A 54,751-nucleotide genomic window follows, 5' to 3' on the forward strand; every position below is an offset into this window, starting at 1 on the left:
GGTGCTCCAGGCCGAGACCGAGACGATCACCCGCTACGTCGCGCGGCGGCGGCAGGCCGAGGCGTTCGGGGACTACGGGCTCGCGGCCGAGCTCGACACGATCCTCAGCGACGAGACGCGGCACAAGGAGGAGACCGACAAGCTCCTCCGCGACCTTGGGGCCTGAGCTTCCGGTCGGCATCACTCCGCGCCGGGTGGGCCAGCAGCCCCGCCCGGCCTCTTCGCCGCCATTCGCCTCTCTCTATCATGAACGGCAAAAGAAACATCGCGGCGGGCTTCCTTTTCCTGGCGGCCTTCATGGTCTACGGCTTCGTGCTCATCTACCTGCGGGACTTCGCGCCGGGTAAGGCAGAGTGGATCGCGAGCTACGCCGTCGGGGCGCACTTCGAGTCGCGCCTGGCCCACGTACACGGCAACCTCTTCGCCCTCCTCAACGTCGTGATCGGGTACCTGCTCTACCGTCTCCCTTACGATCCGCGCGCCGCGCGTGGGGTGTCGTGGCTGGCGCTCGTCGGGATGCTGATGCCGCTTGGGATCCTGGCGGAGGTACTTGTCGGCGCACCGCCTGCGTTCGTGCTCCTCGGCGGGGTTTCAATGGTGGCGGCTGTGGCCTGGCTGGGCGCCGCTTCGTTCTCGCTCCCGGCGGCATCGCCGGGCCGCGCGGCCTAGAAGAGCCGAGTCCGTATTGTGAGGTCAAACCACGCACGCGATGCACCGTATTCTCCTCATCGAAGACGAGCGACAGGTGGCCTCCTTTGTCCGGCAAGGGCTGGAGGAGGAGGGTTACGCCGTCGAGTGGGCTGCTACGGGGCGTGAGGGCGAGCGCCGTGCCCTCGCCGAACCGTTCGACCTCGTCCTCCTCGACCTCCGCCTCCCGGATGTGCATGGGATCGAGGTGTGCGAGGCCGTCCGCCGGCACGATCCCACGCTCCCCATCCTCATGCTCACGGCGCTCGACGCCATCGAGGACCGCGTGGCCGGCCTCCGCGCCGGCGCCGACGACTACCTCCCCAAGCCGTTCGCCTTCGACGAACTCGTCGCCCGCGTCGAGGCGCTCCTGCGCCGGGCTGCGCTCGAACCCGCCGACCGCGCCCACACCGACGGCCCGCTCGCCGTCGATCCTGCCACGCGGCAGTGTACCTGCTTCGGCGAGCCGCTCGACCTCTCGGCGACGGAGTTCGACCTGCTGGCCTACTTCGTCGCGCGCAAAGGCCAGGTGCTGACCCGCGACGAGCTCCACCGCGACGTGTGGGGCCACCGCTTCGACCGCGGCACCAACCTCGTGGACGTGTACGTCGGCTACGTGCGGCGGAAGCTGACGGCGGCGGGGTGTGCCGCACGGATCGAGACGATGCGGGGGGTCGGGTACCGGTACGTCCCGGCCGAGGACGTGGAGGTGTCGCGAGATGGTTGACGATGCCTCCCACGCGCAAGACGCGCACCCGATGGCGCTCTCGCGTTTGGCTAAGAAATCCCCGTCATTCCGGGTTCGGCTGACCCGCACGCTCGGCATGGCGCTGGGCTCAGCGCTGCTCGTCCTCGGCTTCCTCGTGGTGCTCGGAGCGTGGGCGTTCATGAACTACAGCTCCCGTGCTTACCTCGCCTCCGAGGTCAACAACTTCACCGCCCACGTCGTTCGGGGAGACCGGCTCGACCTTGATGCGTATCCCTGGTCCGAGCCGCACCACCGCTTCACCGAGCGCCACATCGACCCCCACTTCATCCAGGTGTTCGACGCGGAGGGTCGGCCCCTTCGCTCGTCGGCGAACGTCGCCCGGCTCGGCGAGAGCTTCCCCGCCCGCCGCCTGCCCGTCACCGGAGCCGACCCCGGCGTCGGGCGGCTGCGGACGTTCGAAGCCGAAGGTACGTCCTTCTATTACCTCGCGACGCCGCTCGCGACCCAGCAGGGAACCCCGCTCGGCTACCTCCAGATCGCGCGGTACGAGCCGGGCATCGGGGCGATGATCGGTCGGATTGGCTTCGGGCTCGCCGTGGGATACGTCGTCGCGCTCGCCGGACTCCTCGCCCTGCTGTGGGCCGTCGGTGGGCGCGTCGTCCGGCCGCTGGAGGCGATGACGACGGCTGCGCGGAACCTCTCGCCTGACCGGCTGGACCAGCGCGTGCCCGTCCCCCCCGACGCCGACCGGGAGACGGCTGAGCTTGGCCGCGCGCTCAACGACGCCCTGACGCGCCTCGAAGGGGCGTTCGACGAGGTCCACCGCTTCACCGCCGACGCCGCGCACGAGCTCCAGACCCCGCTGACGGTCCTGCTCGGCCACGTCGAGGTGGCGCTCCGGCGCGAGCGCTCAACGGAGGCCTACCGCGAGACGCTCCGCGTGCTCCAGGCGGAGGCCGAGGGGCTGGTCCGCACGGTGCGCGGGCTCCTCGCCCTCGCGCGCAGCGAGGGGCCGTCAGCGCCCCATGAGTTCGTGGACCTCGGCCTCCTCGCACACGAGGAAGCCGACGCTGTCCGCCCCCAGGCCGAAGCGAAGGGGCTGGCGCTGACGGTCAGCGCCGAGGCCGGGGTCCGAGTGATGGGGCACCCGACCCTCCTCCGCGAGGCCGCGCAGAACCTCCTCGACAACGCTGTGAAGTACACTAATGCGGGCGAAGTACGTGTGGGTGTGCAGCGCCGCGATGGGCACGTCGCGTTCGCCGTGGAGGACACGGGCGTCGGTATCGCGCCCGAGCTCCTCCCCCACGTCACCGCCCGGTTCTGGCGGGCCGATGGCGTGCAGCACCTGCCGGGGAGCGGTCTGGGGCTCCCGCTCGTCGAGCAGGTCGCCACGTATCACGGCGGCCGGTTCAGGATCGACTCGGAGCCCGGCGTCGGGACGCGCGCCGAGATGCTGCTGCCGGTGGGGTAGTCGCCTTTTGTACTTGAAGCTTACCAGGCGTAATTAGGCAAAACGAACGCTCTTCCATCGAGGTAGCCTGGCAATGCTTGAGGACATTACGCTTTTTAAAGCGCTTGGCGAAGCGCTCGCCATCGGCCTCCTCATCGGGGTCGAGCGCTACAAGAGCCGTAGCGCCAATCAGAAGGCGTCGGCCGGTCTGCGAACCTTCCCCGCGATCGCACTCCTGGGCGCGGTCTGCGCCCTGATGGAGGTCCCCAGCTTCACGGTGGTGACCTTCGGCGCGCTCCTGGTGCTGATCGGCGTGGGCTACTGGCGCGAGTCGGCGAAGAGCCTCGGGCTGACGACCGAGATCGCCGCGCTGCTGACGTTCTGGTTGGGCTATCTGGTCGGGACCTACGAGGCCTTGATAATCAGCGCGGCCATCGTGCTCACGATCCTGCTGGCCTCCAAGGACGTGCTGCACGGGTTCGTCAAAGGGAAGGTGAGCGAGATCGAGTTCTACGACACGCTGAAGTTCCTCGCCGTGGTCTTCGTCATCTTCCCCCTGTTGCCGAATCGCGACATCGGTCCGTACGAGTTCTTCAACCCTACCGAGATCTGGCTATTGGTCATTCTGGTCTCGACGATCAGCTATTCGGGGTACGTGCTCATTCGAATCCTGGGTAGCAAACGCGGCCTCCAGGTCAACGCGCTGGTGGGTGGGCTCGTCTCGACGATGGCCGTGACCATGTCGCTGGCCGAGCGGGCGCGTAAGGCTCCCGAGGCCTCTCGGCTCTTCGGTATAACGGGGGTGATGGCGAATGCCGTGCAGTTCCCGCGCCTGCTGGTGCTCGTCTGGGTCGTCGACCGGGATCTGGCCCTGTTCCTGGCGATCCCGCTGATGGGCGCGTTCGTCGTGGGCCTAGTCGGGGCCTGGGCGCTGGGGCACGTCCGGAAGGTCTGGGAGGAGGCCCCTCCGGCGGAGATGCTTCTTGAGAATCCCTATTCGTTCTGGCCGGCCCTCAAGTTCGCCCTCTTGTTCGTGGTCGTGTTCCTATTTACGAAGCTCACGACCATCTGGTTGGGCGAGCAAGGCGTCTATCTCGTTAGTGCGGTCGCCGGTCTGGCCGACGTAAGCGCCATCTCGCTGTCGGTAGCAGACATGTCCCACAGCGGGTCGGTGTCGTTGCTGGCAGCGTCGGTCGCGATCTTGATCGCCGTGTCGGTGAACGCCTTGATGAAGTGGGGCGTAGCCCTGGTCAACGGCAACCGTGAACTGGCTTTCTGGCTAGGCGGCGGGTTTTTGACGATGCTGACGACGGGGGTATTGCTGGCCTTTGCGGTCTCAGGCTTTTGAGTAGCCCCAGAGAGATCAAGCGTCCCAGCACGTCGAGGCGATCATCCGTCGTGATTGCACTCGGTCATGCCAGGAGCAGGTAGAGCAGGCCGCCCGTGGCGAGGAGGGTGAGCGCGAGGATCGCCATTCCTTTCCAGTAGGGCAACACCGGCGGTTGAGGAGCATCCCACGACATGGCGGCGAGCGGTTGATCGTCAGGTGCTGTGGAGGAGGTGCATGACGTGCTCCATCCAGGGTGTTGCCCGGAGGACCGTCACGGCCCCGGCGAGGACGGCGACAGCACCCGCGACCCAGTTCAGGTGGGCGCGACGGGACGGTCGGAGGAGGGAGCCGAGCGTGGCGACGGCGAACAATGCCGGGACCGTAGCGAGGCCGAAGGCCGTCATGGTGAGCGCGCCACCGAACGCGGAGCCCGAGGCGACGGCGAGGGCGAGCGCGGCGTAGACGAGTCCGCACGGGAGGAACCCGTTGAGGAAGCCGAGGCCGAGCGTCGAAGCGGGGCTCCGGCGGCGGACGAAGAACGCGAGGGCGGCGCGGAAGCCGGGGAGCCGGGCGAGCGCACCCCCGCCCTCCAGCCACCGCGTGTTCCGCATCAGCCCGATCCCCATCCCGATGAGCACGACCCCAAGCGCGATGCTCAGCGCGTCCTGCATTCCGGCGAAGAGGCTGCCGAGTCCGGCCCCGAGCGTGCCTGCAACGGCTCCGAGTAGAGCGTAGGCCCCGGTCTTGCCGAGGTAGTAGAGCCCCTGCCGGAGGTGGAGCTGTGCCGCCGAGGGCTGGTCCTGCGCCAGCAGCAGCACGAGCGGCCCGCACATCCCCACGCAGTGGAGGCTGCCGGCGAGGCCGAACACGAAGGCGGCGGTGAGCGCGGCGAGGTCCATCGCGTCAGGCGGCGCGGGGTCGCAGTTCGACCTGCCCGCCGCGCACCCGCGTCTCGAAGGCGGGCTGGCGGTGGACGCTCGGGCCGTGGACGATGGAGCCGTCTCGGAGGTCGAAGACGGAGTCGTGCCACGGGCAGCGAACCGTGCAGCGACCATCCTCGCAGCCCTCGACCTCACCCTCGTCGAGGGGGCCGCCGGCGTGGGCGCACGTCGCCGCGAGCGCGTAGAGCGCTTCGCCGTCGCGGTAGAGGAGGACCGGCTCGCCGTCGTACTCCGCTCGCGTGGGCTGCCGCTCAAGGAGGTCGGCCTCGGTGAGGACGGCCTGCCAGTCTGCGTCTGCGTCGAACGAGGGCGCGTGGTCGGTGCCGACTTTGTGGGTGTAGACGAGGTGGCCGCCGAGCCAGGCCGAGGCACCGCTGAGGGCGAGGGCACCGAGCGAGAGCGCCACGCCACGCCCGTGGCGGCCGTGCCGCCGCTCACGAATGGAGAGGCCGTAGAGCACGACGTTGAGGTCGTTGAGGGCGGCGTGGAGTGTGGCGGCCCCGGCCGCCGGCTTCGGGATGCCCGAGAAGTCGGCGAGTCCGGCGAGGGCCGTCGGTACGGCGGCCACGGTGCCGAACGTGGCGAGCGCATCGCCGGCCCAGCGCGCCTTCCGGTTCCCGCTCGCGAGGGCGGCTACGTCGAAAGCGGCCCCCGCCGCCCACGCACCGATGACGAAGTCGGTGAGGACGACGTGGAGCGGGTGGCCGAGCCAGGTCCCGTGGAGGAGGTCGGCCAGCGCGCGCGTCGGTGTGCCGCCCTGGAGGATGGCCTCGTGGAGGTCGTGGGCGAGGGCCTCACCGCGCTCCTGCAGACCGGGGATCGCGTCGAGGGCGGTTTCGGCGTACTTCGTGATAGGCATGATAGCGAGGGGCAAATGACGAAGGGGTCTGTCCGAGTGTCGTACTACGACGGGTTGGTGCCGGTCCCCGTCCGAGCGTCTCCTCCCGGAGCAAGGTCGGAGAGGCGCGCACGGAGGCGGAGCGCATTCCACGTCACGAACGCGCTCGAGAGCACCATCACGACGACGGCCACCAGCGGGTGGAGCAGCCCGGCCACGGCGAGCCCCAGCCCGACGGCGTTGTAGGCGAACGTCCACACGAGGTTGTGCCGGATCGTCTGCCGGGTCTGACGCGCGAGGCGGACGAGCCACGGCAGGCCGCGGAGGTCGGGGTCGTAGAGCGCCACGTCGGCGGCTTCGACGGCGAGGGCAGCCCCGCGCGCGAGGGCGATCCCGACATCGGCGGCGGCGAGCGCGGCGGCATCGTTGATCCCATCTCCGACTGCGGCGACGGGGCCGTGCGCGGCGCGGAGCGCTTCGACACGGGTGAGCTTGGCTTCGGGCGAGGCGTCGCCGCGGGAGGGAACGCCGAGCCGGCGTGCGAGAGCACGTGTAGCCGCCCCCCGGTCCCCCGAGAGCATCTCGACGTGCAGCCCCTCGGCGCGCAGGGCACGGACGGCGGCCTCGGCGTGTTCCACGGGGTGCTCGGCTACCGCCAGCACGGCGACCGGGTGTGCGTCTACAGCGAGAAACAGCGCTCGGCTTCCTTCTGCTTCGATGAACTGGGCAGCGTCGAGGAAGAGGTCATCTCCCCGCTCGCCGTTCAGCACACCGACGTTCCCCACGGCCACCTCACGCAGGATGCCCCCACTCCAGACCAGCCCGCGTACGCCGATGCCGGGCAGGACGTGGGCCTCGACGACCTCGGGCAGGACCAACCGACGGACTCGGGCCTCAGCGTAGACGGCCTCGGCGAGTGGGTGCTGTACGCCTCCCTCCACCGCTGCTGCGAGGGCGAGCAGCCGGTCGCCGTCGGCCTCGCTCTCAGGGGAGAGCCACTCAGGGGAGAGCCCGGCGACGACCGGCCATCCTGTCGCTCGACCATCGCCACCGACGAAGGCGGGGGTGGAAGCGACGCTAACCAGCGCACTCGGCGGTGGCACGATCACGCGCACTCGGCCTGACGTCGTACCGGTGAGGGTGCCGGTCTTGTCGAGCACCACGGCGCGGACGTCGCCGAGGTCGAGGAGGGCCTGCCCGGAGCGGACGAGGAGGCCCCGGCGGGCGGCGGCCCCGAGTGCGACGTGGAGTACGAGCGGGATCGCGAGGCCGAGCGCACACGGGCAGGCGATGAGCACGACGGAGAGCGAGGCGTAGAGCGCCCGCTCGAACCCGGCCACCCAGAACCATCCCGCGAACGTGGCGAGGGCGAGCGCGACGACGCCGGGGATGAGCCAGCGGAGGATGCGGTCCGTCGTCTGCACGATCCGGGGCGGACGGGTGAGCGCCTCGCGCATCAGGCGCTCGACGCGGGCCAGCCGCCGCTCCGTGCCGGTCGCGGTGACGCGGACGACGAGCGACCCGTCGAGGCTCGCCGTGCCCGCGTAGACCGATGCTCCCGGTGCTTTCGCAGCGGGCGCGCTCTCGCCCGTCAGCTTCGACTCGTCCACGAACCCCCGTCCGCGTGCGACTGCACCGTCGGCCGGGAGTACGTCCCCGGCGCGGATGCGGACGAGGTCGCCGACGCGGAGCTCGTCGGGGAGGACGGAGCCGGGGTCGGGGCGGAGCCGCTCGTAGGCGACGGTGGGCACGTCGAGGAGGCGGCGGAGCACGCGCGTCGTCTCGCCGCGCGTTCGGGCATCGAGGTAGCGGCCGAGGGTGTAGAGCGCGAGGAGCATGGCGGCGGTCTCGAGGTAGACCGGCCCCGTCCCCCGCACGAACGAGACGGCGCTCGCCGCGACGGCGCTCGTCGTGCCGAGGGCGAAGAGGACTTCGAGGGTGAGCCGGCCGCGCCGGAGGTCCCGGAGCGCGCCGTGCAGCACGGGTGGGCCGAGGAGCACGAGCGCGGGGATGGCCGCGAGCAGCATCGCCCAGTGCGCCGCGTCCCAGTCGCTTTCGAGCGCACGGAGGGTGCCGAACCCGTATCCGGATGAGATGGCGACAGAGAGCACCATCGTGAACCCGGCCAAGAGTGTGCCGACGAAGAGCCGGTAGAGGAGCGCCTGCTCTTCGGGCGAGCGCCCCTCTCCCACCCCGCTGCCCAGCACCTCGGCCACCATCCGGCAGCCATAGCAGCAGTACACGGCCTTTGGCGCGGCGTCGCCGCCGGGCACGCCGCCTCCCGGCACGGGGAGATCGCAGTGGGCGCAGCGGTTCATGACGAGGGACTATTCGGGGAGCACGGTGTCGGCGGGAGGGGCTCCTTCAGTACGGGGAATACCCTGGTTCTCGGGCAGGGCCAGTTCGTCGGCCGTCCACGGCTGCGAGCGCCCCACGAGGGCCTCGCGGATCGCGGCGACCTCCTCGGCCGAGATCGGGCCAGCGTCGTTGCCCCAGCTCGAACGCTCGTGCGTCGTGACGGCGGCGATCTCCTCATCCGAGAGCATCGGCCACGCCGGCATCGCCCCGTCGTACATCGTGCCTTCGACCTCAATGGGGCCGCTCAGCCCGTGCAGAACGACCCGAACGAGAACGCCCTTGTCGCCCTGCACGACTTCGGAGCCGGCGAGGGGCGGGAACGTGCCAAGCACGCCCTCGCCACCTGCTTGGTGGCAGGCAGCGCACCGCGACTGGTAGATCTGCGCCCCGTCTACGGACTCCGCGGCGGCCAAGGTGGGCACCGTCGCACTCGGGTGCTGGAGCCAGGGGTACGGGCTGAAGTCGCCGACGTAGCTGCCGAGGTAGTAAACGCCTATGAGGATCGTGCCGAAGATGGCGACCCACAGCCACATCGGCGGAGCCTCCCCCCCCTCCGGCGCGAGGGCGCTCTCCCGGAAATACGGCGAGAGCTGGTCGAGCGGCTCGTCGTGTTCGGTCTCCTCGGCCACGCCGGCAGGCGCCAGCGCGGGCTGAGGCTTGCTCGTCGGGTCGTGTTTTTCGTCGGGCATGGCGGCTACTCGGTGGCTCTGGCGGCGGCGGGCGTCCCGGCGGCTTCCAGCTTCAGCGTCATGAGGTAGGCGAAGAGCGCCTCGGCCTCGTCGGTCGGGACGACGAACTGACCGTCGGGCGGGGCGTAGGCGGGCGCAATCGTCACCGGCTCCTCCGAGGCGAGCACGGCGGCGGGCGGCTTCACCTCGAAGAGCCACGGGTAGGGCGGCATCACCGAGCCGGGGCTGACCGAGCGCGGCTGGTAGAGGTGGGCGAGGTGCCAGTCGCGCGAGGGCTGGCGCGAGGCGATGTCGTGGAGGTCCGGCCCGGTCCGCATCGTCCCGAGCAGGTGGGGGCGGTCGAAGACGTAGTCGCCGGGGAGCGAGCCGCGCGGCCCCCACCCGCGCGCGATGTCGCTGCCGTAGCCCTCGGCGCGCACCTGCTGCGTGTGGCAGTAGATGCAGCCCTCGCGGATGTAGACGTCGCGCCCCAGCGACTCGACGTTCGTGTAGGCGCGGGTGCCGGGCGTCGGCTCGACGGTGGCGAGCTGGAGCTTCGGCACGAGCGAGAGCGCCGTGTAGCTCATCGCAATTGCGGCGAACGCGCCGAGGAAGAGGAGGACGGGACGGGTCAGCATGGCGGAAGGGCCGAGGAGTCGGTCAGAGCAGGTTTGCGTCGGTGCCGGGAGTGGCCGGGGTCGTGCCGCCGTCGCCGCGCCCAAAGAGGCCCTCGGGCGGCGGGCGGAAGTAAACGGGGCCGGCCGGGGTCGGGCCGCGATGTCGGACGATCTGCCAGACGAGGTACGCGAAGACGAGGTGGCCGACCGTGATGAGAACGCCCGCAATCGAGCGGCTCCACAGCCACGGCTTCGTCGCGCCCACCGTCTCGATGAACGGGATCGAAGCGTCGTTCACCATCAGCCCCTGGATGATGCCGCCAGCGGTGAGCCCCACGACGTACATCCCGATCCCCAGGCCCGTCGTCCAGAAGTGGACGGCAATGAGCTTTCGGCTCCGCCACTCCCACCCCGTCACACGCGGGAGGAGGTAGTAGAGCGACCCGAAGGCGACCATCGTGGCGAAGCCGTAGACGCCGAGGTGAGAGTGCGCGATGGTGTGGTGGGTGAAGTGCGTCACCTCCATCAGCGAGCGGAACGGCATCAGCGCGCCCTGGAGGCTCACCACGGTGTAGCTCATCGCTCCGAAAACGACGAACCGCAGCGTCGGACTGTAAAAGACCCGCTTGATCCGTGCGAAGGCCGTCATGTGGTGGTTGACAGCGACGACGAGGACCGGGATGATCATCATCGCGCTGAACACGATCGACACCGTCACCACCCACTGCGGCGGCGGCCCCCCGACGAGGTGGTGGACGCCGGCCCAGTTGTAGAAGAGGGCTAGGGTCCAGAAGCCGAGGTACGAGAGGTGGTAGGAATACACCGGCCGGCCGACCACCTTCGGGATGAAGTAGTACGCCGCCGCCAGCCCTACGGGCGTCAGCCACAGCCCGAGGATGTTGTGGGCGAACCACCAGTTCACCGTCGCGTGCGGCACGCCCGAGTAGATCGGTAGTAGCACGGCGATGAGGAGGATCGGCGTCCAGAGCATGCACGCGCCGAGGTACCACACCGAGATGTAGAGGTGCTGCACGCGGCGGTGCGGCAGCGACGAGAGCAGCGCGAACGCCACGAGCCCCAGCGCCGGCACGATGAAGAAGAAGGCGATGACGGGCATCTCGATCCACTCGACGCCCGTGGAATACCCCGCCAGCAGCCCGAGCGTCCCGACGAGCACGCCGAGGTTCCACAGCGCGCAGCTCGCGAGCAGCACCCACGGGTGGCGGACCTCGGTCTTGAGCAGCCGCCCCCACAGCCAGATCATGATCCCTACGTCCACCATCGAGAGCCAGCCGTAGATCATCGTGGCGAGGTGGGCCGGGCGCACGCGCCCGAACGTGAGCGCCGCCGTCTGCCCCAGCCAGTCCGCCTCGTGGAGCTTGAACGAGGCGATGAGCGCGAAGACGGTCCCGACGAGGAGCCAGAAGACGCCGCTGAGGACGTAGGCCAGCACGGGCCGCCGCGCCGCCGCATCCACGCTCCTTCGCCACGAGGCGACGGTCTCGGGGACCGCGTCGGTTCGGGCGTCGGCCGTGCGAACGTCGGGCATACCGGGATGGGAGGTGCTCATGAGGTCGGCAGCGTGCGGGTGAGCGGGTGGCGGCCAGCCGAGGCATCGCTCGGCGCGTCGCCCGGCGCGAAGAGCTGGTCCTGCGGGATGCCCAGCGGCTCGGCCTCGTCGAAGAGCACGAAGGCCCCGGCCGAGAGCCGGCGGAAGAGCCCGGCGCGGTCTGCCCGAAACAGTACGGTGAGCGTGACGCCCGCCCCGAGGACGAGCACGCCGAGGACGACGAGGAGCGGCGTGTAGGTCATGCCGGTGGAGAGAGAGAAGAGAGCGGAATCGGCTCGGCGTGGGACGTCGGCTCCGGCGGTGGGGCCGTCCGGGCCTGGGCATCTCGGATCACCCGGAACAGGATGACGGCGAGGAGGAGCGTGGCCGCCAGGAACAGCGCGATCACAAACCCGGCCGCGGCGCGCTCGACGTGGATGCGGGCGTCGCTCATGCGGACACCTCCCCGCGCTCGGGGCGGGCGGGAGCAGAACGTCGGCCGGTCGGGCGGAGCGAAGCCGGCACGTTGCCCAGCACGGTCTGGTAGAGGTTGCGCGCTGTGTACCACCCCGTCTCCACGTCCTCGCGGTCGGCCACGCTCAGGCGGTCGCTCCGACGGATCGACTGCTCGATGGCCGGGGCGCGCTCGGCCAGGAGCAGGGCGCGGTGCGCTGGCGTCTTCAGGATGCTCGCCAGGTGACCGGCGCGGACCGCGAGGGCGTGGAGGTCGGCCTCCCCGTCCACCTCAGACGAGTCGGTCCACGTCAGGAATGCCCGGAGCGACGTGCGGAAGATGGCCAGCATGTCCGCTAGCGCTGCCGCGTAGTCGGGTGGCGTAGCGACGAGGTATCGCTCGGCCTGCCGCAGGTGGGCCGCGGCCTCCTGCAGGAGCGTGCGGGTGCGTTCGGCGCGTGGCTCGCTCACGACGCGCCTCCTCCCGTCTGGAAGACGAACAGCAGCATCACCGTATCGGTCCGGGCGCGGATGCTGTGGGGCAGGCGCGGCGGCAGGTGGATCCACGTCCCGGCGCTGGCGCGGGCGTCGTCGGGGCCGAGCGTCACGTCGGCCTCTCCACTGAGGAAGTGCAGGGCGACGGGATGCGGGGCCGTGTGCTCCGCGAGGGCTTGCCCGGCCTCGAACGGGAACGCCAGCACCTTCACGTGGTCATCGGTGAAGACGGCGCGCCCCTGGACGTGCTCCGTCGGGTGCGGGGCCTGGGCGACCAACTCGTCCACGTGGGCCGCGAGATCGGGGATGAAGGTGTAGTCCATAATCGGAAGTACTGTTCGTTCGGAGTCGTCTCCCCTAAGCAGGAAGGGGCTCCTAAGCAGGAAGGGCTCGCGGAGGCATTGGTTTCATCTTTTGTTTTGATGTATTCATCGACGTAGCCTATCAGGTCACGGTCATCGTCCCTTGCATCATCACGTAGTGGCCGGGGTAGGTGCAGATGTAGCGGTAGGTGCCTGGCTCCGACGGGGCCGTGAACGAGACCCGCACCGTCTCGCCCGGTGCCGACATCGGCGTGTGCGCGAGGATGGCCGGGTCGTTCGGGATGTAGTCGGTGTCGACCGCGGTCATCGCCGCCTGCCCGACCCGGTTCGCGACCTCGTCGTCGTTCGAGGTGAGCACGACGACGTTGTGGTGCATGGCCTCACTCGTGGCCGTGTTCTCGAAGACGATCGTGACCTCCTGCCCGGCCTCGACGGTGAACGAGGTCTGCGCGTACTTCATCTCGTTGTCGACGGGTTGGATGGTGACTTCGGCCGGTCCGCCGCCGCACGCGGCGAGGACGAGAGCGAAGAGCGGGAGGAGAAAGAAGGAGCGGAGTAGGTTCATGATGTTGGTGAAGATGTTTCGTGGTGAGGGGTGATAGGTGAGGTCCGGACTGTTCGGAAAGACCTGGCGATGGAGCGCGGGGCGCGTCGGACCTCGGCCGGCCGAGGTCTTGCTACAGCTCGGGGCGCGAGCCATCCGGCGGCGAGGAGGGCGAGCACCTTCGCCCCTTCGGCCAGGCCGTAGAGCAGGTGCAGGGGCGTGCCTGAGCCTTCGGGTGTTCCTCCAGCGATGATGAGCACGGCCCGTGCGTCGAGGGCGGGTAGCAGCCACACCGTCTGCAGCAGCAGCGCTGCCCACACGATCCCCAGCGCGACCCACGTGCTGCGGCGCGGCCTTGTCGCCCACGCCAGTCCCACGCTCGCCAGCGCCAGGATCAACTCGGCCCGGTTCAAAGCCTGGAACACGTGTCGCCCCACGTCGAGTCCGACCGCAAGGGTCAGGCTGGGCGCGGTGAACTTCACGGGGGCCTCAATGAACGAGATGCCCACGACGAGCCCGGCCCAGGCGAACGCAAGCCCACCGAGGAGGCGGAGGCTCCAGGGTTGGTGCGGGGAGGGGGTGCGCTGCGGAGACATGGGATCCAAGTTCGGACGTGGGAAGTCAGCCTTTGGAGGTGAGAATGACGCTGTCACCGTCCGTATGGTCGAGGAGCGTGCAGGGACAGGATAGGTGAAACAGAATGAAGCAAGAGTTAATAAAGCAAGGAACCTTTATAATTAATTGCAACGCTCCTCCCGCCCTCCGGTACAGAGCTCTGGCTCAGGCGGAGGAGTCGTCGGGCGACTCGGTGCGGACGTGGCGCAGGATCACCGGCTTCTCCACTCGTCCGTGAGGCTACGGCGTCACCGTCGGTTGGACCATGCACGGAGCGCTTCGCTCGGGGTGCAGAAGAACCTGACGGTGCGAGTCCGGTACAGGCTCGGTCCCTTTCGTTGTCGCGTTGATCCCATGCTCCTTTCCCGGCGGTGCGAATACGCCATCCGTGCGGTACTCTACCTCGCCTCCCAGACCTCGGCCGCGCCGCTGCCCGTGCGGGAGGTGAGCCGGACCCTGGAGGTCCCCCACGCCTTTCTCGCCAAGACGGTGCGGGACCTCGTAAGAGCGGATATCGTATCGACGCAGCCGGGAACCGGGGGCGGGCTGACGCTGGCACGACCTGCCGCAGAGCTGACCCTCAAGGACGTGGTACTGGCCGTTGATGGGCCGGAGCTGTTCGAGGCGTGCGTGCTCCGGCTGCCGGGCTGCGGCGAGCTCCAGCCGTGCCCGCTCCACGAAGCGTGGGTCCAGACCCGCGAGCGGATCGACCGGATGCTCAGCGCAGCGACGCTCGACGCCGTGGCGGAGGCCACGCGCGCCCACGGCTTCCGGCTCTCCGAGACCGACGTGATCGGAAGCTGAGGGCGAGAATCACCGGCAGCAGAAGTCTACCGATCCGACGGAGGGGAACGACTATTTTGGAAGCATCGTGGATTCATAGGTCCACGAGTCCTATTTTGCTCGCGCGATCATTTTTTTGGCACCGCGACCGCTCCGGCTCCTCTGCTCTACGCCCATGACGACTCCGACGCCAGCGGACCCCGCCGTCCCTGACCCCGCTTCCTCGCTCCTCTACACCGCCCTCCGCGCGCTCGGCCTCGTCGTGCTGGTGCTCATGCTCCTCAGCATCGTCTACTCAGGCTGGATCGCCCTCGAGAACTGGGGAGACATCGGGGTCTAACCGTCGGTGTCGTCCCCGCCCTCCCTTCTCCGAGCCTCTGGCTTCCCTAGCCCACCAACGCCATGACGAAGCGCCACACCCGGCTGTTCTTCATCGGAGGAACGCTGCTCTTCGCCCTCATCTTCGTGGGGCTGACGATTGACAGCCACCGGCAGTTCGGCGAACTCACGAACGCCGAGAACATCACCGAGGAGGTGGTCGAGGGCAAGCACGTCTGGCACGACAACAACTGCATCAACTGCCACACCCTCTTCGGCGAGGGGGCCTACTACGCGCCCGATCTCACCAAGATCACCAAGCAGCGCGGCGAGGCCTTCCTGACTGCCTTCCTCCGCGACCCCTCGCAGTTCTACTCCGAGGAAGTCCACCGCCGCCTGATGCCGAACCCGGACCTCAGCGACACCGAGATCCGGCACGTGATAGCGTTCCTCGACTGGGTGAGCGAGGTGGATAACCAGGGCTGGCCGCCGCGGCCCATCCAGGTTTCGAGCGGGGCCCTGGCCGGCTCCAACACGGCGGTCGCCCCTACGACCGGGGCACCGGCCTCGACGGAGCCCGTGGCACTCGGCGAGGCGGTGTTCCGCGATCCCGCCTTTGCCTGCATGGCCTGCCACTCGACGCAGCCCGGCGTGACGCTGGCAGGCCCGAGCGTGGCCGGCCTCGGCACACGCGCGGCCGAGCGGGTCGCCGACCCCGGTTACGCCGGCGACGCGACGGACGCCGAAGGCTACGTCCGCGAGTCCGTCCTCCACCCCAGCGCCTACCTCGTGCCGGGGGCCAACTTCTCCACCGGTCCGGGTGGCGTCTCGCTCATGCCCACGGACTACGGTACCCGCCTCGACGAGAGCCAGATCGGCCACCTCGTCGCCTACCTCATGAGCCTCCGCTGACACGCCCCCGCTGACGCCTCACCCGCCGCCCTCATGCGCTACCGCACCCAATCGATCTCGTACTGGTACTTCGCCGTCGCGGTGTGCCTGTTCGGGCTCCAGATGGTCTTCGGCCTCCTCGCCGTCGTGAAGTACCTCGGCCCGGACCCGCTCATCGACGTGTTCCCGTTCGACCGCGTCAAGGCCGTCCACACCAACCTCCTCATCGTGTGGGTGCTGACGGGGTTCATGGGGGCCACCTACTTCGTCGTCCCTGAGGAGTCGCGCACGGAGATCTGGAGTCCGAAGCTGGCCTTCTGGCAGCTCGGCCTGTGGGTCGTCGCCGGGGTCACGGCCGTCGTCGGCTACCTCTTCGGGTGGACGGCGGGCAACAAGCTCCTCGAGCAGCCCTACGTCGTCAAGCTCGCCATCGTCGTCGTGATGCTGATGTTCCTCTACAACATCCTCATGACGATCCGCAAGGCCGGGCGGTGGACGACGACCGAGGGCGTGCTCGTCGCCGGCCTCGGCCTCGCGGCGCTGCTCTACCTCCCGGCGCTCGCTTCGTTCGACAACTACACCATCAGCATCTTCTACCGCTGGTGGACGATCCACCTGTGGGTCGAGGGCGTCTGGGAGATGATCCAGGCCGGGCTGCTGGCCTACCTCCTCATCCGCCTCTCCGGGGCCGATCGCGAGGTGATGGAGAAGTGGCTCTACGTCATCGTCGGGCTCGTCTTCATCGCGGGCATCCTCGGCACGGCGCACCACTACTACTGGGTGGGCGTGCCGCAGTACTGGCTCCCCATCGGCGGGATCTTCAGCGCGCTCGAACCCCTCGCGCTCTTCGTGATGGTGGCCTACGCCTACGTCGCCATGCGGCGCTCGGGGCTCTCGCACCCGAACAGCCTCGCTCTCCACTGGACCATCGGCAGCGCCGTCTTCACGGCGTTCGGCGCGGGACTGCTCGGGCTGGCTCACACGTGGCCCGCCGTCAACAAGTGGACGCACGGCACGATGATCACGCCGATGCACGGACACTCGGCGTTCTTCGGGGCCTACGTCATGATCAACCTCGCCATCATCACCTTCGCGATGCCGGCGCTCACGGACCGCCGCGTCGAGGACAGCCAGAAGTTGGGCTACTGGGCCTTCTGGATGATGGTCGCCGGGATGTTCGGGATGACGCTGGCCTTCGCCGCCGCGGGCATCTCGCAGACCTACCTCGAGCGGATCATGGGGCTCGGCTACCTCGAGACCCAGCTCAAGATCCAGGTCCACATGCTCATGCTGACCATCACGGGCATCCTGTTCACGGTCGGCGTGGGGCTGTTCGTCGTCGACTTCTTCCGCGCCCGCCCGCGCCCGGTGCCGCTGGCCGTGACGCCGGTGCCGGAGACGCCCGAAGAGGTCACCGTCGTCGGAGCATGACTGAGACTACGCACCCCCTCAACGGCCTCGCCCACGAAGGCATCCGCCCCCCCGGCGAGGAGCCGTACTACCTCCCCGTCGGCGACGAGGTGGCGATCTTCGAGCAGTGCCACGAGCGCCGCCTCGCGGTGATGCTCAAAGGCCCGACGGGCTGCGGCAAGACGCGCTTCGTCGAGTACGTGGCGTGGCGGCTCGGCCGTCCGCTCGTGACCGTCGCCTGCCACGACGACCTCTCGGCGAGCGACCTCACGGGCCGCTACCTCATCCGCGGCGGCGAGACGGTCTGGCAGGACGGCCCGCTCACGCTCGCTGCCCGCCTCGGCGCGGTCTGCTACCTCGACGAGGTCGTCGAGGCACGGCAGGACACCGTCGTGGTGATCCACCCGCTCACCGACCACCGCCGGCTGCTCCCGGTCGAGAAGACGGGCGAGCTCGTCGAGGCGGCCGAGGGGTTCCAGCTCGTCGTCTCCTACAACCCCGGCTACCAGCACGTCTTGAAGGACCTCAAGCCGAGCACGCGCCAGCGCTTCGTCGCGCTCGAGTTCGACTTCCCCCCGCCCGAGCGCGAGGTCGAGATCGTGCAGCACGAGAGCGGCGTGGACCGGCCGACGGCGCACCAGCTCGTGACCCTCGGCGGGCAGCTCCGCCGCCTCCGCGACCGCGGCCTCGCCGAGGTCCCGAGCACGCGGCTGCTCGTGGCGACGGCTCGCCTCGTCGCCGGTGGCATCGCCCCGAAGACGGCCTGCCGCGTCGGTCTCGTCGGCCCGCTCTCGGACGATGCGGACCTCGTGGCCGCCATGCGCGACCTCGTGGACCTCACGATGGCCGGCTCGTAGGACGTCCAGCGAACGACGAGCTACGAATGGCGAGCCCTCATGTCTGAGCCCGAAGACGTACTCCTCGACGGCGCGCACCACGCCACGCTCTTCGCGCAGCGCCTCTGGCGACGGCACGCCGGGGTCGCCGAACCCGAGACCCTCCGCCTCGTCGAGGTGCGCGGGCGGCTCGAGCTGTTCGTGCGCGCCGCCTTCGGGCACGAGCTCACCGTGGCCGTGGCCGAGCCGCCGGCGCTGCCGTCGTGGTTCAGCCGGCTCGGGCGGCGCATCCCGCGCCACCTCGTCGAGCGCCGCACGCTCGCCTCGACCGACGGCGAGCGCCTCCGCCTCCCGCGCACGCTACCAGACGAGGACGACGACGCGCTGACGACCTACCGCCTCCTCGCCGCCGAGTCCGCCGCCCGCGCTGTGCGGGGGACGCCGCACCACCTTCCCGCTGATCCACTCGTGCGCGACCTCTACCTCGCGCGCGAGGCCGCCGCCGTAGACCATCGCCTCGCTACCGATCTGCCGGGGTTGATCCCCCCGCTCTGCGCCGCCCGCACCTCCGCGCTCTCCTCCCGGCCTCTCCCGAAGCTCCTCACCCCACAAGACGCCGCCGTCGAGGCCGAGGTGCAGGCCGTCCTCGCCGCCGACCCGACAGGCGGCCCGGTTTCCCCTTCCCCGGAGACATCGCTTAGATGGGCGAGAGAAACGGCGGTTCGCATCCGCGCGCTCGGCGGGACCTACCGTGGGCTGCCCGCCGTCGCGCTCTGGGGCGGCGTCGTGCCGCCGCCGCCCGCCGGGTCGGGCCGGAACGTCACACCGGGCGACGACCCCGATGCCTTCCCCGCCCGTCCCCGCATCAGCCGGATGACCCGCCGCCCCCAGATCCGCCAGGCTCCCGAGGACGAGGACGACGAGAGCGTCGGTCTCTGGATGATCCAGCTCGACGACCCGCAGGAGCACGTCGAGGACCCGATGGGCCTCCAGCGCCCGACCGACCGCGACGACGAGGCGGACCCCGACGACCTCGCCGACTCGCTCTCGGAGTTGCCCGAGGCGCGGCTCGTCGAAGCGCCCGGCTCCCCCCGCGAGGTCCTCGCCAGCGACGACCCGCCGCCGACGGGCGCGGCCCAGGTGTTGCGCGGCGGTCCGCAGCAGGGCCTCATTTATCCCGAGTGGGACTACCGCGCCGGCACCTACCACGAGTACGGGGCCGTCGTCCACGAGCGGATGCCGCCCCTCGGCGATCCGGCGTGGGCCGAGGGCGTGCTCGCCCGCCGGGCGGCACTCCTGCACGAGGTCCGCCGCCGCTTCGAGCGGCTACGCCCGCGCCGCCAGCGCCTCGGCCGCCAGCGCGACGGGCCGGAGGTGGACCTCGCTGCCTACGTAGCCGCCTGTGCCGACCGCCGCGCCGGCTGCCCGGCCGACGACCGACTCTACGAGGCCGTCCGCCCGGCCCGCCGCGATGTCGCCATTGCGCTGCTCGTGGACGTGAGCGGCTCGACCGATAGCTGGGTGACGGAGAACCTCCGCGTCGTGGACGTCGAGAAGGAGGCGCTCCTCGTCGTCTGCGACGCCCTCGACGCGCTCGGCGATCCGTACACCATCCTCGCCTTCTCGGGTGAGGGGCCGGAGTCCGTATCTATCCTCCCGCTCAAGGGGTTCGACGAGCGGACCGGCGCGGTCGTGCGGCGGCGTATCGCTGCGCTCGAACCGGATCGGTACACGCGGATGGGGGCGGCGCTCCGCCACGCGACGGCCCGGCTCATGACGAAGCCCGCCCGCCACCGCCTCCTCCTCGTCCTTTCCGACGGCAAGCCCAACGACGTGGACCGCTACGAGGGCCGCTACGGCGTCGAGGACGCGCGCCAGGCCGTCGTCGAGGCGCGGCTTCAGGGGCTCCACCCGTTCTGCGTGACGGTGGACCGCGGGGCGCCGGCCTACATGCCGCGCATCTTCGGGGCCGGCGGCTACGCCGCGCTCCACCACCCGGAGCACCTCCCGACGGTCCTCGTGGACGTACTCCGCCGTCTCGTGCGGGCCTGAACGGGCCGGCCTACGATTCGTCGGGATAGGTCAGCGCGCCGTCGTGGACGCAGGCGAAGTCGGTCAGCGTGTGGGGTTGCGCGCGGCCCGGCGCGATGATGTCGAGAGCTTCCCAGCCGCGCACGAGCAGGGCGTCGGCTACGAGGCGGCGATGGCAGCGCCAGGGGACGGCCTCGGAGCACATCATCGCCGTACGTCGCTCGGTGGCGAATCCTTCCAGCCGCTCCAGTCCCTCCCGGAACGCCTCCGTCGCCATGTAGTCGGCGTAGGCCCCGAACGAGGCCACGCGCCAGCCGGTGTTGGGCGAGTCCTCGGCCGGAGTGCCACGTCGTCCACCGAGGGCGGGGAAGTGAGCATAGGCGATGGTCCGGCCGGCCAGCGATGCCCGCAGCGCGTCTTCCCCGAAGTGCGGCTGGCGGCGCGAGCCGGGGAACCGCCGGACGTCGGCAATCTGCTCGACACCGGCCCCGACGAGCAGGTGTAGAAAGTCTTCCGGCTCCCGATTGGAGTGGCCGACGGTCCATATCTGCTTCGGGCGAGGCTCAGGCATGGGGCGAGGTTCAGGCTGCTATGACATCATCGAGCGCAGCGACGAGGTGCCCCGTGAGGTCGTGGAGTCTGCCGCCGTCCCACACCACGGCTCCGTCCGGGATGCTGTCCCTTGAGGCGGCCCAGACTACGGCGTCGGCATCATCGTAGGCATCGCCGGGGACGACGGCATGCACGTCGAGGTAGGCCGCGTAGGCGGGCGTGTGCTGGAGGCGGTGCGCGAGGGCATCCGGCGCAGCCAGGTCGTCCTCGACGACGGCCACGCGGAGCCGTCGGCCCCATCCCTCAGCGAGTTGGCCGAGCGCGTGCGCGGGATAGACCTCGGCAGCGATGGCGTGGAGCGTCTCGGCGAAGCGCTCGGCGAAGGCGGGCTCGCGCTCGTTCCACGCCGCCACGAACGGGTTGAGCACGAACGATCGGAGGAGCATCACCGTCGCCTCGTCCGGCTCGTCCTCCGCCAGCCCCGGCAGCATCCGGCCGAGGACGTGACGGTAGCGCCCGACGGGCAGCTCGGTCTTGGAGAGGATGAAGGCGTAGGCCCCGACGTCCTCGCGCCCGTCCACGTTCACGCGCTCCCAGAGGCGGCGCGTGAACGCGTTGAGCGCGGCCAGCGAGCGAACCCCGCGCCGGGGGACGAGCGCGAAGCAGAAGCCCACGCTGTCGGGCTCGGCGAGGGGGCGGAGCGCGAGCGGCCCGTCTGCGAAGCGTTCGTCGAGGGCGGCCACGAGCGCGCGGCTCGCCGCCACGCAGTCACGGACGAGCGCGCCGTGGCCCTCGGGGCCGAGCGGGACGACGGCCTGCGAGAGGTAGGCGCTCACGGCCGAGGCACCGGGCCGCGAGCCCTCCAGCGTCCACCGCCCGAGGAAGCCGCCGAACCCGTCCGCCTCGTCCGTCGGGATGTACGGCGCGGCATAGGCCACGGCATCGCGCACGCGGTAGTCGCGGCACAGGAGCGCCCCGGCTCCGTAGGGCACGTAGCCCCACTTGTGCGGGTCGATCGTGATGGAGTCCACGTCAGCGAGCGCGGCGACGGCGCGGTAGACGTCCTCGGATAGCAGCCCGGCCGGGCCGTCGGAGTCGTACGGAAGGGCGCGGCCGTCGTCGTCGCGGGGTAGCATCGTGGTGAGGTAGCCGCCGAAGGCGGCGTCGGCGTGGTGCCAGAACGAGAGGCCCTCGGCGGCGAGGTCGGCGCGGAGCGCTTCGACGCGGTGGAGCGGGTCGACGGCCCCCTCCTCGGTCGTGCCGCAGATGCTCACGGTCATGAGCACGGCCTCCTCGTGGGCAGCGGCGTCGCGGACGGCCTCGGCGAGTGCATCCATGTCGAGGCGGAGGTGCTGGTCCACATCGAGCGTGCGGAGCGCGTCGGCACCGAGCCCGACGATGTCCAGCCCCTTCGCCCATCCGTAGTGCGCGGCGTGGGAGGCGAGCACTACGGGGGGGCGGAGCGGGTCCGCCGGGAAGCAGGCGTTGTAGCGGAAGAGGAGCCCGCTGAGGCCCGCCTTGCGGACGCTCGGCAGCGCGGCCTTAAAAGTCGCCGTGGCCTCTGCCCCGTCTGCGCGAAGTGCGGTGTGGATGCGGGCGTGGAGTGCGATGACGGCCGGGAGCGGGAGGTTCATCAGCTCGAACGTCTTCAGTTCCCCCAGCGGCCGGGTGCCGCCACCGGCCGTTTCCACCTCCCACTCTGCATACCCGCCGAAGGCGGCATCGCTCGCGGCGAGGAGGCGCACGGCGAGCGGGTAGAGCCGGACGTTCCGCGCCAGCCACATCGCTTCGATGTTGGCGACGGTGCCGCCGCTGGCGAGGTGGCCCCACGCGTAGGGCGTGCGCACCCGCAGATCCTCGGCTGATAGCCGCTCCGTCAGGAGGGGCGGGTAGCCGACCATCCGCGCGAGGGCGGCTACGTAGGCCCCCTCCTTCCGTACCGTCTCTGGCGCGGCCTCGGCCACGACATTGTTCTGGTTGTAGAGCAGCCCGGCGAAGTAGCCCACGAGCGCGGGCAGCGTCGGATCGCTGACCATGTGGCCGACCTGGCGCGGGGAGAACAGCGGGGCACCGCGCTTGAGCTCGGCGAGGATCTGGAAGAGCTCGTCGCGGAGGCGGGCCTCGGCGCGCTCGTAGGTCGCCGAACGTTTCGTCTCCTCGGTGATGAGGCGGGGGTCGGCCGGGTGGTAGTTCCGCCGCCAGAACACGTGGTCGCGGAGGACCTCGGTGAGGAGGCGTTCGAGGAGGTCGGCGTTCTCGGCTTTCGGGCCGAGGAAGACGGCATCGTGCATGGTGAGCAGAAAGGGGTTACGCGGTGGCGGGCGCGGCCTCGCCACGGAGGTAGGCGATCACGTCAGCGGCGTCGTACTGGGGACGCTCGGCTGAGCCGAGGGGGAGGTTGACGAGGTCGTCGCCGGCCGTGAAGAGCCGCTCCTCGCGGCCCCCTTTCTGTGTCTGCCCCAGCCCGATGTTCGCCATCAGCCCGTTGCAGAGGCACGCGCGGCCGTGCGTCTCCTCCTCCTTGCCACCCTTGCGGACGTAGTCGGCCACGGGCTCGGCCGGGCATCGGCCCTGCACGCGGCCCTTCTCGTCGACGTACGCCTGCTGGAGATAGCCGAGGTCACAGATCCGCGTCCGCCCCGCAAGGTTCTCGGGGACGCCGAGCGTGCCTTTCATCTCGACGACTTTGAACGGAAACCCGGTGCCCGAGGCGCGCCCGTCCGTGCGCACGGCGAGGTCACCACGGTGGAGCCCGCCGATGAGCTCGGCCTTCGCCGCCGCCGGGTAGCCCGACTCGTCGGCGAGCGAGAACAGCGAGCCGACCTGGATGCCGGCGGCCCCGGCGTCGAGCGCCTCGCGCAGCTTCTCCGCCGTGCCATAGCCGCCGGCGAGCCAGAACGGCAGCCCGAGCGCGGCGATGCGGTCGAGGTCTGCGACATCGCGCTCGGTGTAGACCGGGTTGCCCTCGGCGTCAGTGCCCTTGTTCCGGGGCGGGGCGTTGTGGCCCCCCGCCGTCGGCCCCTCTACGACCCACCCGGCGATGCTTCCCTCGGGCAGCTTCTTGAAGAGGATGGACGCGAGGAGGTCGGAGGAGATGACGGGGTAGAACGCCGGGCACGGCAGCGGGCGCGGCTCCGGGACGAGGTCGGCCGGGTCGAGGTCGTAGAAGAACGGCCCCGCGCCCTCGGGAGCCTGTGCCGCATCGGCGTCGAGGCGGAGGCGGGCGGGCTGCCCGGCGGCGAGCTTGCGCACCTCCTCGACCTCCTCGATGGGGATCCCCGCCCCCATCATCACGGCGTCCACGCCGGCCAGGATCGCGCCGTAGAGGCACGGCAGCGTATAGCGCTTGAGCTTGGCGAGGAGATTGATCCCGATCGGACCCTCGTGCCCCTCCTTGGCGAGGGCGACCTCGCTGAACGTCGCCGCGGCGAGGACCCGTTGCGACTGGAGGGTCGGCTTGAAGCGGTGGATCGGGAGGAGCTTGTAGGGCGTCCCCTCCTCGATCCCGCCCTCGACGTAGAACCGCTCGGTGAGCCAGCCGACGACCTCGGGGTCGGGGTAGGCACCGAGCACGCGGAGACGCTGGTTCGGGTCGCCCTGCTGGAGCTCGCGCGCGAGGACCGTGTCGATGCCGGTGCCGGAGACTACGCCGAACTGGCCGAGCTCGGCGACGCGGCGGGCCAGCCGCCAGCTCGATACGCCGACGCCCATCCCGCCTTGGATGATCTGTGGGACCGCGTGAGAGAGAGGCATGACGGAGCACCTATTTAGGATGGCGTAGTCCTAAATATAATTACGCCCTCTCTCTCCTCCCCTGCATTCCTCGGAATCCTCCTTATTTACACGGACCCGCCGTGGCTCCTCTGAACCGCCCGCCCTTACGACCACACCCCCAGGGCGATCCCGACGAGCGGCGATCTAAACGAGCACGGCCCGGCGAGGTAGGCCGGTGCTGCTTTGCGAAGTGGCGGGCGAGGTCAGGCCCGGCCCGATTCCCCCTCTGAAAACACAACCGGGACGGGTGCCGCCTGGCCCCTGACGATGCCGTAGACCGTCAGCGCCAGGAAGAGCACGACGGCGACGGCGTTGAGCATCCCGCCCCACGCGCGCAGCGGATGCGCCCCCGCGACGCCGCCCACGAGCAGGAGGTCGCCCGCGAGGCGCAGTACGAGCGAGGCGTGCAGGAGGGCGAGCGGGCCGTAGGCGAGCGGCTGGTACGTGATCGGCACGCCCAGTACGGAGGGGAAGATGATCGGCGCGTGCCCGAAGATCATCGAGAACACGAACCCGACGAAGACGGCGTGGAGCACGGCGTCGTAGCCCGGCCCGGCCGCGACACCCCCGAGCGCGGCCGCGAGCACTCCCCCGACGCCCAGCCACGCGTAGCCCGTGAGGAGGCAGACGGCGATGAACCGCGTCAGCCCCGACTGCCGGACCGTGAAGCGGGCCACGTCGTAGCGGGCGAGCCACGCCGCGAGGGCCACGAGCGCCGCCCCGACGAGCCGCATCCCCACGTCCGGCACGAGAGCCGTCACGACGAGCGCGGCGAGCAAAAGCCCCGTGAAGAGCAGGAAGAGCCGCTGGACGCGCGGCGCGTGGAAGAGCATCCGGCTCAGCTCCAGCCGCTCGCCCGCGATCGTGAGCACGAGGAAGCCCAGCCACCACGGTACGACGTGAAACACCGGAGCGCCCCCGAGCCAGGCCACGTTCCCGACGAGCCATGCGACGGCCCCCAGCGCCATTACCACCGCGAAGGCCTGGGGCTGAATCCGGAGGACGGCCGCGAAGATGGCGATCAGCATGGCGCTCCCGCCCGCGACCAGCAGCGGCCCGTGCCACGTCCCGACGCCCGCGACGAGCAGCACGCCGCCCAGGCCGGTGCAGACCGGGGCCGTGTAGGCCCAGGGCCGCCCGAGCGCCACCGCCCGCTCCAGGCTGATGAGTGTGCCGATGAAGCCGCAGACCATCAGTGGTCCGTGCAGCATCGCCAGTGTGGGTTGCAACGGCTCCAGCGACCAGCCGAGGCGGAGGAGCCCGGCCCACAACCCCCCCAGCAGCGCCAGCATGCCCAGCGCCAGGAGCGGGTAGCGCCACCGTCGTCCGGGCTGCTCTATCTGCATGTCGCCTCGCTCTGCATCACCGTCGGGCCGTCGCTTTCTGCTTGAGCGCTGAGATCTAGCGCGGATTGTCGCTTCCCTTGGGGCAGGCCTCCACGCAATTGATGACCGTGTAGCATATTCACAGCCCTTCCTTAGCCTTCGAGAATCGCCAAGCGCTCGACCGCCCCCACGTCGCGCGTGTAGATTATGTGGCCGCATGCCTTGACGAAGGCTGTAGGGCCGAGGTAGTCCGGGCTGGCCCTGGCCCTGGCCCGGGTCGGGGCTTTCTGCGAGATGCCGCGCGGCCAGAGCCGGTTGAGGAACATGCGGACCACGCCGTCTTCGGTGGACGCGTCGTAGGCGCGATCGATCTGGATCGGCATAGGCGCTACGGCACGGGCCGGTCGGTGCGCAGCCGCTGGCGGAACCGGGTATGGCAGGCCATGCACCCGACCTGTAGCTCGTTGAGACGCTGCAAGATCATGTCTACGTCGCGTAGCTCGGCGGCCTCCTCCAAGCGCAGCGCCCCGGTGTGTACGGCCTCATCCGCCGCGACGAAGCCGTCCATCTCCTGCCCGAGCTCGCTCTTGATGCGCTGGATCTCGGCGGGCGACATGAGTGGGTGGTTCACGATGTCGTCCGCGTAAGCGGCCATCTGATCGTACTCCTCCAGCCATAGGGCCTGCGTGAAGCCCGCCATGTCGGCCCCCAGTTTTTGCATGATGGGGCGCAGGGGCACCCCGTCGGGGGCCGCACCGTCCTGGCGGGCCGCGTGCCCCGCATCTGCTGGCACGGCCTCGGCGTTGCCGGGCGTCTCGGCATCGGGAGCTGGCGACCGGCAGGCAGCGGCCCCCATCACCGCGAGGCCGATCAGTAAAAGGCGAACGACCGTCGGACTTCTGTAAACGTCTCGCATGGTTCGGGTCATTTTCTATCGGCTTCTCGGTGGTTACGCCGCCGGCGCGGGTTCCAGCGCCGCCGCCTTCGGGAAGAGCACGTTGTTCTCGAGGTGGACGTGGAGGTGGAGGTCGTCCTCGAATTCCTCCAGCTTCGCGTAGGCGGCGCGGAACGTGGCGCAGGCGTGCTCGGGCGGCGTGAAATCGTCGCTCAGGCGTCGGATCTCCCGGAGGAGCGCCCCCGCGTGCTCGTGCTCGCGCTCGAGCTCCTCGATGGACGCGCCGATCGAGCCGAAGGTGGGCCGCTCCGGCTCGCGGCCCTCGCGCCGTGCCGCCACGAGGTCCCGGACGTACGGGAAGAGTCCCCCCTCCTCGTCCTCGAGGTGGACGCCGAGCTCCGTCGCTAGCTCGTCGAAGAGCCCGGCGATTTCGACCGTCTCGGGGTGGGTGCCGCCGTGGACGCGGGCGACCTTCTCGGTGAAGGACCGCAGCACGGGGATATTCTCGCGGACGTAGGCGTGGTGGACGTTGACGATGTAGTCAGCGAGGAAGTCCGGCGACCAGGTTTCGGCGCGGGCGGGGGTAGCGGCGCCGCTCCGGTCGTCGGTCAGGGCGAGGGCTTGTTCGATCTCGCCGAGGGGCACGCCGCGTTTTTCACAGGCCGCCTGGAGCGTCCGGCCGCCTCCGCAGCAGAAGTCTATGCCGTAGCGTTTGAGCACGCCGGCCCGGCGGTAGTCCTCCGCGACGATCTCGCCGACGGATCTTTGGGAGAGTTCCATGGCTGTATGGGGTTAGTTGTTGGCTGGGGTTGGATGGAAGAGGCGAGGGTTCGTCACGCGGGCTCGGCGAGGCGCGCCGCCTTCAACACCACCTCGACGCCGGCGAGCGCCTTCGAGACGGGGCAGACCGCCTTCGCCTTCTCGGCCGCCTCGAGGAAACCGGTCTCGTCGAGCCCCGGCACCTCGCCCTCCGTCTCCAGCTCGACCTTCGTGATGGCGAGCTGGTCGGGGTCGAGCGTGACGGTGGCCGTGGTGCGGATCGCCTTCGGCTCGTGGTCGTCCTCGCCGAGGACGAGCGCGAGGGCCATCGAGAAGCAGCCGGCGTGGGCCGCGCCGATGAGCTCCTCGGGGTTGGTGCCGCCTGCCTGCTCGAAGCGTGAAGCGAAGGAGTACGGCCGTTCGACGTCGCCGAAGCGGACGGTGCCGCCGCCCCGCTTGAGGGTGTCGTTCCAAACGGCCTGGGCAGTGCGTGTGATCATGGGAGGTTCCTCTTAGGGTTCGCTGGGTGAGGGAGACGTTGGCAAGGTAGGGCCAGAAACGTATTTTGTAATTTAAAGAAGTGATTTAACTTTTTTATGACATCCCGACTCTACTTCGCGGCTCCAAGCGGTTGAATGGGGCCGAGATGCCGTAGTGTCGGGGCCGCACCGACTGCCACGCTTCCCTCATGAGATCGTCGTTCTCTCTTCTCCTGGTGCTTCTCGCGCTCGGCGCGTGTCGGGGCGAGCCAGATCCTTCTTCCCTGCCCGCCGCGGAAAGGGCCTACCTCAACCTCGGCCCCGAGGCGACCTATGTCGGGGCCGAGACCTGCCGCACCTGCCACCCCGCGCAGTACGAGACCTTCATGCAGTCGGAGATGGGCCGCTCGTTCCGGGCGGCAACGCTCAGCAACAGCGATGCCTCTTGGGAGGGCATCGAGCCGGTCTACGACGCCGAGCGCGACCTCTACTACCTCCCCTTCCACCGCGGCGAGGACCTCTTCGTCATGGAGTACCGCCTCGCCGGGCGCGACACCGTCCACCGGCGCGTCGAGCAGATCGACTTCATCGTCGGCTCCGGCCACCACACCAACTCTCACATGCGCGAGGAGAACGGGTACGTCTACCAGATCCCCGTGACGTGGTACGTCGAGGACGGGCGGTGGGACCTCCCTCCCGGCTTCGATCACAACAGGGACAGCCGGTTCCGCCGGCCCATCACGGAGGCGTGCATGACGTGCCACAACGCCCTGCCCGGCTTCGTCGAGGGCTCGGAGAACAAGTTCGACCACGTCCCCCTCGGCATCGACTGCGAGCGGTGCCACGGGCCGGGCTCCGTCCACGTCGAGGCGAAGCGGACCGGCGAGGTCGTCGACGTCTCGGAGGAAATCGACTACACGATCGTCAACCCGGGCAAGCTCCCGCCCGAGCGCCAACTCGACGTGTGCCAGCGATGCCACATGCAGGGGACGGGCACGTTCCGCGAGGGGAGGGGGCCGGCCGACTTCCGACCGGGCATGCGCCTCGACGCTGTCCTCAACGTCTTCGAGGTGCGCGAGGCCGACAGCACGGCCCGCTTCCGAATGGCCGCGCACCCGGACCGCCTCCGGATGAGTGCGTGCTTCCAGGCCACGCACGAGCCGGAGAGCCCCTTCGAGCCGATGACGTGCATCACCTGCCACGACCCCCACGTCCCCGTCAAGACGCTGGATTACAACGAGTCCTGCCGCTCCTGCCATGCTACCGTCCTCGGGGACAATTTGGAGTCCGGATCGGAAGACATAGGAGCCGCAAAGGCTTCCGCCTGCACGGAGCCGGAGGTGGTCCACGCCACGGCCCCGACTGACTGCGTCGCCTGCCACATGTCGACCTCGGGCTCGTGGGACATCCCCCACATCACCATCACCGACCACTTCATTCGCGTCCCGGCCGAAGCGATTCCTACCCCGGCCCTCACGACCGCCGAGGTGGAGGCTCGCCGACAGATGGTCCGCCTCGCCAGCCTCATCGCGGCCAACCCGTCGAACCGCGAGGTAGCCGAGGGCTTCATGGAGCACTATGAGACGGTCACGAACCGCCCCCGTCTTCTCGACTCGGCAGCCGTGCGGCTCGAACGGGGGCGGGCGGAGGAGCCGCTCCAGGCCCTCGCCCCGTCGCTCATTCGCCTCGGATTCCTCCGCGGCGACCACGCCGCCGTCCGTACTCTCGCTAGTCAGATCGACACCGGCGCGCTCGACGCGTGGGCGCTCTACCGGATCGGAGAGGCGTTCACCCGGTCCGGCGAGTACGAGGCTGCCATCAGGTACCTCCGCCGTGCCGTGGATGCGGCCCCGTTCCACCTCCGCTTCCGGAAGGAGCTCGCCTCGGCCTACGCCGACGCCGGGCAGCTCCTCGCTGCTGTCGCCGCCTACGACGCGCTTCTCGCCGAGGACCCGACGTTCGAGGACGCCTACAACGACCGCGGCTTCGCACACCTCCTCCTCGGCGACCTCGTCGCCGCCGAGGCGGACTTCCGCGCGGCGCTCCGGCTCGACTCCGACCTGGAGATGGCCCTCGCGAACCTCGCCTCGCTCTACTTCAACACCGAGCGGGCGGACGAGGCCCGGCCCTACGCCGAGCGGCTGGTCCGGCTGTTCCCAGAGAAGGCCCGCTACCGGCAGTTCCTGGAAACGGTGGAAAAAGCCGGGCGCTGAAGAAGCGGCCCCGGCCCCGTCGTTACGCTTCCTGCTCGGGGGCTTCGACGTCCCAGGTCAGGATGTCCTCCTCTGACTTATGCTCGGACTCGGGCGGGGTCGCCCACCGCTCCGACTCTGGCAGCGGCTCCTGCTTCTCGGTGAGGTTGTGGCCCATCTGGCCCCACTGCTCGGCGAGGTAGGCGTTCCACTCGGCGTAGTGCGCCCACTTGGCCGGCAGTTCGTCGTCGGCATAGATGGCCTCGGTCGGGCAGACGGGGACGCAGGCGTTGCAGTCGATGCACTCGTCGGGGTGTATGGCGATGAAGTTGGGGCCGACGTAGAAGCAATCCACAGGACAGACCTCGACGCAGTCCGTGTGGAGGCAGTTGATGCAGGGCTCGGCGACGACGTAGGGCATGGGGTTCGAAGTTTCTCGTTGATGCGTCAGCGGGCGGGGTCAGGCGACGTCGCGCGTCCGGTAGAACCAGACGATCCATTCGTCCCCCTCGCCAAGCTCGGCCCAGTGCTTCCAGCCGCGGGCGCGCATCACGCCGAAGAGCGGGACGGGCTTGAAGGGGGCGTGCAGCCGGAGGACGTGGCCCTCGGGCACGCGGCCGGCGGTCTCCATGATGAGCGAGAACGGCTCGCCGCCGTCGCGGAGCGTGGGGCGCACGTCGAGCTCGACCCGCTCGGCTTCTGTGACCTCAGCGAGGGCTTCGGGGCGCGGTTCGTGTACGTCGGGCATGAGAAGGAGAGGTTGGAAGCGTTTCAATACGTGGGAGGCCGCCGCCCGCCGTAGAGCGTCGCGCGCGCCTCGGGCACGATCATGTGCGGCGACCACGGCGGGTCCCACACCAGCTCGACGACGCCGCGCCGCAGCCCCGGCACACGCTGGAGCACGCCGCCGACCTGCTGCTTGATGTAGCTCGACATCGGGCAGGCCGGCGTCGTCATCGTCAGGCGCACCGTCGCCGTGCCGTCCTCGAGCTGGAGGTCGTAGATCAGCCCGAGGGCGACGATGTTCAGCCCCACCTCGGGGTCGATCACGCTGCGGAGCCCGTCGGCGAGGGCGAGGCGTGAGGGGACCTCGGTATCGGGCGCGGCCTCGGTATCGGGCGGCTCAGGCGTGTTCGAGGGCTCGGCCGATTCGGCGGCGTGGGCGCCCCGTCGGAGGGATCGGAAGAAGGACATCACGAGGGCTCAGCCGGTCCGGGTGACGTGGACACGCCACGTCACGGGGCCGCGCTCGAGGTAGTCGAACGTGAAGGCGGCTGCGCCGTGTTCGGCGAGGAGCGTGTAGTACATGCACTCCGGGTCGTGGTCCACGACGAGCTCGAGGACCGCGTCGGACGGGAGCGCGTGGTAGGCGCCCATGATGGTCTCGAAGCGGTGCTTCGGCTCGACGGGGCGCACGTCGAGCACCTGGATCGTGGGGGGGTGCGTCGCGGTCATGGGGATCGTCCGGGTAGGGAGATGGTTCAGCGAGTCGAGCCGGCGGCGACCTTTCGTTCGGCGGCGGCTTTCTTCTCGGCGGCGGAGCCCCAGCCCCAGCCGCGCCCGCGCCGGAGCCAGCGTTCCCAGGCCGCGAGGTGCTCCGGCGACGAGGGGGCCAGGGCCACGGTGCCGCCGTAGCCGCGCAGCGCGAGCCGGCTCAAGAGCCACCCCGTGCCGTCGGAGGCCCCGCCTTCCGCCTCGGCTTCAGGGCCGGCACCGAGCAGTCGGACGTGGGCGAGGTGCGGCCCGGTGGCGTCGAGCACGGCCGTCCAGCGGTCGGGATCGAATGCGGCGGGGCGCACCTCCCAGCCCGTCTGTGCGCCGTGATCCTCGGCCCATGCGACCGCCCGGCGGGCAGCGTCGAGGTCCGTGTCGTGGAGGAGCGCGGTGTGCGATAGGGCCGGGCACTCGACGGTCGCGCGCCGGAGCAGTACCCCGGCACCGAGCCCGTAGGCCGCGCTCGACCATATCGACCGCATGGCGAGGTCGGCTTCGTCGGGCAGCAGGAGCCACGCGATTGGCAGGTCGGTCGGCGTCGCCGGGAAGCAGTCGACGCCGGCCTCGTGCCGGATGGCGCACGGCGAGGCATCGGCACCGTGGTGGTGGCCCGCGCCCAGCCTCAGCTCCAGGCCCGCGAGCGAGCGCCGACGCCCGGCCACACGCAGCCCCTCGGCGGTAGCATCGGGGAGGGCGTCGCTACTCAGCAGCAGCTTCATCGCGGACGGGGTCGCCAGTGAGCCGGCTGATCTTGACGCGCCACAGCTCCGGCCCTTGCTCGAGGTATTCCCAGCCGATCTGCCCCTTCCGCACGAAGTCGAACTGGTGCTTGAGCGGGATCGGGTCGTGGTCGTTGACGAGGACGAAGTGCTCGCCGGGGGTGAGGGCGTCGAAGGTGGCGAAGATGGCGGGGTGCTTCTGAGGCGGCGGGAGAGGCCGCACATCGAGGACTTTCTCTTCCGTCGTGGCAGACATGGGTCGCGGGGTTGAAAGGAGGGGGACACCCCGAAAGTAGGAGCCTCGCGAGCCTTTATCAAGTTAAAAATGGTTATTAGCTTCTTTAAAGCATAAATCACATCCCCTTCATATCTTGCAGGCACCCGATCCCTGATCCTCCGTATCACCGGCATGCCTTCTTCCCTCCTCCCCTCCGGCACGAAGGGCGACCTCCTGCTCCTGATGAAGCGGCAGGGTCCGATCTCGCTCGACGACGCCGAAGCGGCCACCGGCCTCACCCGGCCCACGCTGCGCCAGCACCTCGGCGGGCTCGAGCGCGACCGCCTCGTGGAGCGCTCGACCCAACGGCAACCGCGCGGTCGTCCCAGTCTCCGGTACGCCCTCACGCCCCAGGCCGAGGCCCTCTTTCCCTCCCGCGACGGCGTGCTTCTGGGCCGCCTCCTCGATTTCCTCCAGGAGCGGGACGACGACGCGCTCATCGAGGGTTTCTTCGAGCATTACTGGGACGAGCGGCTGCGCGACGTGCAGCACCGGCTCAGCCAAGTCCCCGAGGGCGATGGGGACGAGCGTCTGTCGGTGCTGGTGGAACTCCTCCGCGAGCAGGGGTTCATGCCGGAGGTGCGAAGCGACGAGGGCGGCCTCGTCATCCGGGAGTGCAACTGCCCGTTCCCAGAGGCTGTCAAGCGCACGCGGCTACCGTGCCGGCTCGAAGCGCGCTTCTTCGAGCGGGTCTTCGACGACCGGATCAGCCGCGTGACGTACATCCCCGATGGCTTCCCGGCCTGCACCTACGAGTTCCCCGCTTCCGAAGAGGCCGGTGCTCCATGAACGAGCCCTCCCCATCCCCCGACGACGCCCGCTTGGCCGAGGCCGTCCGTGCCGCGTGTCTGCGCGCGGCGCTCGACGCCTTCGAAGCAGCCTCCATTAGCGGCCTCTGCTGCACCGGCGCGTGGGAGTGCGCTGTGGGGGCCGTGCGGACGCTGGATCTGGAGGAGCTCCTGCGAGCCCGGCATAGCGTCGAGACGGGGAGCCGGGATTCCGTGCGTCGAGCCTCCCGTTGATTCCTCTGTCTCCTGAACAGAGTGAGGAGACCACCGAACTTCCATCGTCGGCTTCAATATGCATTTCCAATTCAGGACGAGACGATCCGAATAAGCCATGCTACTCTCCCGGCGTTGCGAATACGCTCTCCGAACCGCGCTCTACGTGGCGGCGGCCGACCCCGTGGCGTACATCGCGGTGCGCGAGATCAGCGAGGCCCTCCGCATTCCCTACCCGTTCCTCGCCAAGACCGTCCAGTCGCTCACCGGTGCCGGCCTCTTCCGGTCCATGCGTGGGCCGAAGGGCGGCGTCGCCCTCGCTCGTCCCGCCGACCGAATCGCGCTCAAGGAGATCGTCCTCGCCGTAGACGGCCCTGCCATCTTCAGCGAGTGCGTCCTCGGACTCCCCGGCTGTGGGGAACGGAAGCCGTGCCCGCTCCACGACGAGTGGGGGCCTGCCCGCGACCGCGTCGAGCGCATGTTCGCCGCTGCCACCCTCGCCGCCACCGCTTCCCGCATCCAAGTCGGTGATTTCCGACTCGCCACGCCCCCACCCGCTCGGCCCACGCCTCCATGAAGCCCGACCTCCAGACGACCGATGACGTTCGCACCGTCGTCCACACGTTCTACGCGGATATGGAGGCCGACCCCGTGCTCGGCCCTTACTTCGCCGGGCTCGACTGGGCGGCGCACCTCCCGAAGATGGTCCGCTTCTGGTCGTCCGTCGTGTTCGGGACGGGCGCGTACCGGGGGCGGCCGTTCGACCCCCACACGCGGATGCAGGGCCTCACGCGCGCGCACTTCGCGCACTGGGTCGAGCGCTTTCACCAGACCGTGGACGCCCACTTCGCAGGCGAGCACGCCGAGCGGATGAAGGCGCGGGCCGAGCAGATCGCGGGCGTCTTCCAGGTCAAGCTCGGCCTCTGGGGCGTCTTCGGCGATGATGTGCCCGAGGCGGAGGTGCCCTCGTGAAGCGTTCCCCAGCCCTCCAGCCGCTCTCGCACGATCACTACGAGGGGCTGCATCTTGTAGCTCGCCTCCGCAAGGCGCTCCGCGCCGGCGAGGACATGACGGACTGGCCCGGAATCATCGCCGCGTTCTGGTGCGATCACCTCGTCCCTCATTTTGCCGAGGAGGAGGCGCTCGTGCTGCCCGTTCTACGCGAGGGAGCCCCGCCGCTCGCCGAGCGGATGAGCCGCGAGCACGAGGCGCTCCGAAGGCTGACGGAGGCCGTCGGGGAGGCGGGTGCAGCCCCGGGGGAAGTGCTTACGTCCTTCGCTGACGCGCTCGCTGCCCACATCCGGTTTGAGGAACGCGAGGCGTTCCCCGTCGCCGAGGGGCTCCTGGGAATCGGGACGTCGGCTCCGCCCGATGCTGATGGCCCCGATGCCGATGACTGAGCCCACGCGACTCCCGCTCCGATGGGCATGGCGCGGTGCCCTCGCCGTCTTCGTCCTCGCCGGCCTCACCGGGGCATTCTTCCGGTTCGCCATCGCGCACGGTGGGGCGCTGGGGCTCGACCTGGGGAACGTGCGCCACGCCCACTCGCACCTGATGTACTTCGGGTGGGCAACGCCGGCGCTCTTCGCCCTCATCGCGTACCGCCTCCCCCACCTCGGAGGGCGGCCGATGCCAGGGGCGGGCCTCGTGATTGGGGCGACGTTCGTCCTGGCGCTCCTCGCCTATCCGCCGTTCCTGCTGTTCGGCTATGCGCCGGCCGTGATCGGCGACGCGCGGCTTCCGCTCTCCGTAGTGGCGGCGGGGCTCAACGTGCTCGCGTGGTACGCCTTCGCCGCACTCTATGCACGGGCGCGGCGCGCGGCCCCGTCGTCACTGGGGCTCTGGCTCTTCGACCTCGCGCTGTTCTTCCTCGTCCTCGCCACGCTCGGCGCGTGGGGGCTACCGGCGCTCCAGGTCGTGGGCAGCGAGAACATCGCCCTCAAGACGGCCCTCACCCACCTCTTCCTCGACGTGTTCTCCGAGGGCTGGTTCGTCTTCGGTGTGCTCGGCCTCGCGGCGACGGAGGCCGAGAGTGAGAGCCGCCTCGCTCGCTGGGGCATGGGGCTGGCGGCAGCGGGTGTGCCGTTCACGTTCGCGCTGGGGATGCCCGCGGCGCTCGTACCTCCGCTCTTCGCGGGGCTGGCCCGGCTCGGCGGCGTGCTCGTCGGGGTCGGGCTCCTCGTCGTCGTGGTCGCACTCTGGCCGAGGCTTCGCGGGCTGTGGCGGCTGGCGCTCGGGCTACTCGCACTGAAGGCGCTCGGCGAGGTGGCCGTGAGCGCCGCGCCGGGGGCGGGGTGGGCGGCCGTGCCCGGCTTCCGCATCCTCTATCTCCACCTCATGTTGCTCGGGTTCGTCACGCTCGGCCTCGTCGCGGCGGCACGCGGCGCGTGGGGAACCGAGGCGACGCGAGGCCACACCCTTTTTGCCGCATCCGTCGTGCTCCTCCTCGCTTCGCTTCTGACGATGACGCCCGCTTGGCCGGCGGCGTGGGGCGGCGCGTGGATCGCCGAGTTCGTCGCGTGGTGCGCCCTCGGTCCCGTGCTCGCTGCCGGGGCGATGGGGATCGGGTTCAGGGAGATACATTTAGACCTGTTCCCGCCGAAGAGCGTGCTTCAATAGATGGTTTCGTCCTCGTTAATCTTCGAAAAGAGAGCGCCCATACGTACCTTCCCTGTAGCTCCCCGGCGGTGGACGCCTCGACTCGGCCTATCTCGTCCTGTCGCTGCGGGAGACGCCTGTCTCAAGAATGCCTGTCTCAAGCATGTAGGGTGATCCATGAGCCGCGAATCACGAAAAGCGACCGGGTGGGGCCTCGGCGCCACCCTCGTCCTCGGCGTCCTGATCCTCGTCGGCTCGCGGAACCTCGAGCACTTCGACGCGGCCCTCGTCGGCTACACCTTCGCCGTCCTCTTCGCCACGTTCGGGCTGACGTACCGCTACACGATGTGGCTCCAGCGGCCCCCGACGGCGGTCTATTGGCGGCGCGGCTGGGAGGCCTTCTTCAAGCGCGGCTACCGCGCCCGCAATGCCGGGACCTGGTTCAAGCGGGTCGGCTCTGAGGTGCTCGCCAACCGGTTCATCTTCAAGCGGGGCACGCTGCGCGGCGTGACGCACCTCCTCATCATGTGGGGCTGCCTGATCGCCGTTGCGATCACGTTCCCGCTCGTCTTCGGATGGCTCTACTTCCGGCCTGTCGCGGGCGACCTCGCGCTCTACGAGGCCGTCGTCTTCGGCTTCCCGCTGTTCCGGTTCCCGCACGAGTCGGCGGTCGCGTTCTTCCTCTTCCACGGGCTCGTGTGGTCGTCCTTCCTCGTCATCGCGGGCGTGATGCTTGCGATGCGGCGGCGGATGCGGGAGGAGGGCGCGGTGGCGGTCCAGCGCTTCGCGGAGGACTTCATGCCGCTGATCCTCCTCTTCGCCGTGAGCCTGACCGGGCTGATGCTGACGGCGAGCTACACGTGGATGGCGGGGTACGCCTACACCTTCATCGCCATCCTCCACGCCATCACCGTGATCGGGACGTTCCTCTGGCTCCCGTTCGGGAAGTTCTTCCACGTCTTCCAGCGGCCAGCACAACTCGGCGTCGGCTTCTACAAAGACGTGGGGCGGGCCGAGGAGCCGGCGCACTGCCGGCGCTGTGGGCACGCCTTCACGTCGCGGATGCACGTCGAGGACCTCATCGAGGTCGAGCGACAGCTCGGCTACCGCTACGAGATCCCCGGCAGCACGGCGTCCGACGGCGCGGCGTCGGGGCAGGCCGTCGAGCACTACCAGTGGATCTGCCCGCCGTGCCGCCGCGCCTCGTTCGTCATGGCGCAGGGGCTCCGGTGGCAGGGCCGGCGCGGCGGCGCGGCGCTCCCGCTCGACGGGCGGCCCATCCCGATGCCCGTCTACGCCAACCCCGGCACGGGCGAAGGCCCCCTCGGGGCCGAGGACGCCGAGAACTTCCACCCGTAATCTGCTCTTCCCATGCCCACGACTACGCCTACGCCCGGCCTCGACCTCGACGCCATCCGCGAGTTCGGCCCGTACCTCCAGTACGCCCGCGACATCCGCGTCGACACGGGCGTCGAGCCGGACCGACTCGTCAAGACGCACTGCTGCTTCTGCGGCCAGCAGTGCGGGATGCAGCTCAAGGTCAAGGGCAACACCGTCGTCGGCGTCGAACCGTGGTATGACTTCCCGTTCAACCGCGGGATGATGTGCCCGAAGGGGATCAAGCGCTACCTCCAGCAGAGCCACCCCGACCGCCTCCTCCACGCCTACAAGAAGGACCCGAGCGCGCCGAGCGGGTTCTCCGAGATGCCCTACGACGAAGCCATCCGCCGCGTCGCCGACGAGATCGACCGCATCCAGCGCGAGTACGGGAACGACGCCTTCGCCATACTCTCCGGGGCAAGCCTGACGACGGAGAAGACGTACCTCATGGGCAAGTTCGCCCACATGGCGCTGAAGACGGCCAACATCGACTACAACGGCCGCCTCTGCATGGTCAGCGCGGCGGCGGGTAACAAGAAGTCGTTCGGGGTCGACCGCGCGGCGAACCCATGGGGCGACATCCTCGGGGCCGAGGTCGTCTGGATCAGCGGGGCGAACGTGGCCGAGTGCGCGCCGATCACGACGAACTACGTCTGGCAGGCGCGCGAGCAGGGCGCGAAGGTCATCGTCGCCGACCCGCGCATCACGCCGATCGCGCGGACGTGCGACCTCTTCCTCCCCGTCAAGCCGGGCCGCGACACGGCGCTCTTCAACGGCGTCCTCCACCTCATGATCGAGCACGACTGGCTCGACCACGACTTCATCGAGAACCACACGGTCGGGTTCGACGCCGTCGCCGAGGAGGTGAGCAAGTGGACGCCCGCGCTGACGGCCGAGGTCACGGGGGTCGCCGAGAAGTCGATCCAGCAGGCCGCCGAGTGGTGGGGCCAGGCCTCGACGAGCTTTCTGATGCACGCGCGCGGCATCGAGCACCACAGCCGTGGCGTACAGAACGTGATGAGCGCGATCAACATCGTCCTCGCCTCCGGGCGCATCGGCCGCGAAAACTGCGGCTACGGGACGATCACCGGCCAGGCGAACGGGCAGGGCGGGCGCGAGCACGGGCAGAAGTGCGACCAGCTCCCCGGCGGGCGCGACCTCGGCAACCCCGAGCACCGGGCCTACGTCGCCGGCGTCTGGGGCATGGACCCCGACGACCTCCCGCAGCCCGGCGTCGACGCCTACGAGATCATGCGGAAGGCGCACAGCGGTGAGATCAAGGGGCTCCTCTCGATCTGCTTCAACCCCGTCGTCTCGCTCCCCGACAACAACTTCGTCCGCGAGGCGCTCGACAAGCTGGAGTTCTTCGTCGCCATCGACTTCTTCATGAGTGCGACGTCCCGCTACGCCGACGTCGTGCTGCCGGGCTCGCTCCAGGAGGAGGACGAGGGGACGGTGACGCAGCTCGAAGGCCGCGTCATCAAGATCAACCAGGTTGTCGACTGCCCCGGCGAGGCGCGGCGCGACTGGGAGATCATTCAGGACATCGCGAAGGCACTGGGGCGAGAGCGTGGGCTGACGTTCAGCGGGCCGCGTGAGATGTTCGAGGAACTGCGCATCGCGTCGAAGGGCTACACGAATGACTACTCCGGGATCACGTGGGAGGGCGTCGAAGACAACTACGGGGTGTTCTGGCCGTGCCCGGCCGAGACGCCGGAGGGCGTGCCGCTGCCCGGTCCGCAGGGGACCGTCCGCCTGTTTGAGCCCGGCTCGTGGAACCCGATTGCGAAGGGCGCCGGCCCGTTCTACTTCCCCGACGGCAAGGCCCGCTTCAACGTGACCGAGTACGTCGGCCCGACCGAGGACGTGGACGCCGACTACCCCGTCATCCTCACGACGGGCCGCGTCGTCAGCCAGTTCCTCTCGGGCAATCAGACCCGCCGCATCGGCCCGCTCCTCGACCACTACCCCGAGCCGAAGATCGAGATGCACCCGCGCCTCGCCGCGAAGCTCGGCATCCGAGACGGCGACTGGGCGACGGCCGAGAGCCGCCGGGGAAACTGCACGCTCCGCGCCTCGGTCGTCAAGACGATCCGTCCGGACACCGTCTTCATCCCCTACCACTGGGCCGGACGCAAGAGCGCCAACCAGCTCACGATCTCGGCGCAGGACCCGATCTCGAAGATCCCCGAGTACAAGGTGTGCGCCGTCCGCGTCTCCAAGGCTGAGGCCCCACCCGAGTACGCCGACCAACTCCAGCCTCAGCAGTAAGCCCCTCCACCCAGCCCTCCGTCCCCGTGCCCGTCCCCGCCACGCTCGAGTTCTTCATCGATCCCGCCCGCTGCATCGGCTGCCAGGCGTGCGTGCAGGCGTGCGCCGAGTGCGACACCCACCGCGGCCAGTCGATGATCCAGCTCGACTACGTCGACCGCGCCCACTCGACGCAGACGGTGCCCGTCGTGTGCATGCACTGCGACTCGCCGACGTGCGCCGAGGTCTGCCCCGCCGACGCCATCAAGCGGACCGAGGACGGCGTGGTCCACTCGGCCCGGAAGCCACGCTGCATCGCGTGCAACAACTGCGTCCTCGCCTGCCCCTTCGGCGTGCCGAAGATGAACACCGAGATGCAGCTCATGATGAAGTGCAACATGTGCTACGACCGGACCTCGGTCGGGCTCAAGCCGATGTGCGCCTCGGTCTGCCCGAGCCAGGCCCTCGCCTTCGGGACGCGCGAGGAGATGGCCCGCCTCCGGCCGAGTGCCCGCCCCGTCAACACCTTCCAGTTCGGCGCGCAGACCATCACGACGAAGGTGAACATGATGGTCCCCGCCGACGACGGCCCGGACTGGGTGGACGTGACGGCCGCCATGCACGAGCCGACGATCGGACACCAGATGCTCGACGACATCTTCGACGACGACGTGTTCGGGGGCGACGGCTTCATCGACCTTCTCAACGACGACCCCGCTGACGCATGAGCCCCGAGCCCCCCCTCATCTCCCGTGGTGCCTCCGCCCCGCAGGACGCCGACCGCTCGACCGTCCCGCCCGACGGTCGCCCGCTCGCCGAGCAGCCGAAGTGGCGGCGGGACTTCCCCATCGACTGGCCGCAGGACGAGTACGTTTCGCGCCGTGACCTCGTGAAGTTCATCTGCCTCACGAGCGTGGCCTTCGTGGTCGGGCAGTTCTGGATCGTCGGGAAGAGCCTGTTCGGGCGGCGCGAGGCCGCGCTTCCGGCGCTCGCCATCGCGGATGTCGACGAGCTCCCCATAGGCGGGGCCAAGACGTTCCGCTACCCCGAGGGCAGCACGCCGCGGCTACTCGTGCGCACCGGAGCGGCGACGTTCGTGGCCTACGACCAGCAGTGCACCCACCTCCTCTGCCCCATCGTGCCGGCGCACCGGGAGGGCATGGGCGTCGCCGCGTCTGAGCGGGGGCTGGAGCTCCACTGCCCGTGCCACAACGGCTGGTTCGATCTCGAGACGGGCCGCCCCCTCGCCGGGCCGCCGCGCCGCCCGCTCCCGCGCGTCTCCGTCGAGGTCCGCGGCAGCATCGTCTACGCGACCGGCGTGGAGGAGCCTGCGGCATGAAGCATCGCCCTGCCTTCTCCGACGAACGGGCTCCCGGCAGACGCCCGCCCTTCGTCCGCGCCCAGCGGATGACGATCGTCAACGGCATCCTGCTGTTCGTCGTGCTGATCGTCATCTTGCAGCTCTGGCTGCTGACCGCGACGATGAACGCCTACCTCGGCGGCGACACCGGCGTCGTGTGGCCCGCTGCCCTCGCGAGCCTCGTCTGCCTCGGCCTCAACGCCGGCCTCCTCTGGTACCTCTACCGGCTCGACTGAATGGACCCTCTAGCCCCTCCGGCCCCCACGTCTGCCACCGACGCACCGCCCGACCGACGGGGTGCGGTGCGCGCCCTCGCACTCGCCACGCTCGCGCTCGCGGTGAACTTCTGGGCGTGGAACCTCCTCGGCCCCCTCGCACCGACCTACCGAGAGCTCCTCGCCCTCTCGCCATTCCAGGTCTCGCTCCTCGTCGCGGTCCCCGCGCTCATCGGCGCGCTGGCCCGCATCCCCATCGGCGCGCTCACCGACCGCTACGGCGGCCGGATCATGTTCACGGCCGTGACGGCGCTCACGATCGTGCCCGTCCTCTTCCTTGCCGCGACCGACGCCTACCCGTCGCTGCTCGTTGGTGGCTTTTTCCTCGGGCTGGGTGGGGCCTCGTTCGCCGTCGGCATCCCGTTCGTGAACGCGTGGGTGGCCCCCGAGCGGCGCGGCCTCTTCCTCGGCATCTACGGCGCGGGCAACGTCGGCACGGCCGTTTCAGGGTTCCTCTCGCCGCCCATCGCGGGGGCCTTCGGGCTCCCATCGGCGTACCTCGTCGTGGCGGGCGCGCTCGCCGTGACGGCCGTCGTCTTCGCGCTCCTCGGCCGCGATGCGCCGGGGCGGGTGGCTTCGACCGGGTCGATGATGGCGGGCTTCGTCGCGGCCGTGAAGCTCCCCATCGCCCGCGACCTCGCGCTGCTCTACGCCATCACGTTCGGCGGCTTCGTCGCCTTCGGCGCCTACCTGCCGACGTTCCTGACCGAGGCCTACGCCCTCACCGTGCCGGACGCGGCGCTGCGGGCGGCCGGTTTCATCGTCCTCGCCACGGCGACCCGTCCGGTCGGCGGCGCGCTCGCAGACCGGTTCGGCGGGGTGCCCGTGCTCCTCGGCTCCTTCCTCGCGATTGGCGTCGGCGCGATCGTGACGGCGTTCGAGCCGGACATCGTGACGGCGACGGTGGGCTTCCTGACGATTGCCGCCGCGCTCGGCGTCGGCAACGGGGCCGTGTTCGCGCTCGTCGGCCGGCGCTCGCCGGCCGGGACGGTCGGGAGCGTGACGGGTCTCGTCGGCGCGGCGGGTGGCTTGGGCGGGTTCCTCCCGCCGATCATCATGGGGCTCGTCTTTCAGGCGACGGGGTCGTACGCCATCGGCCTCATGCTGCTCTCGGACGTCGCGTTCGCGGGGGCGGTCTACACGGCGTGGCGTCTGCGGGACGTGAAGCTCCCGAGCGCCTGAGGCTAGGCAAATTGACCGGGGTTGCCCTCGCCTGCTTAGGCCGGCAGGTGAGGTCCGGCCCCGCTCAGCGCCGCAGCGGCGAACCAACGGTATGTCACGGTGCTCTCCTCGCTCCCCCCGACATCCGCCGACTCGACGCGTACCCCGATCAGGTTTGCACGGTAGGCCAACGGGGGGAGGCACTCATCCCATCCGGCCGGGCTCCCTTCACCCCACAGCAGACGGAACCGCAGCCAGCATTCCTTGTCGTCGCGTCCGGCTTCGACGACCACGCGCTCCAGCCCCTGATCCTTCAGGGTCGCGTTGAGCAGGTCTTTAGCGAGTTGGTAGAGTTGCGCAGCTTCGAAGCGGTTGACGGGAGCCTCTAAGCCGTCCCGGTGCACCGAGATAGGGACACGGTGCCGCTGAGCGGCCGTCGCAGCTAGTTCGTCGAGGGCGTTGCCCAGGCTGCCCATCGCTTCCAGGGGTGCGACGGACTGGAACAGGCTCAGCGCCTGCTGGTCCACCTGGTGCAGGTGCGCCGTTAGCTCTAAGGCCTCGTCCGCTTCGGCGAGTTGCCGTCTCTCGAGGTGCCGCGCGAGCTGGCGGCTCATCATGCCGAGTCCCGTGAGCGACTGCCCGAGTTCCTCGTGGAGGCTGTACCCGACGGCCCATCGCTCTTCGTCGCTCGCCCGTAGCACGTGCTGCTCCAGCAGGCGGCGCTCGGTGATGTCCCGCACCGTCACCGTGTACTGGAGCCCCTCCTCGTGTGTCACCGGGACGAAGACGACCTCGACGGGGAAGCAGGCCCCGCTCTCGCGCCGCCCGCCCATCTCGTGAGTACGTGTGGCGCCCTGCTCGGCCGGTCGCAGGAATATGGCGCGGTCCCGCTCGAAACGCACGCGGTGCTCCGGGTTCAAAAGCTCGGCGAAGGGCCGGCCACGGAGCTCCGGCTCGGCATAGCCGAAGATCTGCTCGGCCGCGGGGTTGACTGAGGTGATGCATCCACGCGCGTCCAGCGTCAGAACGCCGTCAGCCGTCGTGGCGAGGACGGCCCGGTGCTTGGCTTCGCTCCTGAGCAGAGCACCCTCGAAGGCCTTCCGCTGGAACGACAGCACGGCGACGGTCCACATCGCGGCGACGGCCAGGAGCCGGTTCGTGAGCGTGATGGACAGCGCCGCGCCCGGCGGGGACAGCCACAGCCCGGCGCCGGTGAGCAACGAGCACACCGCCGCCACGGCGATGATGAGGCGTCGGTCCGGCAACCACATCGCCAGAAGGACGGGCGCGATGTACGGGACGCCCCCCGCGATGCCGAGGGGCAGCCAGAGGTCGACGACGAAGATGACGAGCGTCAGCAGCGCCCCGAAGAGCACGACGTCGGCCCGCGCCTCCCCCCGACGTAGCGGACCGAGGAGGACATCGCGATACGGGGTAACGTTCATCGTTCAGGACGCCGGGGGTGGTCGCTGGAGAGTCGGCACGGTACCATGATCCCCCATCGTTGCGGTTCGACGCGACAGGGGCCACCACCTCGCGCGTGTAAGCTGCATCCCTACACAGCCGCGAGCGTGTGGCCCCCGTACTGGCCTACTGCGTGGCTACCGATCAGGCCCGCGTCGGGATGCCCCGCCGCCTGCAGCGGCCCCGTAGTTTGTCATCCCTCGTTGCCTCTCGCGAACCCCAGCAATGATCACTGTTCAGGAAGCCGACCTCCTCCTAGCCGAGCACGCCTGCACGCGCGGGGCAGTCTCCGTCCCGCTGACGCAGGCCGTTGGCCGCGTGCTCCGCGAGGACGTGGCGGCCGACCGCGACTACCCCCCCTTCGACCGCGTGGCGATGGACGGGATCGCCGTGGCCTCGGCCGGACTGGAAGACGGAGCGCGTCGGTTCCGGCTGGCGAGCACGCAGGCGGCGGGCGAACCGCCCCACACGCTCCCCGAGACGGGAGCATGTATCGAGATCATGACGGGCGCGGCGCTGGCGGAGGGGTGCGACACGGTCGTCCGCTATGAGGACCTCGACCTCTCGGGCGGCTGGGCCACGCTGCGCGACAGCGTCGAGGTGGAACCGAAGCAGAACGTGCACGTCCGCGGCTCGGACCGTCGGGCGGGGGAGCCGGTGCTAGAGGCGGGCACCCGGCTCCGCTCGCCCGACATCGCCGCGCTCGCCTCGATAGGGAAGGCGGAGGTTCGCGTGGCGGCGCTGCCGCAGATCGCCGTCGTCACGACGGGCGACGAGGTCGTGGCGGTAGACGCCCCTGTGCTCCCGCACCAGATTCGCGAGTCAAACGGCCCCGCCGTCCGCGCCGCGCTCCACCGGCACGGCTACCCGGACGTGCAGCTCGATCACGTGCCCGACGACGAGGCCCAGCTCCGGCACCACCTCGGTGCCGCCCTCGATGAGGCCGACGTGCTCGTGCTCTCCGGCGGCGTCTCGGCCGGCAAGTTCGACCTCGTACCGAAGCTCTTGGACGAACTCGGCGTGCGCGAGGTCTTCCACAAGATCCGCCAGAAGCCGGGCAAGCCGCTCTGGTTCGGCACGGCGGCGCGCGGGCAGGCGGTCTTCGGACTGCCGGGGAACCCCGTCTCCGCGCTCGTGTGTCTGTATCGCTACGTGCTCCCCTTTCTTGCAGCCTCCGCCGGCGAGACGCCCCGACCGCCGGAGACGGCCCGGCTCGCGCGGCTACCGAGGCGGAAAAACGACTTCACGCTCTTCGTGCCGGCCCGCCGCGAGGGCCTCGACGCGCACCCCGTCCACTCCAACGGCTCCGGCGACTTCCTCTCGCTCCTCGCGAGCGACGGATTCGCTGAGGTCGCGGCCGAGGTCGAGCAGCCCAGCCCCGTCCCCTTCTACTCTTGGAGCGCCGCCTGATGGAACTCCTCCCCGTCCTCACCGACCCCCACGGCCGCTGGATCCGCAAGCTGCGCGTCTCGCTCACCGACGTGTGCAACTTCCGGTGCACGTACTGCATGCCCGCGAACGTCCGCTTCCAGCCGTCGGCGACGCTGCTCCCGCCGGACGAGCTGGTGGGGATGGTCGCCGGACTCGTTGAGGAGGGCGTTCGCCAGGTCCGCCTCACGGGCGGCGAGCCGCTGGCGCGGAGGGAGTTCCGAGAGATCGCCGAGGGCGTCGCCGCGCTCCCCCTCGACAAGCTCGGCCTCACGACGAACGGGTACTGGCTCGAAGACCACCTCCCGTTCCTCGAAAAAATCGGCTGCCGCCACGTCAACGTCAGCCTCGACAGCCTCCGCGCCGACCGCTTCGAGGCCATCACCCGCACGCCCTTCTTCGACCGCGTGCTCCGCTCGATCCTGGAGGCGAAGGCGATGGGCTTCCCCGTCAAGGTGAATGTCGTCCTCATCCGCGGCGCGAACGACGCCGAGGTCGAGGACTTCGTGGCCTTCTCGGCCACGCACGGCGTCCCCGTCCGCTTCCTCGAATACATGAAGATTGGACCGCAGCGCGGGCGGCACGACGATCTGTTCGTCCCGGCTGGCGAGGTGATCGAACGGCTCCGCAAGAGAAACGCGCTCACGCCCATCGAGGCCGAGGCCGACGCGACAGCGTTCTCATTCCGCACCGACGACGGGGCCGAGGTCGGGTTCATCGCGTCGGAGAGCCGGCCGTTCTGCGCTACGTGCTCGCGGCTACGCCTCTCCGCGCGCGGCCGGCTCCGCGCCTGCCTGATGTCTGAGGACGGGCTGAGCCTCGTGGGCGTCCCGCGCGAGCGCTACCCGGAGGTGCTGGCCGAGGTGATGGCGATGAAGCCCACCGGGCGGCTGCCGGAGATCGCGCAGCCCATGCACGAGATCGGAGGATGAGCGAGATGCCCAGCAAGAGGATGTCCAGCGAGAAGACGTGCGACCGCACCCGTCGCCGGTTCACCTACCACCCGTTCGAGGTGGCGCTCTGCGGCTACTCGGGGGCGGGCAAGACGACGCTCGCGTGCCGCCTCCTCGCGCGCTGGGCCGACCGCTACCACGTCGGCTTCGTTAAGCACGACGCGCACCGGTTCGAGATGGACGAGCCGGGGAAGGACACGCACCGGGCGGCCGAGGCCGGCGCGGCGGGCGTGATGATCAACGACCCCCGCCACTTCGCCCGGATCAGCACCCTCCCCTACTCCACCTTCGAGCGCGCCACCGCCTTCCTCGACGCCGACTTCGTCCTCGCCGAGGGGTTCAAGCGCTCCGACCTCCCCAAGCTCCTCCTCCTCGACCCCGACGGCCGCGCCGAACGGGAGTACCGCGACGGCCGGTTCACGAACGTCCTCGCCGTCGTCGGCCCCGCCGAGCGGCCCGAGGGGCTCGGCGTGCCGCTCTTCCACCGCGACGACGTGGACGACGTCGCCGAGCTGATCGAATCTCACGTTCGTCGGCAGGCCGAAGCACCGCTCTACGGCCTCGTGCTCGTCGGCGGCGAGAGCCGGCGGATGGGCCGCCCGAAGTGGGCGCTCGACTACCGAGGAGAGCCGCAGGCCGCGCGCACGGCCCGCCTCCTCGGCACCGTCTGCGAGCGCGTTTTCCTCTCCGTTCGCCCCGGCCAGGCGGTCGAGGGGATGCCCGAGGCGGAGCGCATTGAGGACCGATTCCCGGCGTGGGGACCTTCCACGGGCATCCTCTCCGCGATGGAGGCGCACCCCGAGGCCGCGTGGCTCGTCGCCGCGTGCGACCTCCCCTTCCTCGACGCGCGGACGCTCGAAGACCTCGTGGCGGGCCGCGACCCGCTCAAGCTCGCGACGGCCTACCGAAGCACCCACGGCGGCAGCCACGAGGGCCTGCCCGAGCCACTCTGCGCCGTCTGGGAGCCGCGCGCCCGCCTGCGCCTCCTCCAGGCCGCCGGGCTGGGGATGGCCTGCCCGCGCAAGGTGCTCATCGAGTCGGTGCCCCGGTTGCTCGACCTAGCGAACGCGCGGGCGCTCGACAACGCCAACACGCCCGGCGAGTACGAGGCGGCGCGTGCGGCCCTGCAGTCGTCCGCGCAAACCTGATCCCCATGAAGAAGCAGATCGACGTCAAGCAGATCGTCGTCCACTACTACGCCCTCTTCCGCGACCTCCGCGGGAAGGATAGCGAGACCATATCGACGCAGGCCGCTTCGCCGCGCGAGCTGTACGAGGAGCTGGGGATGAGCGACGCCCTCCGCCTCGACACGCGCTCCGTCAAGGTGGCGGTGAACGACGCCTTCGCCTCATGGGACGACGCCCTTCAGGGTGGCGATCTCGTCGTCTTCATTGCGCCTACGGCGGGGGGCTGACGTGTTTCGGATCACCAACGAACGTATCGACACGGCGGACTGCCGCCGTGCCCTCGAAGCCGCCTCGGCCGGCGGGTTCGTGGCGTTTGAGGGGTGGGTGCGCGACCACAACGAGGGGCGGGGCGTCGTCTCGCTCGAATACGAGGCGTACACCGCCCTCGCCGAGAAGGAGGGGCTCCTCATCGTTACGGAGGCCGGCCAGCGTTTCGAGGCCGAGCGCGTAGGCGCCGCGCACCGGACGGGCCACCTCGCCGTCGGCGACCTCGCCGTGTGGGTGGGGGTCTCCGCCGCGCACCGCGACGCCGCTTTCGCGGCCTGCCGCTACGTCATCGACGAGCTCAAGCGCCGGGTGCCCATCTGGAAGCGCGAGCATTACGCCGACGGCACGGCGGAGTGGGTGAACGGTGCCGCGCGCCCGCCCGAGCAGCGAACGAACTGAGGGGAGCCAGCGCTACCCCGGAGCCGGGGCTACGTCGCAAGCATCTTCAGCCCCGCCACGATCAGCACCACGCCCAAGAGCCGCCGGACGGCCGGTGCGGGGAGCCGACGGCTTCCCAACTCGGCCCCGATCCACCCACCGGCCAGGGCCGCCACGGCGAGACCGGGAAGGAACGGCGGCAGCATCGCGCCCTGTGTGGCTTGCCCGAGCAGCCCGGCTACCGAGTTGACGAGGATGAACGCCGCCGCCACGCCCGAGGCCGTTCGCACGTCCGTCCACCCCGCCAGCACGAGGAGCGGACTCAGGAAGATGCCGCCGCCAACGCCCGTGAGGCCGGAGAGCAGGCCGATGACGGCCCCGACCGCGAGCGCCACCCCGTGCGGGGCCGCTCCCGCTGGGGTAGAAGGCACCCCCCGTGGCTGGCGCAGGAGCCGGTACGCCGCGTAGAGCAGGACGAGCCCCACGAGGGGACGGTAGAACGCGCCCGGCAGCGTCGCCGCCCCGCCGATGTAAGCGAACGGTACCGAGAACGCGGCGAACGGCCAGAAGGCCGTCCATGAGAAGCGACCGGCGCGGTAGAACTTCACACTCCCGATCCCGGCGACGAGCACGTTGAGCACGAGGGCGGCCGGCCGCATCTCCGGCGGTGCCACGCCGAGGAACGCCATCGCCGCGAGGTAGCCCGAGGCTCCGCCGTGGCCGACGGAGGCGTAGAGGACGGCGGCCACGAATACGAGCCCGCCGAGGACGATGAGGGGGCCCGCTTCCACCCGCTAGACGTTTACGAGGTCAGTGGGAGGATACGCTCCGTGGGGCAGTTGGAGCACGCCACTACTTCTCCGACGCAGCTTGGGCACTCCCCTCGAGCTCGGGAGGCACCCTCAGATGAGGCGCTCCTCGTAGGCTGAGAGGTGGATGAGGAAAGCGCTGCGGAGCGTCCGCCGCCGAACCTCCTCGGACGTGGGGTCTGTATGCAAGAGGCGCCCCCGGAGTCCGCCCGTCGTCGGGTGCCCTCGGATGGCGAAGAGCTCGGGCGTGAGGACACCGAACTGGCAGCACAAGCAACGCGCGAAGAACGTCATGTCGAGGGGCCGCCACTTGCCGGGGAACGCCAAAACCTTGGCCGTGCGCGGCACGACCTGCTGGACGAACCCGCCGGCCGGATCCACCTCGAAGAGCGCCCGCGCGAGCGCGGAGGGAATCGCTTCTCGGACAGCCGGCAGCTCGACTTGGCCGTCGGTGTTGATCGCGGAGGCGATGAGGAACGTGGGGTTGATCACGGCGAGGCCCTCACGCAACGGCCAACGCTCCCTCTGCGCCGGCGGCTTCCGGTTGATACAGGACGGCCTCGATGCAGAACCGCTTCCGTCCGGCGGGGACGACCCATTCCACGACGTCCCCCTCCTGCTGCCCGAGCAGCGCCGTGCCCACCGGCGCGAGCACCGAGACCCTTCCTTGGCGGAAGTCGGCGCTGCCCGGCATTACGAGGGTGTATTCCCCTTTCTCACCGGTATCAACGTCCCGGATCCGCACCCGTGAGTTGAGGGTGACGACGGTCGGGGGAACGTCCGTGGAGGGGACGACGACGGCCCGCTCTAGCTCGTCCGTCAGGTCTACGAGAGACTTGACGTCCTGGCCTGCCGGCTGCCGCGACGTGATGAGCCGGTAGAGCATGCCCCGGTCCAGTTCCGTGACGTAGAGGGTATTCTGACGAGCGGTCTTTTTCATGGCGGTCGATAACGATGAGTGGCCGTCTCCGTTCGACGGTAGTGCCGTCCGACGGAAATGGGGAGGTAGCCGGGGACCGACCCTCGCCGCGGAGCCTACTGGAGGTGGAACATCGAGTCTCGTCGCGAAGCCTCGCGGTGCGCCTCCCTGCGTGGCTCCAGTGGTCCCCGTCTAGGCCGAGGGCTCGGTGGGTAGATCACACGGCTCTACCACCCGACGGGCCGGGGCCGTAGAGCCCCGGCCCTTGATGGGCCGTAGAGAAGGGATTGAGGGACCGTTGGGGACCCCGGAGTCGGCGGAAGCCGCCGGGCTCTGATTGAGTATCGGGACCTTTCAGCGATAAGTCCAATCTTTTAATCGTATTCCCCGATAGGGAAGGCGTATCGGATCGGCCGCCCGCGCTGCGTGTTCGAGATCGACGGACGTACTGGCCTCCCATACCTTCGTAGAGCCGCACTGCGTGAGGGGCGGCGGTCAGGTCGCGGGGTGGATCTCCCCCACCCTTCCCGCCCCGAGCCCCACGACCACCTTCGCGCCGAGTACGACGACGAGGGACAGAAGCGGGACGCTCCACCCCCCCGAGAGGTCGTGGAGCGCGCCGAAGAGGGTCGGGCCGACGGCCGCCAGCAGGTAGCCTACCGACTGCGCCATCCCTGAGAGCGCCGTAGCCGTCTCCGCATCCGCGGCGCGGACGACGAGGAAGAGCAGCGAGAGCCCAAACGTCCCCCCCAGCACGAACCCGAGCAGCCCCACCCAGAGAGCGGCGAGGTCGAGGCCGGGTGCGAGGAGCCCAGCGAGGGCGACGGCCTCGACGAGCGCGAGCGCCCACACGATGCCGCGTTGGTCGGCGCGGCGGCCGGCCCAGAGCGGGACGACGGCTGAGCCCAGGACGCCCGTGGCCTGCGAGAGTGCGAGCATCCATCCGGCCTCGGCCGCGCCCAGCCCGCGGCTCTGGAGGAGGTCGGGGAGCCACGCCAGCACGACGTAGAACGTGAGCGACTGGAGCCCCATGAAGAGCGCGACCTGCCACGCCAGCGGCGAGCGGCCGAGGTCACGCAGCGACGCGCCTACACTCCGGGACGTCCGGGCGGGCGTCCGCCGTCGGAGCTGCGGGAGCCACGCGGCGAGGGCGACGAGCGCGAGCACCGCCCATGCCCCGAGCGAGCCGCGCCACCCGAGCACCGCTGCGAGCGGTACGGCGACGCCGGCGGCGACCGTTGCGCCCACGCCCATCGCGCTCGAATACAGGCTCGTCATCGGGCCGGACCGCTCGGGGAAGTCGCGCTTGACGAGGGCCGGGAGGAGCACGTTGCCGAGCGCGATTCCCACGCCGAGCAGCGCCATCCCGCCGAAGAGCAACGCGACCGAAGGCACCGCGCGCACCACCGTCCCCACGCCGATCAGAGCCAGGGCAACGGCGAGTGCCCCCTCAATCCCTCTCCGCCGCGTCACAAGCGGCGTGAGGGCAGAGACGAACCCGAAGGCGAGGAGCGGGAGCGTCGTCAGCAGCCCGAGGGCCGTGTTCGAGAGGCCTGTCGCGTCACGGATGTCGGCGACGAGCGGGCCGATGCCGGCGAGCGCCGGACGGAGGTTCACGGCGATGAGCACGATGCCCATCACCAGTAGCCCCCGACGCAGAGTGCCCTGCTGCCGGACAGGGTTCGGCGCGTGCATAGGCGGCTTCTCGCGGTCGTCGGATATGTCCGGTCTCTGCACCGCTAAAACACGTAGCCGATGCGGAGGCCGACATCGGGAAACCGGTCGAGCCGGTCCGTCCCGAGCGAGAGCACAAGCGGGCCGATGGGCGTGCGGTAGGCGAGGTCGAGGCCCAGCCCCGCCAACACGTCGTCGGTGTCCACGATCGCGTCGTCGTCACCGAAGGCACGGCCAGCATTGGCGAAGAGGTGAGCCACGAGGCCTCCCGTGTCAATCTGGATGCCAGCGACGCCGAGCCACGCGTTGGGGCCGGTGAGTGCTTCGGACGGGTGACCGTAGAGTGGAAGGAACGTGCCCGGCAGGACCGTCACCGTCTGTATCCCCCCGACGAACGTCCGCCGGCCCAGCGGCAGTCCGTCGCCCGAGCCTCTGGCGTAGGCGGTGCGACCAGTGAGCGAGACGCGGGGCGAGACGGGGACCCAGACCTCGGCGTCGAAGAGGGCGCGCGTGAACGCCCCCGACTGGATGCCGAGGAGGCCGAGGGTGTCGGCCGAGACGCTGGCCTGCTCGGCGACGCGGTCGGTGAACTCCGTCGCGTCGAGGCGACCCTGCCCGGCCTCGGCCTGGGCGCGGAGCCGGAGGCCGCGCGTGGGTAGGTTCAGCCGGTCCAGCGTGCGCATTTCGGCGAACGCGGTGCCCGAGGCCCAGCGCTCGCGGAGCACGACGCCTTCCGGGTCGAGGACGATGGGTGTGCCGTCCGGCCCGGGGAAGACCGTGTTGGCGTCAACCGAGAAGTCCGTGATCTCGTCGCGGCCTAAGCCACCGCCGACAGAGCCACCGACGAGGAGAGAGGAGAGCGGCGACCAGCTCGCCACGAGTCCGCCCTCGGCGACGCGCTGCGTGAGGACGGAGCGGTCCTTCTGCTCGCCGAACAGGTCGACCGAGACGGGTGCCTCGGTGACGCTGGCCTGAGCGCCGACCTCGACGAGCGACGTGAGCCCGAGCGGCATCGTGTAGGTGGCGAGCGCCTGGGACTGGCGGCCGAGGCGGACGGCGAGCGCCGATCGGTCGCCCCAGCGGAGTCGGTGTCGGAGCGTGAGTTGGGCGAGCAGCTCGCCGCCGTTGAGGTCGTCGTAGCGAAGCCCCAGGCCCAGCCGGTCCGGCGGGTCTTTGGGAACGAGTGAGATTTCGAGCACGCCCGGCTCGCCCCCGGCTCCCCTCACGACGCGCGGGATGACGTAGTCGTAGCTGCCCGTGGCGACGAGGCGTTCGACGAGAAGGTCCACGTCGTCCGGGCTGAGGTCGGTGGGAAGGCGGAGCGCGGTGATCCGCTCGGCGAGCCGGAGCGCCGGTCCGTCGATGCCCTCGAAGCGGACGGACCCGATGCGAACAGCCTCGAAGGGTCCGGGCGACGCGAGCGGAATGGGGACACGCTCGATGCCGTTCGCGTCCAGGAGCGCGCGGATGGCCGGCATCGCTTCGGTGGCGACGCGGCGGCCCTCGGCGATCCAGGGTGCTATGTCCGTCATGCCAGCCGTGACGACGGCACCCACATCGGGCTGGATGAGCACGTCGGCGCGCTCACGGTCGGCCTTGGCGCGGCGGCGGCGCGTGGTGCCGGTCGCCTTCTCGAAGAGCACGAGCAGGTTGACGTTGTTGCCCTCTGCCGTCAGCCGCAACTCGCCCGTCTCCGGGTCGATGTCGGTGCCTACGTCGACCGCGATGACGAGGTCGCCGCCGAGCGCCTCGGCCTCGGCCGTCGGGAGCATGTGGTCCGGGCCGCCGTCGTAATAGATGCCGCCGTCGTAGGGAATGGGCCGAAAGGTGCCCGGCATCGAGAAGCACGTCCGGATGGCGAGCGGCAGGTAGCCCCGGTCGAGCATCACGTCCTCGCCCGAGACCAGTTCGATGGCGTTGCAGGCGAAGGGCCGCGGCAACTCGCGGAAGTCGGTCACGTCCTGCACGTCCCACATCAGCCGGGCCATCAGTTCCAAGACCGGCTGGCCCGTCAGGATTCCGTCCGGGAGCGCAGGCGAGAGCCCGCGCATCGGAATGTCCAGAAGCGTCGGTCCCGGGGCGAGGGTTTCGCCGAGCGTGAGCGCGGGCGGGTCGTTTGAGCCGAAGAGGAGCGAGGGTACGTCGAGGCCCAGCACGATCCGTTCGAGGTCGTACCCGGTGTAGCCCACCGCGAAGAGCCCGCCCATGAGCGCACCCATACTGGTGCCCGCGACGATGTCGACCGGGACGCCTTCCTCTTCGAGCACCTGAAGGACGCCGATGTGGGCGAACCCCTTGGCGGCACCGCCCCCGAGCGCGAGCGCGACGGTCGGGCGCTCGGCTGATCGATCCGGCCTTGGGGATTGGGCGACGGCTAGCGGACCGGCAATCAGCAGAAGGACGAGGGCGCACGCGAGCGCGGGGAGGAGCTTCGAGAACGGGGACATGGCAGCGGGGTCAGGGAGCAGACGTGGCGGGCGCATCGGAAGGGCCGGTGACAGGCGTGAGACGGCGGCCCGCCGTCTCCGCCGTCGCGATCTCCGCCGTCGCGATGTGGAGCGTCCGCGTGGGGAAGGCGAAATCGATCCCCCGCTCTTCGAAGGCCGCGACGAGCCCGAGGTTGATCGCCTGCTGCGCGTCCATGTAGCGGCCGTAGTCGGAGTCGAGGACGTGGTAGACCACCTCGAAGTCGAGCGAGGAGTCGCCGAACGCCTTGAAGTGGGCGCGGTCGAACCGGAGGCGTGGCAGGTCCGGGGCCTCCCGCTCGACGGCGTCGCGGACGAGGCCGGGGATCGCCTGGAGCGTGGCGTGGGGGGTGTCGTAGGTGACGCCGAAAGTGAAGACGACGCGGCGCTCGACCATCCGGCGGTAGTTCCGCACGCGGCTCGCCAGGAGGTCGCCGTTCGAGAACACGATCTGCTCGCCGGACAGGCTCCGCAGCCGGGTCGACTTCAGCCCGATGTGCTCGACCGTCCCGAAGTCCGTCCCGACGGCGAGCGTGTCCCCGATCACGAACGGCTTGTCGAGCACGATCGAGAGCGAGGCGAAGAGGTCGCCGAGGATGTTCTGCACGGCGAGGCCGATCGCGATCCCGCCGATGCCCAGCCCGGCCACGAGCGCCGTCACGTCGATGCCGAGGTTGTCGAGCAGCATCAGCCCGATCACCGCCCATACGACGAGGCGCGAGAGGAAGCTGACGGCCTGCATACTCGTCACGGCCGCGGCGTCGGCCTCCAGCTTCTCGGCCTTGTAGCGCTCCATCCAGAGCGTGATCAGCCCGGTGATCCACCGGCCCGACTGAAGGAGGGCGGCGAGGGTCAGCAGGCCCGCCGTCC

The 54,751-nt window shown here is 69.9% G+C and carries 61 protein-coding genes (1 of these 61 cut by a window edge); 28 read left to right on the forward strand and 33 right to left on the reverse strand.

Going from position 1 to position 54,751, the window contains the following annotated elements; all coding sequences use genetic code 11:
• From ABJF88_08195 to ABJF88_08215, 5 genes are all read left to right on the forward strand, one after another.
• The coding region (locus ABJF88_08195; GenBank protein ID MEP0546897.1) for a ferritin-like domain-containing protein at positions 1-166 on the forward strand (166 nt) is incomplete at its 5' end.
• Positions 167-246: 80 nt separating this feature from the next.
• Positions 247-669 (forward strand): hypothetical protein, encoded by a 423-nt coding sequence (locus ABJF88_08200; protein ID MEP0546898.1) that lies wholly within the window; start codon positions 247-249, stop codon positions 667-669.
• A gap of 40 nt (positions 670-709) precedes the next feature.
• Complete coding sequence (locus ABJF88_08205) at positions 710-1,414, forward strand: response regulator transcription factor (GenBank protein MEP0546899.1); 705 nt, start codon at positions 710-712, stop codon at positions 1,412-1,414.
• A gap of 97 nt (positions 1,415-1,511) precedes the next feature.
• The gene (locus ABJF88_08210; protein ID MEP0546900.1) at positions 1,512-2,867 is read left to right on the forward strand and encodes an ATP-binding protein; all 1,356 of its coding nucleotides are present in this window, start codon (positions 1,512-1,514) and stop codon (positions 2,865-2,867) included.
• A 73-nt stretch (positions 2,868-2,940) separates the two neighbouring features.
• Complete coding sequence (locus ABJF88_08215; GenBank protein MEP0546901.1) at positions 2,941-4,194, forward strand: MgtC/SapB family protein; 1,254 nt, start codon at positions 2,941-2,943, stop codon at positions 4,192-4,194.
• Between the two features lie 194 nt (positions 4,195-4,388).
• Here the strand turns inward: ABJF88_08215 and ABJF88_08220 are convergent, their stop codons facing one another.
• The 12 genes from ABJF88_08220 to ABJF88_08275 form a co-directional block, all read right to left on the reverse strand.
• Positions 4,389-5,075: a sulfite exporter TauE/SafE family protein gene (locus tag ABJF88_08220; GenBank protein ID MEP0546902.1), complete on the reverse strand. Its 687-nt coding sequence runs from the start codon at positions 5,073-5,075 to the stop codon at positions 4,389-4,391.
• Positions 5,076-5,079: 4 nt separating this feature from the next.
• Positions 5,080-5,976, reverse strand: coding sequence for a Rieske 2Fe-2S domain-containing protein (locus ABJF88_08225; GenBank protein ID MEP0546903.1), 897 nt, complete (start codon positions 5,974-5,976; stop codon positions 5,080-5,082).
• Positions 5,977-6,020: 44 nt separating this feature from the next.
• A complete protein-coding gene (locus ABJF88_08230) occupies positions 6,021-8,273 on the reverse strand; it encodes a cation-translocating P-type ATPase (GenBank protein MEP0546904.1) in 2,253 nt (750 codons plus the stop codon).
• Between the two features lie 9 nt (positions 8,274-8,282).
• On the reverse strand, positions 8,283-9,002 hold the full coding sequence (locus ABJF88_08235) for a cytochrome c (GenBank protein MEP0546905.1): 720 nt from the start codon (positions 9,000-9,002) through the stop codon (positions 8,283-8,285).
• 5 nt (positions 9,003-9,007) lie between these two features.
• On the reverse strand, positions 9,008-9,619 hold the full coding sequence (locus ABJF88_08240) for a cbb3-type cytochrome c oxidase subunit II (GenBank protein ID MEP0546906.1): 612 nt from the start codon (positions 9,617-9,619) through the stop codon (positions 9,008-9,010).
• A gap of 22 nt (positions 9,620-9,641) precedes the next feature.
• Positions 9,642-11,147 carry a cbb3-type cytochrome c oxidase subunit I gene (locus ABJF88_08245; GenBank protein MEP0546907.1) on the reverse strand — a complete coding sequence of 502 codons (1,506 nt, stop codon included), beginning with the start codon at positions 11,145-11,147 and terminating at the stop codon, positions 9,642-9,644.
• 17 nt (positions 11,148-11,164) lie between these two features.
• On the reverse strand, positions 11,165-11,410 hold the full coding sequence (locus ABJF88_08250) for a hypothetical protein (protein ID MEP0546908.1): 246 nt from the start codon (positions 11,408-11,410) through the stop codon (positions 11,165-11,167).
• Positions 11,407-11,601, reverse strand: coding sequence for a hypothetical protein (locus ABJF88_08255; GenBank protein ID MEP0546909.1), 195 nt, complete (start codon positions 11,599-11,601; stop codon positions 11,407-11,409). Before ABJF88_08255 ends, ABJF88_08250 begins: the two co-directional genes overlap by 4 nt.
• Entirely contained in the window at positions 11,598-12,071 is a 474-nt protein-coding gene (locus ABJF88_08260; protein MEP0546910.1) for a hypothetical protein, read from the reverse strand. The genes ABJF88_08255 and ABJF88_08260 overlap by 4 nt, the downstream gene beginning before the upstream one ends.
• Positions 12,068-12,418, reverse strand: coding sequence for a cupin domain-containing protein (locus ABJF88_08265; GenBank protein MEP0546911.1), 351 nt, complete (start codon positions 12,416-12,418; stop codon positions 12,068-12,070). The genes ABJF88_08260 and ABJF88_08265 overlap by 4 nt, the downstream gene beginning before the upstream one ends.
• A 121-nt stretch (positions 12,419-12,539) precedes the next feature.
• Entirely contained in the window at positions 12,540-12,983 is a 444-nt protein-coding gene (locus tag ABJF88_08270; GenBank protein ID MEP0546912.1) for a plastocyanin/azurin family copper-binding protein, read from the reverse strand.
• Positions 12,980-13,558, reverse strand: a complete 579-nt coding sequence (locus ABJF88_08275; protein ID MEP0546913.1) for a hypothetical protein — start codon at positions 13,556-13,558, stop codon at positions 12,980-12,982. Before ABJF88_08275 ends, ABJF88_08270 begins: the two co-directional genes overlap by 4 nt.
• Before the next feature lie 373 nt (positions 13,559-13,931).
• On the opposite strand from ABJF88_08275, the gene ABJF88_08280 reads away from it, so the two are divergent.
• From ABJF88_08280 to ABJF88_08305, 6 genes are all read left to right on the forward strand, one after another.
• Positions 13,932-14,381 (forward strand): Rrf2 family transcriptional regulator, encoded by a 450-nt coding sequence (locus ABJF88_08280; protein ID MEP0546914.1) that lies wholly within the window; start codon positions 13,932-13,934, stop codon positions 14,379-14,381.
• Positions 14,382-14,535: 154 nt separating this feature from the next.
• The gene (locus ABJF88_08285) at positions 14,536-14,700 is read left to right on the forward strand and encodes a hypothetical protein (protein ID MEP0546915.1); all 165 of its coding nucleotides are present in this window, start codon (positions 14,536-14,538) and stop codon (positions 14,698-14,700) included.
• Between the two features lie 62 nt (positions 14,701-14,762).
• Positions 14,763-15,590 (forward strand): c-type cytochrome, encoded by an 828-nt coding sequence (locus ABJF88_08290; GenBank protein MEP0546916.1) that lies wholly within the window; start codon positions 14,763-14,765, stop codon positions 15,588-15,590.
• 33 nt (positions 15,591-15,623) lie between these two features.
• Complete coding sequence (locus tag ABJF88_08295; protein MEP0546917.1) at positions 15,624-17,000, forward strand: cbb3-type cytochrome c oxidase subunit I; 1,377 nt, start codon at positions 15,624-15,626, stop codon at positions 16,998-17,000.
• Positions 16,997-17,836 carry a CbbQ/NirQ/NorQ/GpvN family protein gene (locus ABJF88_08300; protein ID MEP0546918.1) on the forward strand — a complete coding sequence of 280 codons (840 nt, stop codon included), beginning with the start codon at positions 16,997-16,999 and terminating at the stop codon, positions 17,834-17,836. The genes ABJF88_08295 and ABJF88_08300 overlap by 4 nt, the downstream gene beginning before the upstream one ends.
• A 39-nt stretch (positions 17,837-17,875) precedes the next feature.
• Positions 17,876-19,867: a VWA domain-containing protein gene (locus ABJF88_08305; protein MEP0546919.1), complete on the forward strand. Its 1,992-nt coding sequence runs from the start codon at positions 17,876-17,878 to the stop codon at positions 19,865-19,867.
• Positions 19,868-19,877: 10 nt separating this feature from the next.
• Here the strand turns inward: ABJF88_08305 and ABJF88_08310 are convergent, their stop codons facing one another.
• The 8 genes from ABJF88_08310 to ABJF88_08345 form a co-directional block, all read right to left on the reverse strand.
• Positions 19,878-20,417, reverse strand: coding sequence for a DUF488 domain-containing protein (locus tag ABJF88_08310; protein ID MEP0546920.1), 540 nt, complete (start codon positions 20,415-20,417; stop codon positions 19,878-19,880).
• 10 nt (positions 20,418-20,427) lie between these two features.
• Positions 20,428-22,689 carry a pyridoxal-dependent decarboxylase gene (locus tag ABJF88_08315; GenBank protein ID MEP0546921.1) on the reverse strand — a complete coding sequence of 754 codons (2,262 nt, stop codon included), beginning with the start codon at positions 22,687-22,689 and terminating at the stop codon, positions 20,428-20,430.
• Positions 22,690-22,705: 16 nt separating this feature from the next.
• Entirely contained in the window at positions 22,706-24,151 is a 1,446-nt protein-coding gene (locus ABJF88_08320; GenBank protein ID MEP0546922.1) for a nitronate monooxygenase, read from the reverse strand.
• Between the two features lie 224 nt (positions 24,152-24,375).
• Complete coding sequence (locus tag ABJF88_08325) at positions 24,376-25,518, reverse strand: hypothetical protein (protein ID MEP0546923.1); 1,143 nt, start codon at positions 25,516-25,518, stop codon at positions 24,376-24,378.
• Between the two features lie 131 nt (positions 25,519-25,649).
• Positions 25,650-25,880, reverse strand: a complete 231-nt coding sequence (locus ABJF88_08330; protein ID MEP0546924.1) for a hypothetical protein — start codon at positions 25,878-25,880, stop codon at positions 25,650-25,652.
• Between the two features lie 5 nt (positions 25,881-25,885).
• Positions 25,886-26,413: a cytochrome c gene (locus ABJF88_08335; GenBank protein MEP0546925.1), complete on the reverse strand. Its 528-nt coding sequence runs from the start codon at positions 26,411-26,413 to the stop codon at positions 25,886-25,888.
• Between the two features lie 33 nt (positions 26,414-26,446).
• On the reverse strand, positions 26,447-27,172 hold the full coding sequence (gene ric, locus ABJF88_08340; protein ID MEP0546926.1) for an iron-sulfur cluster repair di-iron protein: 726 nt from the start codon (positions 27,170-27,172) through the stop codon (positions 26,447-26,449).
• 53 nt (positions 27,173-27,225) lie between these two features.
• Complete coding sequence (locus ABJF88_08345; protein MEP0546927.1) at positions 27,226-27,651, reverse strand: OsmC family protein; 426 nt, start codon at positions 27,649-27,651, stop codon at positions 27,226-27,228.
• Positions 27,652-27,866: 215 nt separating this feature from the next.
• Between ABJF88_08345 and ABJF88_08350 the strand changes: the two genes are divergently transcribed.
• A complete protein-coding gene (locus ABJF88_08350; protein ID MEP0546928.1) occupies positions 27,867-29,843 on the forward strand; it encodes a tetratricopeptide repeat protein in 1,977 nt (658 codons plus the stop codon).
• A gap of 22 nt (positions 29,844-29,865) precedes the next feature.
• Here the strand turns inward: ABJF88_08350 and ABJF88_08355 are convergent, their stop codons facing one another.
• The 6 genes from ABJF88_08355 to ABJF88_08380 are packed head-to-tail and all read right to left on the reverse strand — an operon-like array spanning position 29,866 to position 32,291.
• Complete coding sequence (locus ABJF88_08355) at positions 29,866-30,243, reverse strand: ferredoxin family protein (GenBank protein MEP0546929.1); 378 nt, start codon at positions 30,241-30,243, stop codon at positions 29,866-29,868.
• Between the two features lie 39 nt (positions 30,244-30,282).
• Positions 30,283-30,570, reverse strand: coding sequence for a DUF2249 domain-containing protein (locus tag ABJF88_08360; protein MEP0546930.1), 288 nt, complete (start codon positions 30,568-30,570; stop codon positions 30,283-30,285).
• Positions 30,571-30,593: 23 nt separating this feature from the next.
• The gene (locus tag ABJF88_08365; GenBank protein ID MEP0546931.1) at positions 30,594-31,016 is read right to left on the reverse strand and encodes a metal-sulfur cluster assembly factor; all 423 of its coding nucleotides are present in this window, start codon (positions 31,014-31,016) and stop codon (positions 30,594-30,596) included.
• Between the two features lie 9 nt (positions 31,017-31,025).
• On the reverse strand, positions 31,026-31,277 hold the full coding sequence (locus tag ABJF88_08370) for a DUF2249 domain-containing protein (GenBank protein ID MEP0546932.1): 252 nt from the start codon (positions 31,275-31,277) through the stop codon (positions 31,026-31,028).
• A gap of 26 nt (positions 31,278-31,303) precedes the next feature.
• Positions 31,304-32,035 (reverse strand): hypothetical protein, encoded by a 732-nt coding sequence (locus ABJF88_08375; protein MEP0546933.1) that lies wholly within the window; start codon positions 32,033-32,035, stop codon positions 31,304-31,306.
• Positions 32,016-32,291 carry a DUF2249 domain-containing protein gene (locus tag ABJF88_08380; protein ID MEP0546934.1) on the reverse strand — a complete coding sequence of 92 codons (276 nt, stop codon included), beginning with the start codon at positions 32,289-32,291 and terminating at the stop codon, positions 32,016-32,018. The genes ABJF88_08375 and ABJF88_08380 overlap by 20 nt, the downstream gene beginning before the upstream one ends.
• Positions 32,292-32,444: 153 nt before the next feature.
• Between ABJF88_08380 and ABJF88_08385 the strand changes: the two genes are divergently transcribed.
• From ABJF88_08385 to ABJF88_08435, 11 genes are all read left to right on the forward strand, one after another.
• On the forward strand, positions 32,445-33,101 hold the full coding sequence (locus ABJF88_08385; protein ID MEP0546935.1) for a transcriptional regulator: 657 nt from the start codon (positions 32,445-32,447) through the stop codon (positions 33,099-33,101).
• 330 nt (positions 33,102-33,431) lie between these two features.
• Complete coding sequence (locus tag ABJF88_08390; protein MEP0546936.1) at positions 33,432-33,890, forward strand: Rrf2 family transcriptional regulator; 459 nt, start codon at positions 33,432-33,434, stop codon at positions 33,888-33,890.
• Positions 33,887-34,285 carry a group III truncated hemoglobin gene (locus ABJF88_08395; GenBank protein ID MEP0546937.1) on the forward strand — a complete coding sequence of 133 codons (399 nt, stop codon included), beginning with the start codon at positions 33,887-33,889 and terminating at the stop codon, positions 34,283-34,285. Before ABJF88_08390 ends, ABJF88_08395 begins: the two co-directional genes overlap by 4 nt.
• Entirely contained in the window at positions 34,282-34,713 is a 432-nt protein-coding gene (locus tag ABJF88_08400) for a hemerythrin domain-containing protein (protein ID MEP0546938.1), read from the forward strand. Before ABJF88_08395 ends, ABJF88_08400 begins: the two co-directional genes overlap by 4 nt.
• Positions 34,706-35,932, forward strand: coding sequence for a hypothetical protein (locus tag ABJF88_08405; protein ID MEP0546939.1), 1,227 nt, complete (start codon positions 34,706-34,708; stop codon positions 35,930-35,932). The genes ABJF88_08400 and ABJF88_08405 overlap by 8 nt, the downstream gene beginning before the upstream one ends.
• Before the next feature lie 156 nt (positions 35,933-36,088).
• The gene (locus ABJF88_08410; GenBank protein ID MEP0546940.1) at positions 36,089-37,270 is read left to right on the forward strand and encodes an MFS transporter; all 1,182 of its coding nucleotides are present in this window, start codon (positions 36,089-36,091) and stop codon (positions 37,268-37,270) included.
• Positions 37,271-37,282: 12 nt separating this feature from the next.
• Positions 37,283-39,562, forward strand: coding sequence for a molybdopterin oxidoreductase family protein (locus tag ABJF88_08415; protein ID MEP0546941.1), 2,280 nt, complete (start codon positions 37,283-37,285; stop codon positions 39,560-39,562).
• 26 nt (positions 39,563-39,588) lie between these two features.
• Complete coding sequence (locus ABJF88_08420; GenBank protein MEP0546942.1) at positions 39,589-40,269, forward strand: 4Fe-4S dicluster domain-containing protein; 681 nt, start codon at positions 39,589-39,591, stop codon at positions 40,267-40,269.
• On the forward strand, positions 40,266-40,880 hold the full coding sequence (locus tag ABJF88_08425; GenBank protein ID MEP0546943.1) for a Rieske (2Fe-2S) protein: 615 nt from the start codon (positions 40,266-40,268) through the stop codon (positions 40,878-40,880). The genes ABJF88_08420 and ABJF88_08425 overlap by 4 nt, the downstream gene beginning before the upstream one ends.
• The gene (locus tag ABJF88_08430) at positions 40,877-41,137 is read left to right on the forward strand and encodes a DUF6755 family protein (protein MEP0546944.1); all 261 of its coding nucleotides are present in this window, start codon (positions 40,877-40,879) and stop codon (positions 41,135-41,137) included. The genes ABJF88_08425 and ABJF88_08430 overlap by 4 nt, the downstream gene beginning before the upstream one ends.
• 66 nt (positions 41,138-41,203) lie before the next feature.
• Entirely contained in the window at positions 41,204-42,358 is a 1,155-nt protein-coding gene (locus tag ABJF88_08435; protein ID MEP0546945.1) for an MFS transporter, read from the forward strand.
• Between the two features lie 35 nt (positions 42,359-42,393).
• Here ABJF88_08435 and ABJF88_08440 read toward each other — a convergent pair whose 3' ends face one another.
• The gene (locus ABJF88_08440) at positions 42,394-43,782 is read right to left on the reverse strand and encodes a PAS domain S-box protein (GenBank protein ID MEP0546946.1); all 1,389 of its coding nucleotides are present in this window, start codon (positions 43,780-43,782) and stop codon (positions 42,394-42,396) included.
• Positions 43,783-44,026: 244 nt separating this feature from the next.
• On the opposite strand from ABJF88_08440, the gene ABJF88_08445 reads away from it, so the two are divergent.
• From ABJF88_08445 to ABJF88_08465, 5 genes are read left to right on the forward strand one after another with little or no spacing between them, the layout of a single operon-like run.
• Entirely contained in the window at positions 44,027-45,211 is a 1,185-nt protein-coding gene (locus ABJF88_08445; GenBank protein MEP0546947.1) for a molybdopterin molybdotransferase MoeA, read from the forward strand.
• Positions 45,211-46,161 carry a GTP 3',8-cyclase MoaA gene (gene moaA, locus ABJF88_08450; GenBank protein MEP0546948.1) on the forward strand — a complete coding sequence of 317 codons (951 nt, stop codon included), beginning with the start codon at positions 45,211-45,213 and terminating at the stop codon, positions 46,159-46,161. The genes ABJF88_08445 and moaA overlap by 1 nt, the downstream gene beginning before the upstream one ends.
• 20 nt (positions 46,162-46,181) lie before the next feature.
• Positions 46,182-47,330, forward strand: a complete 1,149-nt coding sequence (gene mobB / locus ABJF88_08455) for a molybdopterin-guanine dinucleotide biosynthesis protein B (GenBank protein MEP0546949.1) — start codon at positions 46,182-46,184, stop codon at positions 47,328-47,330.
• A gap of 5 nt (positions 47,331-47,335) precedes the next feature.
• Positions 47,336-47,596, forward strand: a complete 261-nt coding sequence (locus ABJF88_08460; protein MEP0546950.1) for a MoaD/ThiS family protein — start codon at positions 47,336-47,338, stop codon at positions 47,594-47,596.
• Between the two features lie 10 nt (positions 47,597-47,606).
• The gene (locus tag ABJF88_08465; protein ID MEP0546951.1) at positions 47,607-48,035 is read left to right on the forward strand and encodes a molybdenum cofactor biosynthesis protein MoaE; all 429 of its coding nucleotides are present in this window, start codon (positions 47,607-47,609) and stop codon (positions 48,033-48,035) included.
• 29 nt (positions 48,036-48,064) lie between these two features.
• Here the strand turns inward: ABJF88_08465 and ABJF88_08470 are convergent, their stop codons facing one another.
• The 6 genes from ABJF88_08470 to ABJF88_08495 all read right to left on the reverse strand — a co-directional run.
• Positions 48,065-48,805, reverse strand: coding sequence for a sulfite exporter TauE/SafE family protein (locus ABJF88_08470; protein MEP0546952.1), 741 nt, complete (start codon positions 48,803-48,805; stop codon positions 48,065-48,067).
• 111 nt (positions 48,806-48,916) lie between these two features.
• A complete protein-coding gene (locus ABJF88_08475) occupies positions 48,917-49,333 on the reverse strand; it encodes a hypothetical protein (GenBank protein MEP0546953.1) in 417 nt (138 codons plus the stop codon).
• On the reverse strand, positions 49,326-49,763 hold the full coding sequence (locus ABJF88_08480) for a GreA/GreB family elongation factor (protein MEP0546954.1): 438 nt from the start codon (positions 49,761-49,763) through the stop codon (positions 49,326-49,328). Before ABJF88_08480 ends, ABJF88_08475 begins: the two co-directional genes overlap by 8 nt.
• 474 nt (positions 49,764-50,237) lie before the next feature.
• Entirely contained in the window at positions 50,238-51,437 is a 1,200-nt protein-coding gene (locus ABJF88_08485; protein ID MEP0546955.1) for an MFS transporter, read from the reverse strand.
• A 44-nt stretch (positions 51,438-51,481) separates the two neighbouring features.
• Entirely contained in the window at positions 51,482-53,863 is a 2,382-nt protein-coding gene (locus tag ABJF88_08490; GenBank protein ID MEP0546956.1) for a patatin-like phospholipase family protein, read from the reverse strand.
• 10 nt (positions 53,864-53,873) lie between these two features.
• Positions 53,874-54,751 carry the 3' portion of a mechanosensitive ion channel family protein gene (locus ABJF88_08495; GenBank protein MEP0546957.1) on the reverse strand. The gene runs 295 nt beyond the window's last position, so the window shows 878 of its 1,173 coding nt (coding positions 296-1,173); the start codon falls outside the window, past its right edge — the gene reads right to left on this strand; its stop codon occupies positions 53,874-53,876.

The sequence above is a fragment of the Rhodothermales bacterium genome (assembly GCA_039944855.1).
Taxonomy (GTDB): domain Bacteria; phylum Bacteroidota; class Rhodothermia; order Rhodothermales; family JANQRZ01; genus JBBSMX01.

Bases quoted from the DNA above. Each gene is read 5' to 3' on its own strand.
- ABJF88_08200 (MEP0546898.1), top strand. From the start codon at position 247: ATGAACGGCAAAAGAAACATCGCGGCGGGCTTCCTTTTCCTGGCGGCC.
- ABJF88_08205 (MEP0546899.1), top strand. From the start codon at position 710: ATGCACCGTATTCTCCTCATCGAAGACGAGCGACAGGTGGCCTCCTTT.
- ABJF88_08210 (MEP0546900.1), top strand. From the start codon at position 1,512: ATGGCGCTGGGCTCAGCGCTGCTCGTCCTCGGCTTCCTCGTGGTGCTC.
- ABJF88_08215 (MEP0546901.1), top strand. From the start codon at position 2,941: ATGCTTGAGGACATTACGCTTTTTAAAGCGCTTGGCGAAGCGCTCGCC.
- ABJF88_08220 (MEP0546902.1), bottom strand. From the start codon at position 5,075: ATGGACCTCGCCGCGCTCACCGCCGCCTTCGTGTTCGGCCTCGCCGGC.
- ABJF88_08225 (MEP0546903.1), bottom strand. From the start codon at position 5,976: ATGCCTATCACGAAGTACGCCGAAACCGCCCTCGACGCGATCCCCGGT.
- ABJF88_08230 (MEP0546904.1), bottom strand. From the start codon at position 8,273: ATGAACCGCTGCGCCCACTGCGATCTCCCCGTGCCGGGAGGCGGCGTG.
- ABJF88_08235 (MEP0546905.1), bottom strand. From the start codon at position 9,002: ATGCCCGACGAAAAACACGACCCGACGAGCAAGCCTCAGCCCGCGCTG.
- ABJF88_08240 (MEP0546906.1), bottom strand. From the start codon at position 9,619: ATGCTGACCCGTCCCGTCCTCCTCTTCCTCGGCGCGTTCGCCGCAATT.
- ABJF88_08245 (MEP0546907.1), bottom strand. From the start codon at position 11,147: ATGCCCGACGTTCGCACGGCCGACGCCCGAACCGACGCGGTCCCCGAG.
- ABJF88_08250 (MEP0546908.1), bottom strand. From the start codon at position 11,410: ATGACCTACACGCCGCTCCTCGTCGTCCTCGGCGTGCTCGTCCTCGGG.
- ABJF88_08255 (MEP0546909.1), bottom strand. From the start codon at position 11,601: ATGAGCGACGCCCGCATCCACGTCGAGCGCGCCGCGGCCGGGTTTGTG.
- ABJF88_08265 (MEP0546911.1), bottom strand. From the start codon at position 12,418: ATGGACTACACCTTCATCCCCGATCTCGCGGCCCACGTGGACGAGTTG.
- ABJF88_08270 (MEP0546912.1), bottom strand. From the start codon at position 12,983: ATGAACCTACTCCGCTCCTTCTTTCTCCTCCCGCTCTTCGCTCTCGTC.
- ABJF88_08275 (MEP0546913.1), bottom strand. From the start codon at position 13,558: ATGTCTCCGCAGCGCACCCCCTCCCCGCACCAACCCTGGAGCCTCCGC.
- ABJF88_08280 (MEP0546914.1), top strand. From the start codon at position 13,932: ATGCTCCTTTCCCGGCGGTGCGAATACGCCATCCGTGCGGTACTCTAC.
- ABJF88_08285 (MEP0546915.1), top strand. From the start codon at position 14,536: ATGACGACTCCGACGCCAGCGGACCCCGCCGTCCCTGACCCCGCTTCC.
- ABJF88_08290 (MEP0546916.1), top strand. From the start codon at position 14,763: ATGACGAAGCGCCACACCCGGCTGTTCTTCATCGGAGGAACGCTGCTC.
- ABJF88_08295 (MEP0546917.1), top strand. From the start codon at position 15,624: ATGCGCTACCGCACCCAATCGATCTCGTACTGGTACTTCGCCGTCGCG.
- ABJF88_08300 (MEP0546918.1), top strand. From the start codon at position 16,997: ATGACTGAGACTACGCACCCCCTCAACGGCCTCGCCCACGAAGGCATC.
- ABJF88_08305 (MEP0546919.1), top strand. From the start codon at position 17,876: ATGTCTGAGCCCGAAGACGTACTCCTCGACGGCGCGCACCACGCCACG.
- ABJF88_08310 (MEP0546920.1), bottom strand. From the start codon at position 20,417: ATGCCTGAGCCTCGCCCGAAGCAGATATGGACCGTCGGCCACTCCAAT.
- ABJF88_08315 (MEP0546921.1), bottom strand. From the start codon at position 22,689: ATGCACGATGCCGTCTTCCTCGGCCCGAAAGCCGAGAACGCCGACCTC.
- ABJF88_08320 (MEP0546922.1), bottom strand. From the start codon at position 24,151: ATGCCTCTCTCTCACGCGGTCCCACAGATCATCCAAGGCGGGATGGGC.
- ABJF88_08325 (MEP0546923.1), bottom strand. From the start codon at position 25,518: ATGCAGATAGAGCAGCCCGGACGACGGTGGCGCTACCCGCTCCTGGCG.
- ABJF88_08330 (MEP0546924.1), bottom strand. From the start codon at position 25,880: ATGCCGATCCAGATCGATCGCGCCTACGACGCGTCCACCGAAGACGGC.
- ABJF88_08335 (MEP0546925.1), bottom strand. From the start codon at position 26,413: ATGCGAGACGTTTACAGAAGTCCGACGGTCGTTCGCCTTTTACTGATC.
- ric (MEP0546926.1), bottom strand. From the start codon at position 27,172: ATGGAACTCTCCCAAAGATCCGTCGGCGAGATCGTCGCGGAGGACTAC.
- ABJF88_08345 (MEP0546927.1), bottom strand. From the start codon at position 27,651: ATGATCACACGCACTGCCCAGGCCGTTTGGAACGACACCCTCAAGCGG.
- ABJF88_08355 (MEP0546929.1), bottom strand. From the start codon at position 30,243: ATGCCCTACGTCGTCGCCGAGCCCTGCATCAACTGCCTCCACACGGAC.
- ABJF88_08360 (MEP0546930.1), bottom strand. From the start codon at position 30,570: ATGCCCGACGTACACGAACCGCGCCCCGAAGCCCTCGCTGAGGTCACA.
- ABJF88_08365 (MEP0546931.1), bottom strand. From the start codon at position 31,016: ATGTCCTTCTTCCGATCCCTCCGACGGGGCGCCCACGCCGCCGAATCG.
- ABJF88_08370 (MEP0546932.1), bottom strand. From the start codon at position 31,277: ATGACCGCGACGCACCCCCCCACGATCCAGGTGCTCGACGTGCGCCCC.
- ABJF88_08375 (MEP0546933.1), bottom strand. From the start codon at position 32,035: ATGAAGCTGCTGCTGAGTAGCGACGCCCTCCCCGATGCTACCGCCGAG.
- ABJF88_08380 (MEP0546934.1), bottom strand. From the start codon at position 32,291: ATGTCTGCCACGACGGAAGAGAAAGTCCTCGATGTGCGGCCTCTCCCG.
- ABJF88_08385 (MEP0546935.1), top strand. From the start codon at position 32,445: ATGCCTTCTTCCCTCCTCCCCTCCGGCACGAAGGGCGACCTCCTGCTC.
- ABJF88_08390 (MEP0546936.1), top strand. From the start codon at position 33,432: ATGCTACTCTCCCGGCGTTGCGAATACGCTCTCCGAACCGCGCTCTAC.
- ABJF88_08395 (MEP0546937.1), top strand. From the start codon at position 33,887: ATGAAGCCCGACCTCCAGACGACCGATGACGTTCGCACCGTCGTCCAC.
- ABJF88_08405 (MEP0546939.1), top strand. From the start codon at position 34,706: ATGACTGAGCCCACGCGACTCCCGCTCCGATGGGCATGGCGCGGTGCC.
- ABJF88_08410 (MEP0546940.1), top strand. From the start codon at position 36,089: ATGAGCCGCGAATCACGAAAAGCGACCGGGTGGGGCCTCGGCGCCACC.
- ABJF88_08415 (MEP0546941.1), top strand. From the start codon at position 37,283: ATGCCCACGACTACGCCTACGCCCGGCCTCGACCTCGACGCCATCCGC.
- ABJF88_08425 (MEP0546943.1), top strand. From the start codon at position 40,266: ATGAGCCCCGAGCCCCCCCTCATCTCCCGTGGTGCCTCCGCCCCGCAG.
- ABJF88_08430 (MEP0546944.1), top strand. From the start codon at position 40,877: ATGAAGCATCGCCCTGCCTTCTCCGACGAACGGGCTCCCGGCAGACGC.
- ABJF88_08440 (MEP0546946.1), bottom strand. From the start codon at position 43,782: ATGAACGTTACCCCGTATCGCGATGTCCTCCTCGGTCCGCTACGTCGG.
- ABJF88_08445 (MEP0546947.1), top strand. From the start codon at position 44,027: ATGATCACTGTTCAGGAAGCCGACCTCCTCCTAGCCGAGCACGCCTGC.
- moaA (MEP0546948.1), top strand. From the start codon at position 45,211: ATGGAACTCCTCCCCGTCCTCACCGACCCCCACGGCCGCTGGATCCGC.
- mobB (MEP0546949.1), top strand. From the start codon at position 46,182: ATGTCCAGCGAGAAGACGTGCGACCGCACCCGTCGCCGGTTCACCTAC.
- ABJF88_08460 (MEP0546950.1), top strand. From the start codon at position 47,336: ATGAAGAAGCAGATCGACGTCAAGCAGATCGTCGTCCACTACTACGCC.
- ABJF88_08480 (MEP0546954.1), bottom strand. From the start codon at position 49,763: ATGAAAAAGACCGCTCGTCAGAATACCCTCTACGTCACGGAACTGGAC.
- ABJF88_08485 (MEP0546955.1), bottom strand. From the start codon at position 51,437: ATGCACGCGCCGAACCCTGTCCGGCAGCAGGGCACTCTGCGTCGGGGG.
- ABJF88_08490 (MEP0546956.1), bottom strand. From the start codon at position 53,863: ATGTCCCCGTTCTCGAAGCTCCTCCCCGCGCTCGCGTGCGCCCTCGTC.